Origin of the sequence: Shewanella sp. SR44-4, from assembly GCF_014163715.1 — a bacterium.
In the GTDB taxonomy this organism is placed as follows: Bacteria; Pseudomonadota; Gammaproteobacteria; order Enterobacterales; family Shewanellaceae; genus Shewanella.
The window spans coordinates 1-57,671 of sequence record NZ_JACJDU010000014.1 but is presented as its reverse complement, the minus strand read 5'-3'; the positions used below and the strand labels follow the sequence as shown (position 1 = coordinate 57,671).

The following is a 57,671-nucleotide window of genomic DNA, read 5'->3' as shown; positions in this document are numbered from 1 at the left end:
CCCGTTTTTATAAACTGCATCCAGAAGCTAATTTCTTATTCGTGGCTCATCGACAAGAAATTCTTAAGCAAGCATTGTCTGCGTACCGTGGTGTATTGAAGAATAATCAGTTTGGTGAATTGTGGGTTGCTGAGCACAAGCCTAATAGCTACCGGCACTTGTTTGCTTCGATACAAAGCTTAAACCTGCAATTATCAAGCTTACCGCTCACCACTGATTTTTATGATTATATTGTGATAGATGAAGTTCATCACATTGCAGCCAGTAGTTATCGAGGATTATTAGCGCATTTCTCATCCAAGATTTTATTGGGGTTAACAGCCACGCCAGAGCGTCATGATGGGCAAAACATTCTGGATGACTTTTGTGGGGTAATAGCTGCAGAAATTCGTTTGCCCGAAGCAATCAATCAGCGCTATTTATGTCCTTTTCAGTATTTTGCTATTAATGATGATACTGACCTTCGCCAAATAAAATGGCATCAAGGGCGATATGACATAGCAGAGTTAAGTCATTTATATACTCATAATGAACAACGAGTCACGCGCATTATTAGAAGCCTTAATGACACTGTCACTGATGTTCGTCAGATAAGAGCCTTAGCATTTTGTGTCAGTAAGCAGCATGCCGAATACATGGCGAGTAAGTTTACCCTAGCCGGTATTAGTGCAGATGTACTCACCAGTGATAATAGTCATGGACGACAGCAAAAACGCCAGAGTTTAATCAGCAGTAATATACAAATTTTGTGTGTAGTCGATATTTTTAATGAAGGTGTCGATATTCCAGAAGTTGATACATTATTGTTTTTACGTCCAACCGAAAGCTTAACCATCTTTTTACAACAGCTAGGCCGTGGGTTGCGGTTAACTGATGATAAACAGTGCTGTACGGTATTGGACTTTGTGGGCAACTCTCGTGATGAATATGATTTTTCACAAAAGTTTAGAGCGCTGGTTGGCAAAACGAATCAATCGATTAAAGATGAGATAACCAATGATTTTCCTCATTTGCCATTAGGCTGTCGAATTGAGCTTGAAGAACAGACTCAAGCTATGATTTTGCGAAATATTAGTCGCGCAACTATGAATGCAAATCGGTTACGACAGCTGATTAATAATTTTGAGCACCAGAGTACATTGACGTTAACACTTACGAATTTTTTACGTTTTAATCCACACGTTAATTTAGAAGATATCTATAAATTAAAAATGAGTTGGTTAGAGTTAGTCGAGAGTTCAAATATACATCAAATTAATGAACCTAATTCAGCTCTTCATCTTGCCAAAGCTTACTATCGCGCAATAAATTATCATTTGCTAACGTGCAGTTCTATCTCGTATTTACAGTTTCTAAGAAAGTTAATTATTGGTAATTTTAACTTTGAAGATAACGACACTACACAAGGTCAGTTTGCGTTAATGTGTCATTATAACTTTTGGGATAAATCAGGATTCGAACTAGGTTTTACAGGCCTTAAGCAAAGCTTGGCCGCGTTGAGACATACTCAATTACAAGCAGAACTTCTAGATGTCATAGCGTTACTTATCGATCGTATCCATCATCATGAACTTGAAATGCATATCCCCACATTAGATGTCTTAAAAGTGCATTCAAGATATACCAGAGAACAAATACTCGCAGCCAGTGGAGCCAGCTCCTTTGATAGAAAATCCACCGCCCGTGAAGGCGTTTTAGTTCTTAAGGAGCGTAATGTTGAATTGCTGTTTGTGACCTTGAAAAAGTCAGTAAAGCAGTTTTCTCCCACGACTATGTATCATGATTATGCGATTAACGAGTCGCTATTTCATTGGCAATCTCAAAATAGTGCAAGACCAGAATATGGAAGAGGTTTGGGCTATATTGAGCATGAAAAAATGGGCCGTAAATTGATTCTGTTTGTGCGAGAGCAAGCGAAAGATGAAAACGGCCGAACCATGGGCTTTGTCAATTTTGGTGAAGTGATTTATAGGAAACACGCTGGGGCGCAGCCAATGAATATAACCTGGAAATTAATGACTCCTATGCCAGATGCTATGTGGCACGAAGCCGCGAAATTGGCGGTAGGATAAGCTAGCCATATCGTCCTCTGCAGCTGTTGAAAACAGGATGTTTTCGTCAAGCCCCCATGGATGGGTTTACGGTGTATCGTTTTAGGAAACATGTTGATAATTGGGATGTTTCGTATTAATAACTTCAATAGTATTTAAGTCGTATTAACTTTAGAGTGAAGATATTTGGAGGTTATTATTTGGGGTGTATTCAGGAATGCTTCGTCATTATTGAAGATTATATACTCAAATGTAATCCTGTCGTATCCTATTTAAATTAAAGTGGGTTTACAAATTATATGTAAATAGTTAGTACAAAAGGAATTGATGATGTCTATATATAAGTCTTCAAATAGAGTTGAAAATCAAACTCTGAGTTTATCGCACCTTAGAGCTATTTGGAAAAGTGAACACAATGTGAGCGATAAACTATTAAGTGAAGTGGCTGAAGAGTTGAATTATAACGTTAATAAGTGTCAACTTAATACAGAATTAAGAATGTGTCACTTTATCGCTCAAGTAATGCATGAAGTTGGAGGTAAATTCAACTTAGAGGAGAATCTTAATTACAACGAAATGGCTTTGATATCTATATTCTCACATTATGGACGAACTCCTTCTGATGCAAAAGATCACGCATATAACAAGGCTACTAATAAAAAAGCGGATATCGAAGCTATTGCAAATCATGCATATGCGAATCGAATGGGTAATGGCAGTGTAGAGTCTGGTGACGGCTGGAAATATAGAGGTAGAGGTATGCTTCAATTAACCGGGAAATCAAATTATATTTCAATGAAAACAAAGCATAATAACTTGTGGAGTGCAAGTGTCGATTTTGTCGCAACCCCCGATTTATTACTACAACCCAAATTTGCAGTAAGATCTGCTCTAATATTCTGGCTGGAACATCAGCTTTATAGAAAAGCAGATATAGGGGAAAGTCGAATGGTTACGGATAGTATTACTAAAGTCATTAATAGTAAGACAACAAGTTACAATAAACGTCATGATAATTTAACTGATTTATTAAGAAGAAAGGTATTTAAAGATGTTTTTTAATAAAGGCTTTTATTTTTTTATAGTATTTTTAACTTCATTTTCACTAAATGCAAATGAGTTCAGATTATCTGAGTGGACTGATCAAGAGTATTTGTTATATTCTCCCTCTGAAGGTGCTGCTGAAGTAATTATAAACCGTCAGGCGTCAAATGACTTACAGTTAATTGCTGTTATACATGCTAGGTGCGAAGGAATAGATTACAGAGTTCCAGTAATTAGGGGGTACTTTGAAACAGGAGTGAGTAGTGCGGAATATTTGGAGTATGTCATCTTCAAATATGAAGATAAGATATATTCACCAATAAAATCAATTAGTTCATATTATGTTATTCCAAGTGATAAAAGTGAGTCTGTAAAACCTCATTTTTTAGAGTTTGAAACACAAAATACGACAGGCGGTTTTTGTAAGTATATAAATAACAAGACCGAATATGACAATCCTATTTATATTCAAAGTGATAAATGACATTTTCAGCGTTTTTGATTCAAACTAATACTCAACGGCTCAACTTTTGTGGGGATGTTTGACATTAAATTCAGTATTGCTTTGAAGCAGACTTGTTCTAGCCTAGATATTTTCGCTTTTGCGATTGATCAGACAAGATCTTTTCTCCAAGTCTCATGGATGGATTTTTGCGTGTTGCAGATGGCGATATGGTGGGCGGATTAACCCATGAACCTGTCGATAACTCATCAGATAATTGTAGTTTTCTAGGTCTTCGTTTTTAGTTCATCGGTCTTTAGGTTCTCAATGATTAAAAACAAAAATGGCAGCCACTTTGGCTGCCATTCTTATTGATGCTAGTAACTTATTTGGGTCAATTCACTAGCGGTTTATCACTTTAGTTCTTAGCTTAAAGCTCAAAGCCAAAGCGCTAGCTAGGGCTAGTTAATAGCCATCGATATAAAGTAACCAACAAATGTAGCGGTTACCACGCCAATAAAGCCTGGAATAATAAAGCTGTGGTTGAGTACGTATTTACCAATGTGGGTGGTGCCGGTTCTATCAAAACTAATTGCGGCTAAATCGCTTGGGTAGAATGGGAAGAAGAAATAGGCATAACATGCTGGCAGTACACCAATTAATACTGGAGCTGGGATGCCGAGTGAATACCCCAATGGCAGCATTATAGTTAATACCGCTGCTTGGCTTTTTAAGAAGATAGACGACACAAACATCGCGATAGCAAATGTCCATGGATACACGCTGACAATGTCGCTTACCGCGCTCACCAAATAGGTTTTATGGTGCTCAATAATGGTGTCACTCATCCATGCAATACCAAAAATGATAATGACCGCAGTCATACCGGCGGTAAACACGTTACTGGTGACAATTTTTTTCGGGGAGATATTGGTGGCGAGTAATATTACTCCACCGACTGACAACATCATAAATTGAATCGCTACCGACATGCTGACGCCAGCAGGCAGTATTTGCTTACTAAACATCGCCACCATGATAACGGCAAATATGCCCAGTAAAAATACTGTTAAGCCTTTCTTTGCTGTCGATTCGGCCTGGGGTGTTTGCACCTCATCTGCTTTTGGGTCGGTTAATGCTTCACGAAACTCATCATCTGTTAAACGTGCCTGAAACTCTTCATCTTTATCTAAATCTTTACCGCGCTTTAAGCTCCAAGTACACGCTACTAGTAAGCCTGTTAGTGTGGCGGGAATGGTCACCATGAGTACATCAAGTAAGTTAATATCTAGATTATTATCAACGGCAGTGGCAAGCACTACTGCTGCTGCAGCGGCAATTGGACTGGCTGTAATACCCATTTGTGATGCTACAGTTGCCATGGCTAATGGACGTTCTGGGCGGATGCCTTTTTTGTACGCCACATCGTAAATTACAGGAAGAAGGGGATAAACAGAATGACCCGTACCAACCAGAACGGTTAATGAATAGGTACACAGCGGGCCTAAAAAGACGATATGTTCAGGATGTTTACGTAATAGTTTTTCAGCAAACTTTACTAACAGCTTTAAGCCGCCTGTGGCCTCTAATGTCGCCGAAGCCGCCACTACGGCTAGAATAATTAACATTACACTGATAGGTGGCGCACCTGGTGCAACGCCAAATACAAATGCGAGTACCGAAACACCTAACCCGCCCAATAAACCAAAGGCGATACCGCCATGGCGAATACCAACAAATATCACCGCTAATAACAGCAGCATGTGTATATAAAACATCGTGTTTTCTCCCCGCGTAGGTTTTTATGTAGGTTGTTATTATTTTTAGCCTTTTGAAGGTATCCCACTACATCTTTGGGGTTAGTGACGTAACTCAAGCTATTGAATTGGGTGTGATAATAAATGTTTAAAACGTGAACAACATTACATACCGCTGCATATATTGTGTTGCGTCACTTTTGTAGGGGAGGGGGAACTGTATTCGAAGTACAGAGTATGCAGTTAACTACCCTGTTGACTTGCTTTGAGTAACATTTTAGCAATCGTTTTATCGTTACATTGTATTAGTTGCCAACGCTGGCAGTTGTTGAATGTGCAGTAGTGATCAATGGCCTCGATTAACGCAGCAACAAAATGTGTTTTGTCATTTAATTCATCATGTTGGTTCGTCAATGTGCTCGTTTCAATGTGCAGGTTTTGCAGTAACAAACATTGGTTTTTACGGTCGGCTTTTACATCCACGCGGCCAACAAAACCGTCACGCCATAGAATGGGCAGTGAATAATAGCCGAATTGGCGTTTAGCCTCAGGCACATACACTTCTATTTGATAATCAAACCCAAACCATTGCCTAAGCTTTTGGCGTTGAATGACTAAATTATCAAACGGATTAAGTAGCCAGACTTTATTGGGAATAGCAGTGGGTAAGGTGAGCGTAGGTTGGTAGAAGTAAACGTGTTGTGTATTGGCGCTGGGGTCGGTAAAGCTGGCGATATCACCTTGTTCGCACAGTTGTGCTAATGTTTGGCTGAGTAGAGGTTTGAGGCCTTTGCGTAAATATTGTATTTGCTGCAAATTACCAAAACCATGCGCCGATAAATAACGCTGAATCAAGTGTTGGGCAAATTCTGTATCGCTAGGCACTGTGGTGTCGATGTGCTTGGGTAGTACTCGCTCGGTTAAGTCGTACACCTTTTGAAACTTGTCGCGCCTAGCAACCATTAACTCGCCTTGCATAAACAACTGCTCAAGCGCTTTTTTAGCTGGTTTCCAATCCCACCAAGTGCCATTTTTAGTGTCTGATTCATGGGTAAACTGACTGGCTTTTAATGGACCTTCGGCACTAATACGGGCTTTAACTTCACGCATGACTTTATGTTCGGGTTCAAACCAATGCTTACCACCTTGTTGTAATTGCTGTTTGCGATACAGGCTAAAACGGTAATCTTCAATAGGCAGATAAGCAGCCGCATGGAACCAGTACTCAAACACGGTTTTATCGCTCATTGCTGCATCTAACATAGTGGCAGAATATTCGGGCAGACGATTGTGTAATACATGATGATGCGCGCGTTCAACCACATTAATAGAGTCAATTTGCACATAACTTAATTGCTGGATAAGTTTTGGCAATGACTCCAAAGGCTGTAATAAACCTTGTTGTTGCATATTGAGTTGGAGCCACTGTTTAGCTGAGTAGGGATTGGTCATTAAGCGCCCTATATTGAATGGGTAAACAAATCAAAATACGAGGATAAGTGCCATTGTAGGTCGAATTTTATAGTAGTGTACATCTCGCTGTTTATGATAGGTCTCTATAAATGACGGCGAGAGAATGTTGATATTTTTCACACGCTTTAGCGAGTAAATCTCACCTTAACGGTTACAGCGTGTAAGTTGTATTTTAATGCTTACAGCATGTAAGCCTGAGCTGTTTACTCATTAACATATTCAGCATTGGCTGAAAAATCCAAACCTAAAATCCAAAAAATTAAGCCCAGCAAATGCTGGGCTTAATGTTACTACGTCCAAGCTTTAAGCTTACTCGACGTTTTGGATCTGCTCGCGCATTTGTTCAATCAATACTTTTAGTTCTACTGCGGCAGAAGTGATTTCTGCGCTGATTGATTTTGAGGCTAGGGTATTTGATTCGCGGTTAAACTCTTGCATCATGAAGTCTAGACGGCGGCCTTCGCTGCCCCCTTTTTTAAGGATGCGGCGAGCTTCAGTTACGTGAGCTTCAAGGCGGTCCATTTCTTCGGCAACATCTTGCTTTTGCGCCAATAACACCATTTCTTGTTCGATACGGGCAGGGTCTAATTCACCAGCAATATCGGCTAAGCGGTTAGTTAATTTGTCGCGTTGATACTGCATTACCGTTGGCATGTGTTCACGCACAACCTTCACTTGCTCCATTACGCCGTCTAAACGGGTCAGTAGCATGTCTTTAATCGCTTCACCTTCACGGCCGCGAGCTTCGATAAACTGATCGATGGCACTGTCGAACGCGATCATTAAATCGGCACCTACACTATCCATATCTTGCTCTGCTGCGGATAGAACGCCAGGCCAGCGCAGTATATCTGTTAGGCTGAGTTCGCCTTGTCCGGCTTCTTGTTTTAACCAGTTTGCTGCACTTAATAGCTGTTTGGCTAAATCTTGATTCAGTTGTAATTCATTACTGCTGTTGTCGGCGAGTTCATAACGTAAATTAACTTCGATTTTGCCGCGGTTAAGGCGTTTACGTAAGCGATCGCGTAAGACAGGTTCAAAGCTGCGAAACTGCTCAGGTAGGCGCAGGTAGGTTTCTAAGTAGCGCTGGTTGACTGAACGGATTTCCCATGAGGCGGTGCCCCATTGTGCTTTGTGCTCGATACGAGCGTAGGCTGTCATGCTTTGGATCATGAAGTGTCCTGTTATGTTATTACGCGAATGTGAGTTGATTATAGCCGTTTTAGCGGATGGGATTAAAGGATTAGTCGATAGATTTGTGGCTTATCGCTGCTTACCATGGCATCTAACGGCGTGAAGCTCTATAATATGGGCTCAAATATGATATGAATTCGACTACAGGACTTTTCATGCGCCCAAGTAACCGTACACCAGCTCAAACTCGCCCTATCACTATTACGCGTTCTTTTACTGCACATGCTGAAGGCTCTGTTTTAGTTGAGTTTGGCGACACAAAAGTATTATGTACAGCAAGTTTCACTGAAGGCGTTCCACGTTTTCTTAAAGGCCAAGGCCAAGGTTGGGTAACTGCTGAATACGGTATGTTACCGCGTTCAACTCACAGCCGCATGGACCGTGAAGCGGCTCGTGGTAAGCAGTCTGGCCGTACTCAAGAAATTCAACGTTTAATTGGTCGTGCATTACGTGCAGCTGTAGACATGAAGTTGTTAGGTGAAAACACTATCGTTATCGATTGTGATGTTATTCAAGCTGATGGCGGTACGCGTACTGCGGCTATTACTGGTGCTTGTGTGGCGTTAGTTGATGCGCTTAACTGGGCTCGTGGTAAAGGCATTATTAAAGCTAACCCACTTAAGTTTTTAATTGCTGCTGTTAGTGTTGGTATTTACAAAGGCGAAGCGATCAGTGATTTAGAATACATTGAAGACAGCGCTGCTGAAACTGACATGAACGTTGTGATGACAGAAACCGGTAAGATTATTGAAATTCAAGGTACTGCAGAAGGCGAACCATTTAGCCATGAAGAGTTACTTGAGTTGTTAGTGTTAGCTAAAAACAGTATTCGCGAAATTGTCGATGTGCAAAAAGCCGCATTAAGTTAATATGCTGTTGAAAAATGAGGACCGATTACGGTCCTTTTTTTTAATCTAAAATTTGATGAAAGAGGAATAACCGTGAAAGCCTATCAACGCGAATTTATTGAGTTTGCTTTAGCCCGCCAAGTATTACGTTTTGGTGAGTTTACCCTTAAATCTGGCCGTACGAGTCCGTACTTTTTTAATGCAGGATTGTTTAATACGGGTAAAGACTTAGCGCGTTTAGGTCGCTTTTATGCTGCGGCGTTAATGGACTCGGGTATTGAGTTCGATTTGTTATTTGGCCCAGCGTATAAAGGTATTCCGATAGCGACAACCACAGCTGTAGCGTTATGCGATCATCACGATGTGGATATTCCTTACTGCTTTAATCGTAAAGAAGCCAAAACCCACGGCGAAGGTGGCAGTTTGGTGGGCAGCGAGTTAAAAGGCAAAGTCATGTTGGTGGACGATGTGATCACCGCTGGTACGGCTATTCGTGAATCGATGGAAATTATTAATGCCCACAATGCCCAACTTGCTGGTGTGTTGATTGCACTTGATCGTCAAGAAAAAGGTAAGGGCGAGCTGTCGGCGATTCAAGAAGTTGAACGCGATTTTGGTTGTCAGATTGTGTCGATTATTAAGCTTGCTGATTTAATCAGTTACTTGTCTGAAAAGCCGGGTATGGAAGCAGAACTTGCTTCAGTTAGCGCGTATCGTGAGCAATACGGCATTTAATCTTATTCAAATTTAAAACAAAAACGCAGCTCCTAGATGACAACATCGGTGGCTGCGTTTTTATTTGCGTGTTATTTACCACATTATTTTACTTGGTGTAAAAACTCGGCGCGGGTAGCTGGGTTTGATTTAAAAATACCGCCAAGCGCTGTAGTGGTAGTAGAGCTAGTTGAGTCCATGACGCCGCGGGATTTAACGCAGTAATGTACCGCATCCATTTTTACCGCAACGTCTTTGGTTTCAAGTAGAGTTTGCAGTGCCACTAACACTTGTTGGGTTAGGCGCTCTTGTACTTGTGGGCGTTGGGAAAAGAAGCGCACGATACGATTGATTTTAGACAAGCCAATAATTTTTGTGCGTGGCAAATAAGCCACCGTTGCGAAGCCATCAATGGTCACTAGGTGGTGTTCGCAGGTGCTGGTAAGACTGATGTCTTGTACACGCACCATTTCATCTACACCCATTTTGTTTTCGATAACCGTGATCTTAGGGAAGTTTTCGTAATCAAGCCCAGAGAATATTTCGTCGACATACATTTTTGCGATACGACGAGGAGTATCAACTAAGCTGTCGTCGGTTAGGTCGAGTGACATTAAGGTCAAGATTTCACGCATATGGTGTTCAATTTTGACTTTACGTTGTTCAGGCGTGGAAGTTTTTGGCAGCATTGGGGTTTCTAACCCACGGTCTTTTAGCGCTGCTTGTACTTTTATTGCGGCTTCACTGAGTGCCATATATCCTCCAACTACTCGATATCACTGTTTATATGAGTGTACGTTAATACCCACTTGGGCGCCCGCTAAGGGACGAGGAGAATAACGCGATTTGCGCTAAATTAATACTGTAGGTAACAAAAAAGCCGACCCCGTTAGTCGGGTATCGGCTTTTTGTGGTTAAACGCTTAAGCGATATCTACTTTACGTTTAGGTTCTCTTTGATGAACTTAAGCATGATGTCATAATATTTTGCACGGTTTTCGGCATTAAAGAAGCCATGGCCTTCTTTTCTCCAAATCTCTTTCTGAAATGGATAGTTAGCTTGTTCTAAGGCTTTTTCCATTGCTTCAAACTGTTCAATTGGCGCACGCTCATCTTCTTCACCATGAATTAATAGCACTTTAGCTTTCAGTTTATTAACATTGTGAGTTGGCGACATTGCACGTAGTTGTTGGATATCTGTACCCAATACGTCTTTTAAGTATGCCTCACCACCATAAGAGTCGGGTACATCGCCCGTTTTGTACATTTGCTCTAAATCATAAACACCGGCAACACCAACGGCACATTTGAACATGTCTGGCGCTAACATCGGGCTCATCAATGCTGAGTATCCGCCAAAGCTGCCACCCGAAATACATATTCTATCTTTGTCAGCATAGCCTTGATCGATGACATATTGAGTCGCGTCGATAATATCGTATTGAATTTTACTGCCCCAAGCGAGGTAACCAGACTCTTCAAACGCTTTACCATATCCACCAGAACCACGGAAGTTAACTTGTAACACGGCGATGCCATTTTGCGCTAACAGTTGGTTTTCTGGGTTAAATACCCATAAGTCGCGCGGGCCATGTGGGCCGCCATGTGGATTAACCACGAGAGGCATATTTTTATGTTCTTTCATGCCGACGGGTAATGTTAAATAGCCATGAATAGTGACGCCATCGCGATTGGTAAAACTGATGGGACGTACTTCTGACATTTCGCTAGGGTCTAGTTTTGCATTCTCAGCAAATAAGAATTTGAGTTTAAGCTTTTTACGGTCAAATAAGTAATAGTCGCCAGAGTTTTTGTCATTCATTGCCATAACAATAAGGGTATTACCGTCAACAGTTTCACTGACAATACGAATACGGTGATCAGGAATCGCAGCCATTAGCTGTTGTAATGCTTTTGCTTTATCGCTTTCTGTATCGACAAAGCGATACTCAGGATAACCATTTTCAAACTCTACCGCGTAGAGAGCGTTTGTTTGGTCGCTCACCCAAGTCATGAATGGATCGACAACATCATGTTGGATGATTTTTTTATGTTTAGCTGTAGCGAGTTCGACTTCGTAAATAGCGCTAGTCGCGCCTTCACCGTGAGCAATAGCATAAATTGATTTGTTGTCTTCGGTGAACGAAATAGGGTAGAAATCGGTTAGCCCGCCCTTAATTCTTTCAGCATCAACCCATTCACCATTTTCATAATAGAAGAGTTGATCATCGTTTTTCTTATCTCTGGCGAAGCTAAAGCGAACGTCTTCTTTATTATCAACAAGGAAGCCTGCATTTGCGATAGGTGAAGTTGTGAGGCGTTTACGTTTACCTGAATAGACGTTGACGCGATATACAAGGGTATATGCATAATTTTGTTTATTCCAAGGAAAGGCCATGACATAAATGTATTTGTCATCATCTTTTAAAGTATCTAAAACAAATGCACTTGCGCGAATAGCTTCATTATTTGAAATACTCGTTCCTGTCGAGCTGCCGCCATTATAACCAAACAGGTATTTAGATTTGCTGCCATCATAATTTACAGCGAGTAACTCACCATAATAATCTGACACTTCACGCTGGGCATGCTTATAGAGTTTTTGTAATACAATCCGCTCATCATTGACCCAATAATAGCGGCCAACTTCTTCATCACCACTGAATTTGACCGCATAAGTCGGCTTCATGGATTCAAGGTTTAGGATGAGCAAGGTGCGCTTTTCATCTTCAATGAGAATAACCGCGAGGTGCTCCCCATCTGGAGATATTTTGACTTCAGAAAACTCTGAATCGGCACTGAAGTCTTTAATTTGCGGAGCCGCAAAAGTGTGGGTGGTAAATAGAACGAGCAAACAACATGTGAGGTATAAAATGCGCAGCATAAATACAGTCCGTGTAATTAATGTTAAAAATGTAACGGTATTGTATTTAATTCAAGTGGTCGGAGCAATACGTACTCATTATTTATTCATTGAGATGAGGTGGAAATATGGACGTATATTACGACTTCCAATTTATGTTGATACCCGTTTGGTTGGCCTCTTTGCGCGGTTGAATTTGCTTGAAAGTCATAACGCAGGTACAAAAAAAGCCGACCCCGTTTGCCGGGTATCGGCTTGTTGATATAATATTTTTTAGCTCATTACGATTTAATGTTTAGGTTCTTTTTAAGAAATAGAAGCATTTTTTCATAATATTGGGCACGATTGTCATCATTGTAGAAACCATGACCTTCATCATCCATCACCAGTTTTTCATAGGGATAATCATGTGCTTTAAGGGCTTTTTCTAGTGATTCTAGTTGTTCAATGGGCGCTCGTTCATCGTCACCGCCATGCACTAGAAGCAAGTTTGCTTTCAGCTTATCTACATTTTCTGAGGGAGACATCGCCCTTAGTACTTCACTATTTTGACCTAAAACATTTTTAAGGTAACTAGTACCCGAAGCACTATTTGCAATATCTCCTTCATCGAACATCAGTTCTAAATTATAAATCCCTGCAAAACCGATAGCGCATTTGAACAGATCGGGTTCAAGTATTGCGCTTTGCAATGCACTATAACCACCAAAACTACCACCAGAAATACAGATACGGTTTTTATCTACATAACCTTGCTCAATGACATAATGAGTGGCATCGAGAATGTCATATTGTACTTCTGAACCCCATTTTTGGAATCCAGCTTGTTCAAAGTTTTGTCCAAAGCCACCTGAACCACGAAAATTGACTTGTAATACAGCCATCCCTTGATTTGCTAGCATTTGGTTTTGAGTATTAAACCCCCATTCATCTCTTACTCCATGCGGACCACCATGGGGATTGACTACAAGAGGGAGGTTTTTCGCTTCTTTATCATAAGGTAATGTTAAATAGCCGCTAATGACTTTACCGTCTCGGCTGGTAAAACTAATTGGCTTCACTTCTGACATTCGCGCTGGGTCGAGCCATTTCTTGGCAGAGGCTAAGTGTTGGAGTGTGATGGCCTTGGTATCAAATATATAATAATCACCGGGATTTCGATCGTTAAATGCCACCACGATGAGTTTTTCTGAATGACGAGTTTCGCTAACAATACGAACTTGATGGCCAGGTAATGATGCGAGCAACTGCTTTAGCAATTTTGAATGACTGTCTTCTGGATTGACGAAAGCGTAAGACGGATAACCATTTTCAAATTCAACTGCATAGAGTTTTTTGGTAGCTTGGTTTATCCAGTAATTACTGGGATCACTTTTGTCATCTTTAATAATTTGCGTTTTTTCACCTGTTTCTAGATTGATTTCATAAATCCCTAAGGTTTCGCCTTTTACCCGAGCCGCTGCATAAATACTGTTTTTATTTTCGGCAAAAGATATTGGGTAGAAATCATCCAAATTGAGTTTGAGGTTATCGGTGTTAAGCCATTCGCGGTCTTGACGATAAAATACTTTTGTTATGTTGTTTTCATCTTCGCCTGCAACAAAGCGTACTTCACCATCGTGATCGGTTAAAAATCGAGAGTAACCTATAGGCGAAGTGGTGACTTTTCTGCGGAACCCTTTGTATAAATCTACACGGTATACAGTCTGTGATAATTCATAGTTTAAAGAATTAGACTCATTCCATGGGATTGCATTGACGAGCATATAGCGGTCGTCATCGGGAAGGGGATCTAAAATAAATGCCGTTGCTCTTATGGGGGTATTTTTCTTTAGATGTGAACCAGTTTGTTGCTCGCCGCTATTAAAACCAAAAAGGTAAGTTGCTCTTGAGCCATCGGCATTAACAGCCATTAGCTCACCATAATACAGCGGTACGTCACTCCAACCTTTTAAATATTCTTTTTGCAGTACGATTCTTTCATTATTGACCCAAGCGTAATTACCTACTTGGGCATTGCCAGGGAAAAATATCGCGTGATGTATTTGTTTTGTTTTTGCATTTAATATTAGTAGCTTGTCTTTACCATTATGTTTGGTTATTGCACTAATATAGTCGCCTGTTGGAGATATTTTTACATTGCTAAATTCAGCCCCTCGGCTAAATAGTCGTGCAGTAGAAAGGCTTTCTGCTGCAAATGCATGGGTGAATAGGCCACCACAGACAAGTAACATAATGGTTAGGTATTTGGTGAAAATCATGAGACATCCTTGTTTAATCGTTCGTTCTTACTTCGTTTTTATGTGGTATAAATATTCGATCTGATACGGTTTAAGGGTAAAGGAAGAGTAAGTAGCATTGGCAGCAAAAGGACCGAACTAGCATCCTTTATTGATGCGATATTAACTTCTTAACAATTGCTGTTGAATAAACGTCCACTGTTCATCAAAGTGTTGTGTTGGCTTTTGTTTAAACTCACTGCGGACAAATTGTGAAATACGTCCTTCTGCAAAGGCTAGCAACAAGTTAGCTAAAATAGCTTCATCGATATTAAAGCCTACGCCTTCACGCAAGGTTTTTTCACGTAGAATTTGTTTGATGTGTGTTTCTATTTTGGCAAATAATACGTCAATTCTACTGCGTAAACGCTCGTTTTCACCTAGCAAGGCATCGCCATTAAGCACCCTTGAGATGCCTGGGTTACGTTCAGAAAATACTAATAGCAGGTGTAATACCAACTGGCAGCGGGTCATGGTGTCTTTTTCTTCGTCCATGATGATGTTTAAGCGTGATAAAATCGCATCTTCAATAAATTCGATTAAGCCTTCGAACATCCGCGCTTTACTGGGGAAGTGTCTGTACAGTGCAGCTTCTGACACGCCCACTTCGGCGGCGAGCTTTGCTGTTGTTATACGTTGACCTGGGCTGGTTTCGAGCATTTGTGCTAAGCATTGTAAAATATGCTCACGACGATTTATTTTAGGGCTTTCAGCCATTATCTGTTCCTTGGCTCAGTGACTACTTGAAAAGGTTATTTGGTGCCTGAATGACCAAAACCGCCTTCTCCACGATCTGAGCTATTAAACTCATCCACTACGGTAAACGTTGCCTGTACAACGGGTACAAACATCAATTGGGCTAATCGATCGCCAATTTCGAGAGTAAATGGTTTATCACTTCTGTTCCAACATGACACCATTAACTGTCCTTGGTAATCGGAGTCAATTAAGCCGACTAGATTACCCAAAACAATGCCATGTTTATGGCCCATGCCTGAGCGCGGTAAAATCACAGCGGCAAGGCCTGGGTCTGCCACATGAATGGCGATACCTGTTGGAATCAATACAGTTTGATTTGGCTCAATGACCATTGCGCTGTCGATCATGGCACGTAAATCCATGCCTGCGCTACCGGGTGTCGCATAAGCTGGCAATGGGAATTCACTGCCTATACGTGAGTCGATAATTTTTAGTTCAATGGGTGTTTTCATGATTTTTTTAATTGTTTTTCTATCAATGTAAGTAATTGGCGCGCCAGTGTCAGTTTGTCTGTTGTGGGCAGTTGTTGGCTGCCGTCTTGCCAAAATACCTGTAGTGCATTGCTATCGGCATTAAAGCCTAAGCCTTGAATAGAAACATCATTGGCGGCAATCATATCAAGCTTTTTGCGTTGAAGTTTGCCACGGGCGTATTGCTCTACATCGTTGGTTTCTGCTGCAAAGCCTACAGTAAATGGACGAGGAGTGTGCTGAGCTACCGTGGCTAAGATATCAGGATTCCGCACTAGCGCAAGTTGCATTTGTTCAGCCGATTTTTTTATTTTTTGATCCGCAACGTCAGCAATCCGATAATCAGCTACTGCGGCGCAACCAATAAAAATATCATGTTGTTCAACCTGTTCCATCACAGCATCAAGCATTTGTTGTGCTGAACTCACATCAATGCGTGTAACACCTGCTGGGGTGGCCAGATTAACCGGACCTGAGACTAATGTGACGGTTGCGCCCATTTCCGCAGCTGCTTGGGCTATAGAGAAACCCATTTTTCCTGAGCTGTGGTTGGAGATATAGCGCACTGGGTCAATCGCTTCACGCGTTGGCCCTGCGGTAATGAGTAACTGATGACCTTGTAATATCTTGGTGCCAAAAAATTGTATCAGTTGTTCTGCCATAACCACGGGTTCTTGCATTCTGCCAGGGCCGACTTCACCGCATGCTTGATTACCTGAGGCGGGTTGCCAAATGGTAAAGCCTTTACGGGCTAAATTAGCCATGTTTTCTTGGGTCGCAATATTTTGGTACATTTGCTGGTTCATTGCAGGGCAAACAATGACGGGGGCGCTGGTCGCTAAACAGGTGGTTGTTAACAAGTCATCTGCCATGCCGGCATTAATACGTGCCATTAAATTTGCCGTAGCAGGTGCAAGCAATACAACATCAGCCCAACGAGCGAGTTCGATATGACCCATAGCCGCCTCTGCTGCGGGATCGAGCAAATCTGAGGCTACTGGATGGCCTGAGAGCGCTTGTATGGTTAATGGGGTGATAAACTCCATCGCGCTCTGAGTCATGATGACACGCACGTCTGCGCCACGCTCTTTTAATCGGCGGATCAAGTCTGCACTTTTATATGCGGCAATACCGCCACCAATTCCGAGTAATACTTTTTTATTTGTCAGCATGATGCACATTATCCGACTCAAACCTAATTGCGGCTAACAATATCACAAACCTATGACAATTTGCGCAGATCCAATCTCAAAAATATCGACCATACTGTATAAGCAATTCGAACTCTATTTTTGAAAAAGACAACAATTCGTTATTGGTACTGTGCTTGCTGATTCTGTGTTGTTTTTGTTATTCAGAGTCGACTTAATGCGTTTAATGGCATCGCCACATTGAATATAAGGGACATTCATGGGAATTAAAGATTGGCCACAAGGAGAAGGACCGCGAGAAAAATTATTGCTCAAAGGTGCAGGGCATCTTTCGGATGCAGAATTGCTTGCGGTGATATTACGTAATGGTCTGGCAGGGCAAAATGCGGTCGATTTAGCCCGAAACATGATTAATCAGTTTGGTGGTTTGCGCAGTTTACTGAGCGCACCTAAAAGCCAAGTATGTAAATTAGCCGGTGTTGGGCCGGTAAAATATGCTCAATTACAGGCTGCAGCGGAAATTTCTAAGCGAATTGCCCATGAAAATCTACAAAGAGGGCAAATTTTGACAAATCCTGATTTAACTCGGGACTATTTAATGAGACAATTGGCAGACCGATCCTATGAAGTGTTCGCCTTACTATTGTTGGATACCCAACATAGAGTCATTCAATTTGTAGAATTATTTCGTGGCACCATCGATTCTGCTTCTGTTTATCCTCGCGAGGTTGTAAGCCTTGTTTTGGAGAAAAAAGCGGCAGCGGTAATTGTGTGTCACAATCACCCGTCTGGCATTGCAGAGCCAAGTCAGGCTGATCGGCGAATAACTGAGCGAATAAAAAATGCATTGGCAACCATAGATGTTTCTTTGTTAGATCATATGGTTGTAGGTGATCAGGAGATAGTCTCCTTTGCCGAGCGTGGGTGGATTGTATAAACACTGCTTGATCTTCTATGGTCAATCGTGTATAAAATGCGCCCTCTTTGTGCCTCGGGCGACGGCCATACGAGGCACATTAATGCTCGAGCGTTAAAAATTTGTTTTGGAGAAGATTGACATGTCAAGAGTATGCCAAGTAACTGGCAAGAAGCCAATGGTTGGTAACAACCGTTCGCACGCAAAAAATTCGACTCGTCGTCGTTTTTTACCTAACCTACAAAACCACCGTTTTTGGTTAGAAGAAGAAAAGCGTTTCGTGCAATTACGTGTATCTACTAAAGGTATCCGTATTATCGACAAGAAAGGTATTGAAGTGATTGTTAAAGAACTTCGTGCCCGTGGCGAGAAGGTATAATAGAAAATGGCTAAATCTAAAGGTAATCGTGAGAAGATCAAATTAGTATCTAGTGCTAAAACTGGTCACTTCTACACTACTGAAAAGAACAAGCGTAACATGCCTGAAAAAATGGAAATCAAGAAATTTGATCCAGTCATTCGTCAGCACGTTATGTACAAAGAAGCTAAAATCAAGTAATTGATTTTTGATTCTTAAAAAAGCCCCTTAATTGGGGCTTTTTTTATGCCTGTTTGAAAATAGTCTATACTGAATCGAACAATAATCAGCTGAGTAAACACCGTTAGTCAGGTTCTGAATTTAGTCTATACAGCAGTTGTTTATGTCACGAGGTGCATGGCTAATGTCATTGGATTTTATTGAGCCATTTCCGCATGGTCATATCGCCATTATGTTGAAATATTGCTATACAGATGTGATGCAAATATCATAATTAAATGCGTAAAGTATTATTAACGGCTAAAACAAGCTAACTTTTTGGCTGTAATGATTTTTTCATAATAAATTGAGACACTGTGTTTTACTTGAAGTGAAATAAAATGCTTTAAAAGTGAATTAAAATGCAATACCATTCTTTTTTGATACAGCAAACCGTCATGTGGCATTTATTGTCATCGTCATTAATGAACATCAAACCTATACCGAGGTGAATTTGCCCGTGAGAACCACTGAATTAGTTGATGGATTTCGTCATTCTGCACCCTATGTTAATGCTCATAGAGGTAAAACTTTTGTCGTTATGTTGGGTGGTGAAGCATTAGCGCACCCACAATTCCGCGGTATTTTAAATGATGTGGCTTTGTTGCATTCACTTGGGATTGAGGTGGTATTAGTTTATGGAGCAAGACCACAGATTGACGCAGGTTTAAAGGCGGCTGGAATTGAACCGGCATATCACAATGGTATTCGTATTACCGATGATGAAACCCTGAAGATTATCAAGCAGGTTGCTGGGGCGACTCAATTTGATATTACTGCTAGGTTGTCGATGAGCTTGGGCAATACGCCAATGCAAAATGCGCAAATAAACCTTGTGAGTGGTAATTTTGTTATTGCACAACCATTAGGTGTAGATGACGGTGTCGATTTTTGTTTAAGTGGCAAGGTGCGCCGTATTGATGCGCAAGGCTTACGTCGTCAATTAGACAATAACGGTATTGTATTAATGGGGCCAATTGCCGCTTCTGTTACAGGTGAAAGCTTTAACCTGACCGCTGAAGAAGTTGCGACCCAAGTAGCGATTAAGTTAAAGGCCGATAAGATTATTGGTTTTAGTGATACCAACGGCCTTATCGGTAAAAATGGTGAAGTGATTGCCGAGCTGATGCCGGACGATATTGAAGAAATGCTTAAGACGATGGCTGTAGATGACCATACTTCAGTTGGCACCGTTGCATTCTTAAAAGCCAGTATTGAAGCATGCCGCCGAGGTGTACCTCGTTGCCACTTAGTCAGTTATTTAGAAGATGGTGCGTTACTGCAAGAGTTGTTTTCACGCGAAGGGATTGGTACCCAAATTGTTACCCAAAGCGCCGAACGTTTACGTAGAGCGACTATTAGCGACATAGGCGGTATCTTAAACCTTATTCGCCCATTGGAAGAGCAAGGCATTTTGGTGCGTCGCTCACGCGAGCAACTCGAGATGGAAATTGAACAGTTTATGCTGGTTGAGCGCGACAACTTAGTGATTGGTTGTGCAGCTTTGTATCCGTTTGAAGAAGACAATGCGGGTGAGTTTGCGTGTTTAGTGGTTCATCCTGATTATCGCGATGCTGATCGTGGTAGCATTTTGCTTAATAACATTATTGGCCAAGCTCGCGTGCGTGGTTATTCACGTCTATTTGCGTTAACGACCCGTAGTATCCATTGGTTTTTAGAGCATGGCTTTAATATTGTTGATGTTGAAGAACTGCCGAATAAGAAAAAACAGCTGTATAACTATCAGCGTCGTTCAAAAATTCTTGCGTTAGATTTGTAGAAGTAACAAGGCCGTTAACACATAAAAAAGCCGGATGAGTATAAAATCATTCGGCTTTTTTGTGGGTGAAGCATCAGTGCTTTGAGTGACTTCATTTTCCCATTGTAGAGCTTATTATGCTGACGCTTTGGCTAAGGCGTTACGTCGTTGACGTTGCAATATCATGTCGCCAACAAAGATAACTAACGCGCCCCAAATAAATCCAAAGGTAATGCCTTTTTCGATATCAAACGGTTCATTAAACAGTTTTACCGCCAAGATGAACATGATACTTGGGCCAATATATTGGAAAAAACCTAAAATCGAAAATGGAATTCTGACAGCGGAACCCGCAAAACACAGTAACGGAATCGTTGTGACAATACCCGCAGCGACTAGGAGTAAATTCAGGTCGAGAGTGTTGGTTAGCATGCTCGTTGTCGAACTGTCTAAGGTGATGAATAGATAACCCAGAGCGATAGGTAACAAGATTGCTGTTTCGACTAATAAACCTGATTTTGCGTCAATATTAACTTTTTTGCGCAGTAAACCATAAAACCCAAAGCTGGCTGCCAAGGCTAATGATAAAAGCGGAATAGAGCCAAAAGAGATCAACTGCACTAGTACTCCTATACTGGCCAACGCCACTGCAACCCATTGCAATTTTCGCAAACGCTCACCCAGAAATACCATTCCCAATAAGACGTTAAACAGCGGGTTGATAAAATAGCCTAGGCTAGCATCGAGCATGTGGTCGTTGTTGACTGCCCAAATAAAAATCAGCCAATTAGCGGCAATTAATATTGAGGTGATCAGCAATATTAATAATTGCTTGGGCTGTTTTAAAATCAAACGTAAACGGCTAAATCCACCAATAAATTGCATCAAAATAACCATGAATATAAATGACCAAATGACACGGTGCATTAATATTTCGGTGGCAGGGACATGATGTAATAACTTGAAATAAAGCGGGGCAATACCCCAGATGGTGTAGGCGCAAATGGCGAGAAGCACCCCTTTACGATATTCTAAATCAGGCATAGTAAGTCAACAGTGGGGAGAACTAAAAGAGAGGGCGATTGTAGGTCGCCCCCTAGAATGACACAAGTGCTTAAGCGATTTCTTTTATCGCTAGAGTGTCAGTTATATATTGCGATAATGACCGTTTAGCCCACCATATATGTGCCAGTCCCAAATGCGATGTGAACACCTTGTTCATTGTGTAATTCCATCCGGCAAACGGATACACGATTACCAGAGCGAATAACCGTGCCAGTGCCAGTGAAGATTTCACCCCGACCGGGACGTAAAAAGTCGACCCGCATATCAATAGTGCCTAAGGTGGTTAAGCGTTGTTGTAATTCTTCAAGAGTCCAATCTTCTCTACTGGCAACTAGCCCGGCAAATACTGTCAGTCCGCCGACAACATCAAGTAATGTCGCAGTGACACCACCATGAAGAATATTTTGATGAATATTGCCGATAAGCTCGGGTTTCATTTTTATCACCACTTCAACCCCATTGATGTCGTAGTGTTTGATATCTAAACCGAGTAAATTATGAAATGGAACATGTTGATCAAAAATATCAGCAACTTGCTGTAAAGCTTGAGTTTGAATCGATGTGGTCATGAGCAATCCTTGTCGTTTTATTCTTATTATCGTTGTTATTTATAGGGGAGACTTACTGCCATAGAGTATTTAATCTAACCCTAAAGTGGCGTCGACTCAATCATCTATCTTGGATGAAAACATCGCAAAGGTGTTTTGGTTCAAGACATCTGTGGCTCAGTGCTTTAAAATGAGTGCCCTTTGAATGATGATGTTGTTAATGGATACTCCGATTTCGACCAATATTGCGTCCTCAAATGTGTTGACGACAGAGCAAGATGTACTTGCAGCGAGCTTGCAGCAAGTTTTTGGTTATCGTGCCTTTCGTGAAGGGCAGCGAGAAGTCATTGAGCAAAGTTTACAGGGCCAAGATACCTTAGTGATTATGCCTACCGGTGGCGGCAAAAGTATGTGCTATCAATTGCCTGCTATTGTGCTGCCTGGTGTGACAGTAGTGGTGTCGCCATTAATTTCGTTAATGAAAGACCAAGTCGACAGTTTACTGCAAAGTGGTGTGTCAGCTGCTTATCTCAATTCATCTTTACCGCGTGAGCAAAGTGCTGAGGTGTTGCGTAAATTACATGCTGGTGAGATTAAATTGTTGTATGTTTCTCCAGAGCGACTTTTACGTCCTGATTTTATTGAGCGTCTGCAATCGGTTGATATTTCAATGTTTGCCGTTGATGAAGCCCATTGTATTAGCCAATGGGGCCATGATTTTAGACCTGAATATGCGGCATTAGGGCAGTTAAAAGAATATTTTCCTTACTTACCTTTAATGGCCTTAACTGCAACCGCAGATCATGCCACGCGTTTGAGTATTTGCGAGCGTTTAGGGGTAACCCCTTATACCTTGTTGTCCAGTTTCGATCGTCCAAATATTCGCTATACCGTGGCAGAAAAACTTAATGCGGCTAATCAATTACGTCAGTTTCTAACTATTCAAAATGGCACCAGTGGGATTGTGTATTGCAGCAGTCGTCGTCGAGTTGATGAGGTGGCCGAGCGTTTACGCTTACAAGGATTTAATGCTCAAGCATACCATGCCGGTTTGAGCCAGGAAGAGCGTGGTAACGTTCAAGATAAATTTCTAAAAGATCAAATCGATATTGTGGTGGCTACGGTGGCCTTTGGCATGGGGATTAATAAATCTAACGTACGCTTTGTGGTGCATTACGATATTCCTAAAAGCATTGAAGCTTATTACCAAGAAACAGGCCGTGCAGGCCGCGATGGTTTAGATGCAGAAGCTTATATGTTATTTGATCCTGCCGATATAGGCCGGGTTAGGCATTTGATTGAGCAATCTGAACCAGGGCCTCAACAACAAGTCGAATTTCATAAATTGCATACCATGGCAGCATTTGCTGAAGCGCAAACGTGTCGTCGCCAAGTGTTGTTAAACTACTTTGATGAAGTGGCCTCAAAACCTTGTGGTAACTGTGATATCTGTCTTGATCCACCCAAGCGATATGATGGTACTGAAGATGCGCAAAAAGTACTGTCTTGTATTTATCGTTTACAGCAACGTTTTGGTATCCACCATGTAATTGAAGTATTGCGCGGTTCAAAAGCGGCTAATATCGTTGATAGAGGCCATGATAAGTTATCGACATGGGGCATTGGTAAAGATAAATCAACTGAGTTTTGGCTCAGTGTTATCCGCCAATTAATTCATTTAGGTTTGATGAGTCAGGATATTACCCGCGGCTCTGCAATTAAGCTTAACCCTGCCGCAAGACCAATCCTTAAAGCTGAGTTATCGTTAATGTTAGCGGAACCTCGGATTCAATTGATTGATGTAAAACGCAAACCCAATGGACGTGCACCGCAACAGTATGATCGTAAGTTGTTTGCTCGGTTAAAATTACTGCGTCGCGAACTAGCTGAGAAAAATGACATTCCACCCTATTTAGTCTTTAACGACGCAACACTCGCAGAGATGTGTGCGATGCTGCCCACAAGCCCTGGCGAGATGCTCGCGGTAAATGGTGTTGGGCAGATTAAGCTTGACCGATTTGGTGGCGAATTTTTAGATGAAATTTCTGATTATTTGACCAAAGGTTAGTGGTTTAGTTTTCATCAGGAGAACTGTTTTTCTCTTGAGATTTTATTTTATTCAATTGATTTAAAACTGCTTTTTTAACGAGTACTTCAAAAGTATCAAGTTGTTGTAAACTCGCCATACCAATATTTACTTTGAGCTCGGATTTCCATTCACCAAGTACTTGCTCTATTTGGGTTATGACTCTTGCCGCCCCCACTGACGATGCGTGTGGCAAGATAATAATGAGTTCATTAGTATTATGCCGAAACAATTGGTCTTGCTCTCTAAGTGTATTTTTGAGCCGCGGAATAATAAAGGGTATATCCTCAATATTGTTATTACTGATATTAATCAGTAGCATACTTAATTGATAGTGCCCTTGTTTGGCATTATCTAACATATTGTCTATACGGTGCTGCTGGCTTTCTTCTTGAGCATTCACATTATTGAGTCGCTGTGGTTTACGGGCCAAAAATAGGACTAATCCAACAGACAGTAACAAAATCATCAAGGCGGTAATGGTTAAATTTTGATTGATGTTGCTGACAGGTTTCTCTGGTGGTGTACTGGCTTCACTTTGTGCTGTTATTCTGGCTTTATACTGCATAAAGTGGGCATTGTTTAACTTGGCCGCAGCTTGTTTAGCGGCACCAAAACGCTGCACCTGAAATTGATAAGCCGATTCAAATTGATTTTGTTCAGCGTAATATTGACTGATTATCTGGTTAAACTCCTCTAAATCCGAAAATTGCTCAAGTTCAGTGGCTTGCTCAATAATTTCATTTAGCAGTGACAAGGCTTGGTTGTCTTTATGTTGTGCAAAATACACTTTGGCTAATGTACGCTTGATGCGCATGACGTTGATTGGTTCTTGGTATTTTTTGAATAGTTCGATGCTCGATAAAGCGAGTTGTTCAGCAATATCATAATCGCCAACATACAAGTGAACACTTGCCAGTAAGGAATTACTGGTGGTTAAATCTCTTTCTGAGGTGTTTTTACTATTTGCAGCCTCAGCTTTTTTGAGGTAGTAAAGTACTTTTTCTCTATTGTTCAATGTAATACTGATACGAGCTAAATTAATTGCAAATGCAAATTCTAGCTTGCCAAAAGTAGATGAATCTTCATATGTTAATTCAGCAAAGTGTAATGCCTCTTTGAGATCCCCCATTGAAAAAAATACATTTGCAATTTCAGATAACAAGTATGATTTAGGGACCAAATACCAATCCTGAAATTGTGCCTGAGCATCACTAAAAATATCTAATGCTAAACGTAAATCCTCAATCGATTGGTTATAGTTTTCTAGGCTGGTGTTTTGACTACTGCTTAGAAAAAGACTATTTACAATAGCTTGTTTTTCAGAATAACGCTTGGCTAAACGTAGTGCTTCCTCTGTGAGAAGCTGCTCTTGCAGTATATTACCAAGGCTCTGATGTGCAGCGGCTTGGCATTGTATAAAGTAGGGGCGAGCTGTGTCGTACTTAAACTGTCTAGCATTTATTTCACCTTGTTTTGCTAAGGTGATTGCTTGGTTAAACTCATTAAACTCTAATAAGTTAAAACAATGTAATAGTGTTAAGCGCAGAGCATTTATATTGGTTAGTGGTTGTTTAGCGTGTTGTTGCTCGAGTGAATCAATGAGTATTTTGGCGTCTGCAGATCTTTGAGTATTAATATTGCTGATCACATCGAGTTGTTCTCGAGCGCTCAGTTGTTGAGTTTCGGCAATGATATCGGTGGAAAGTAATAAACGTTGCGATGGTTGAGCCAAAACTGCCGTAGTCGCTAAATATAGTGTGAGGCCAAAGATTAAAGCAAAAATGCGACTAAAGTTATATTCAATACTCTTTTTCGACAACATCATCGTCATATATCTACTTAACATGGGGTGATAGCAGTATACGATTATTTATATCCAGATACATAAAAATATAATCGATGCAGCAACTTAGATTGATGTTTATTTGCACTTTGAGAGGTAAGTTCATTAATTGAAAGCGAATCAATATTGGCTGATAATGTCGCTGGTTAACTGTAATGAAGCACTAGTACGCTATCATCTTTTTCACGTTGACCAAATTAGGGTTGACACAGACGGCTGGTCGCGTTACATATTAGGCATAGACATATTTTGTACGTCAATCATTTAGCATAATTAGTTATTAAAAGTGAATACTAACGTCATGAATACACAATCAGCTTTACTCGGACTCCTCCTCCTCTCACGCATATCCTGCGCGGAGTCCTTTGTGTTACATGTAAAATAATTCATTAAACATACACAAACCCCGCGCTAATTGTCGCGGGGTTTTTTTTTAGCCCTTTTGAAATGAAGCCGTTGTGTACCTCGCAGCTAATTCAAATAAACATGATGGTCGATGGAGAAATTCGATGTCCAATAGAGTCATAATCTTTGATACTACCTTACGTGATGGTGAGCAAGCATTAGCAGCCAGTTTAACCGTTAAAGAAAAGCTACAAATTGCGTTGGCTCTAGAGCGTTTAGGTGTAGATGTAATGGAAGTGGGTTTTCCTGTTTCTTCTCCGGGCGATTTTAAATCGGTGCAGACCATTGCTAAAACCATTAAAAACAGCCGTGTGTGTGCGCTATCTCGTGCACTTGAAAAAGACATCGATGCTGCAGCCCAGGCTTTGTCGGTTGCCGATCAATTTCGAATTCATACCTTTATCTCTACTTCGACCATTCATGTTGAAAGTAAATTAAAGCGCTCTTTTGATGATGTATTAGAGATGGCCGTTAATGCGGTTAAATACGCCAGACGATTTACAGATGACGTTGAGTTTTCATGTGAAGATGCTGGTCGCACACCAATCGATAATTTATGTCGTATGGTTGAGGCGGCGATTAAAGCCGGTGCTCGTACCATTAATATTCCTGACACCGTAGGTTACACAGTGCCAAGCGAGTTTGGTGGCATTATTCAAACCTTATTTAATCGGGTTCCTAATATCGATCAAGCCGTTATCTCGGTTCATTGTCATGATGATTTAGGCTTGTCGGTGGCCAATTCAATTGCTGCAGTTGAAATGGGCGCCCGCCAAGTTGAATGTACTATTAATGGTATTGGTGAACGTGCCGGTAACTGTTCGTTAGAAGAAATCGCCATGATTATTGCAACTCGCAAAGATTTGTTAGATTTAGACTGTGGTATTAATGCCAAAGAAATTCACCGCACCTCATCGCTAGTGAGTCAATTATGTAATATGCCGATCCAAGCCAATAAAGCGATTGTGGGAACTAATGCATTTTCTCATTCATCGGGCATTCATCAAGACGGTATGCTTAAAGCCAAAAATACTTACGAGATCATGACACCAGAAAGTATTGGCTTAAACCGTAATAATTTGAACATGACTTCACGCTCTGGTCGCCATGTGATTAAACATCGCATGGAAGAAATGGGTTACCAACAAACTGACTATGACATGGACAGTCTTTACGAGCAGTTTTTGACCTTAGCAGATAAAAAAGGCCAAGTGTTCGATTATGATTTAGAAGCATTGGTATTCATGGAGTCGCAAGCGCAAGATGACGATAAGTACCAGCTTCAGCACATGATGGTGCATTCTGATTCGACTGAAGGTGTCGCCACTGCCACGGTACGTATTGCGGTTGATGGCAACGATATTACTGAGGCTGCTACGGGCAATGGTCCTGTTGATGCAGCATACAATGCTATTGCACGCGCAACAGAGCGTAAAATTAATATCACTAATTACAAGTTAAGCGCGAAAGGCGAAGGTCAAAATGCGCTTGGGCAAGTTGATATTACCGCAAAATATAATGAACAAATGTTCCACGGCGTTGGCTTAGCCACAGACGTCGTCGAAGCATCAGCTCAAGCGTTAGTACATGTGATGAACTTAGTGTACCGCGCAGATAAAGTGGCTGACTTTAAACAACAGATCCATAAAGAAAGGGAGTTAGGCGGCGTATGAGTTATCAAATAGCAGTTTTGTCGGGTGATGGTATTGGTCCTGAAGTGATGGCTGAAGCGCGTAAAGTGCTCAGTGCTGTTGAGACACGTTTTGGGCTGGATATTCAATACACCGAATTTGATGTCGGCGGTATTGCCATTGATAACCATGGTTGTCCTTTACCTGACGCGACTTTAAAAGGCTGCGAAGCAGCTGATGCGATTTTATTTGGTAGTGTGGGTGGCCCCAAGTGGGAAAATTTGCCACCAAACGATCAACCTGAGCGCGGCGCATTATTGCCCTTGCGTGGTCACTTTGAGTTATTTTGTAATTTACGCCCAGCCAAATTACATGACGGCTTAGAGCATATGTCACCGCTTCGTAGTGATATATCAGCCCGTGGTTTTGACGTGTTGTGTGTCCGTGAATTAACTGGTGGTATTTACTTTGGTAAGCCGAAAGGGCGCCAAGGTGAAGGAGATGATGAAGAAGCCTTTGATACCATGCGTTATAGCCGTCGCGAAATTAGTCGTATTGCTCGTATTGCTTTTGAAGCCGCGCGTGGACGTAAAAATAAGGTGACTTCGGTAGACAAGGCCAACGTATTAGCCTGTTCAGTATTATGGCGCCAAGTGGTAGAGGAAGTTGCTAAAGACTTTCCGGATGTCACTTTAGAACACATCTATATTGATAACGCGACTATGCAGCTATTACGTCGTCCTGATGAGTTTGATGTGATGTTATGTTCTAACTTGTTTGGTGATATTTTATCAGACGAAATTGCCATGTTAACTGGCTCTATGGGGTTATTGTCTTCGGCAAGCATGAATAGCTCTGGTTTTGGCTTATTTGAACCTGCCGGTGGCAGTGCGCCAGATATTGCTGGCCAAGGTATTGCTAATCCGGTAGCACAAATTTTATCTGCTGCATTAATGTTACGTCACAGCCTAAAGCAAGAAGAGGCGGCAAGCGCTATTGAACGTGCAGTGACAAAAGCATTGGCAAGTGGTTATCTAACCGGTGAATTATTGGCTGCAGACAAACGCAGCGAAGCTAAGTCGACAGCGCAAATGGGTGACTTTATCACCCAGGCAATAAAGGAAGGTGTGTAATGGCCCAAGTGACAAGTAAAACCTTATATGAAAAAGTGTGGGACTCACACATTGTTGCCAGCCCAGAAGGTGAAGCGCCAGTTGTGTATGTTGATCGTCATTTAGTCCATGAAGTCACATCACCACAAGCATTTAGCGGTTTAAAAGTGGCAGGGCGTAAACTCCGCGCGCCACAAAAAACCTTTGCCACGATGGATCACAACACCTCAACGCGCAGCGCCAGTTTAGATGCGTTAAGCCCAATGGCGCGTACTCAAGTTGAAACACTGGCACAGAATTGTAAAGAGTTTGGCGTGCGCTTGTATGACATTCATCATCCTAATCAAGGCATTGTTCATGTAATGGGGCCAGAGCTGGGGATTACCTTACCCGGTACTGTGATTGTGTGTGGTGATTCTCACACCGCGACCCATGGTGCGTTTGGTGCGTTAGCATTTGGTATTGGCACATCAGAAGTTGAGCATGTGTTGGCAACCCAGACACTACGTCAGTTAAAAGCCAAGAATATGAAAGTTGAAGTGCGTGGCAAAGTAACCGATGGCGTGACGGCTAAAGATATCGTGTTAGCGATTATCGGTAAGCTTGGCATGGATGGTGGTACAGGTTTCGTGGTTGAGTTTTGTGGTGAAGCCATTGAAGCATTAACCATGGAAGGCCGCATGACCTTATGTAATATGGCCATTGAAATGGGCGCTAAAGCTGGCATGGTTGCGCCTGATGAAACCACATTTAACTATCTTAAAGGTCGTGAATTTGCGCCTAAAGATGCAATGTGGGAACAAGCTGTTGCAGCATGGTCTGAGCTTAAATCTGACGCAGATGCTGTGTTTGATGTCGAAGTGGTATTAGATGCCAACGATATTGCGCCGCAGTTAACCTGGGGCACTAACCCTGGTCAAGTCGTTGCGATTGATGGTGTAGTACCTAATCCAGAAACTGAAACCAACAGCACCAATCGCACCAGTATGATTAAAGCCTTAGAGTATATCGGCCTGACGCCTGGCACTAAGATGACTGACATTAGCATCAATAAAGTGTTTATTGGCTCTTGTACTAACTCGCGTATTGAAGATTTACGATCCGCTGCTGTGCACGCTAAAAACCGTAAAGTTGCAGAGGGTGTTGTGGCGATTGTGGTACCTGGTTCTGGCCAAGTGAAGTTACAGGCAGAGGCAGAAGGTTTAGATAAAATCTTTATTGAAGCTGGTTTTGAATGGCGTTTACCAGGTTGCTCGATGTGTTTAGCGATGAATGATGACCGTTTAGAAGCTGGCGATCGTTGTGCATCAACCAGTAACCGTAACTTCGAAGGCCGTCAAGGTCGTGGTAGTCGTACTCATTTGGTGAGCCCTGCTATGGCAGCCGCTGCAGCAGTAGCTGGTCACTTTGTTGATATTCGCAAACCTTACTAAACCGAGAGAGGAGATAAACATGCAAGCATTTACTGCCCATACCGGTTTAGCGGTAGCCATTGATAGCGCTAATGTCGATACCGATCAGATTATTCCTAAGCAATTTTTGTCTAAAGTCACCCGTGACGGTTTTGGTGTGCACTTATTTCATGATTGGCGTTACTTGGATGACGTTGGCGATCAGCCTAATCCTGATTTTGTACTTAATCAGCCACGTTTTAAAGGCGCTTCTATTTTATTAGCACAAGAAAACTTTGGTTGTGGATCGTCGCGCGAGCATGCGCCATGGGCACTAGCTGATTTTGGCTTTAGAGTGATCATCGCGCCGACGTTTGCCGATATTTTTTACGGTAATTCGATTAATAACGGTCTGTTACCCGTTAAATTAACATCGGCACAAGTACAACAATTAATGGATGAAGTGGCAGCCAATGAGGGAGCAAAAATTACCGTTGATTTACAAGCTCTCACAGTTACGTCACCTTCAGGAAGCGTGTTTGATTTCACTATAGTGGAGTCTGCTCGACATAAGTTATTGAATGGTCTTGATGCGATTGGTTTGACGTTGTCATTTGAACAACAAATCAGTGATTATGAAACTCACATACCTGCCTGGTTCGCATAATCGGCTATTTCGGAATGTTTGAGAGTACCGTTTAAATAGCATGAACTATAAATTAACAGCCTCTTGATGATGTCATCAAGAGGTTTTTTTGTTTTTAATTGTAAACGTTTTTATGTCACTATTTTGTAATATAAGTACTGGGTGGACTTATTTTAGATGAATATCGTTAATTATTTAAGCTCACTAGTGTGCCATATAAAGTTATTTAACCTAATGTTTTTAAATGATAAAAAATAACTTTTCCTTATGTGATGTTAAATCAGTTTACAGCTATACCGCTTTTAGTTTCTTTTTTATAGCTGAAAATTAAAAGTTTGATCATGATCACAATTTTAAATTCAATCACTCACTTCTTGTTCCGTCTCTTTACGCAGTTGCAAAGCTTTTTTGGATCAGTACACTGGCGGCTTCATTTAAATCGAGTTTTTGCTCTATAAAAGTCGATTTATGCAGTTTGAAACTAAGACACAGAGAATCATAATGAAAAAAACAGTGTTAACACTGGCGATTAGCGCCATTGTATTTGGGGCAACAACTCAAGTGAACGCGGCAGGTTTTCAACTTGCAGAATATTCAGCAACAGGTTTAGGCCGTGCATTTGCTGGTGAAGCGGCTATTGCAGACAATGCGTCAACTCAAGCGCGTAATCCAGCCATGCTAGCTTATCTAGAAGGCCGCCAAGTATCAGCGGGTGGCATTTATGTTATGCCAAATGTTGATGTGGTTGGTGATGTCGGCATTTCTTCACCGTTATTAGGCTCAGAGCCATTAGTGATTGGTGCTGACGCATATGATGTTGCTGATAATGCATTTGTGCCAAACTTTTATTATTCAAACCAGTTGAATGATCAATGGACTTGGGGTCTAGCGGTTAATTCAAATTATGGTTTAGCGACAGATATTCCGGTAGCGGATGCAGCGGCTATTTTTGGCAGTAAAACCTCAATTACCACTGTCGAGTTTAATCCCAATGTTGCTTTCCGCATTGATGACTCATTCACTGTAGGTGCTGGCTTACGTGTTGTGTACGGTGAAGGTGAAGTTAGTGCAACCGCTCCAGGTTGGATTGATGCGATTAAAGCTAATCCTAATTTACCTGCAAGCATCAATGCACGCTTACCTTCAGGTGGTACAAATTTAAAGTCAATGGAAGGTGATGATGTTGGTTATGGATGGAAAGCGGGCGCGAGCTGGCAAATTAACTCAGCTAACCGTATCGGTTTGGCTTATCACAGTAGTGTCGATCTTAAATTAGACGGTCATGTGTCTGGTGTGGCTTATAACGGTGGTCAAAATATTGAAATCGAAGGCTACTTACCTATTGAGTTACCTGCATTTGCAGAACTTGCTTCTTATCACCAGTTAACCGAAAACTGGGCAATGCATGCCAGTGTTAATTGGACCGAATGGAGTGTGTTTGAGCAACTAGTGGCGTATTTCCCTGGTGATGTTAAGCCAGTAGGTGGCTTAGAGTCAGACGTAGTAAAAGAAGAAAACTTTAAAGATAACTGGCGTTATGCGCTTGGTACCACCTATACCCTTAATGACCAGTGGACATTACGTGCAGGTATGGCATTAGATACAACTGCGGTTGATGATCAGCATCGCACCACGACCATTCCAGATTCTGACCGTTTATGGTTCAGTGTGGGTACCGGTTATCAAGTCTCTAAAAATTTGAATGTTGATGTGGGTGTGACTTACATTCGCACTTATGGTGACGCACCCATTACAGAGACTCAGGGCCTACAAGATCTTGCAGCGGTTAGCTTCACTGGTGAAGCCACCGGTGATGTATGGTTAACAGGTGTGCAGTTAAGCTATAAGATGTAATAAGCTCTGCTAGTGTTGATATTTAAGGCCTCGCAGTTGCGAGGCCTTTTTATTTCTGATCTACAGTAAAATGATGATGTTTTCTGTGAACGGGTGACAATTACTTGCATTAATTTTATATGTCGATGTACGATGTCACATTGGCTTATTAAGCAGATAAATCATATAAAAATAATAATGACAAAATGATATAGGAAATCAGATGGTTGCAAAAAAATACATTGTCGCGTTAGATCAAGGCACTACAAGTTCTCGTGCCATTGTGTTTGATCATCAAGCGAATATTGTCGCCGTAGCACATCGTGAATTTACTCAACATTATCCGCAAGCGGGGTGGGTAGAGCATGATCCGATGGAGATATGGTCTTCACAAAGTTCAGTTTTGGTTGAAGTGCTAACTCGCGCGGGCATTAGCCGTCATGATGTTGCCGCGATAGGGATTACTAATCAACGCGAAACCACGATTGTCTGGAACAAGCACACAGGTAAGCCTGTATGTAATGCAATTGTATGGCAATGTCGCCGCAGCCAGGCAATATGCCAACATCATAAAGCACAAGGTGCTGAAGATATGGTGCGCCAGAAAACTGGGCTGGTACTAGATCCATATTTTTCGGCGTCAAAAGTTGAGTGGATTTTAAACAATGTTGAAGGCGCTCGTGAACAAGCCGAAGCCGGTGATTTATTGTTTGGCACCGTTGACACCTGGTTGGTGTGGAAACTCACACAAGGTGAAGTCCATGTGACCGAACCGACTAATGCATCTCGGACCATGTTATTTAACATTCATGACCAGCAGTGGGACCAAGAGTTGCTTGATCTGTTTAACATCCCTCGGGCAATGTTACCTGACGTGAAACCGTCTTGCGCAATATACGGCTATACCGAATTGGCTGGCAATCATGTTCCTGTAGCGGGCATGGCTGGCGATCAACAATCGGCGTTATTTGGCCAATTGTGCATTGAGCCTGGGATGGCTAAAAATACTTATGGCACAGGGTGTTTTTTGTTAATGAACACGGGTGACAAAGCGGTAGAGTCTACCCATGGGTTATTAACGACCATTGCTATTGGCGCTGATACAAAGGTGAATTATGCCCTAGAAGGCTCGGTATTTATGGGCGGCGCGGTCATTCAGTGGTTGCGTGATGAGTTAGGTCTTATTGCCGATGCTTGTGACACCCAATATTTTGCCGACAAAGTAGACGACACTAATGGCGTTTACTTGGTGCCTGCATTTGTGGGTTTAGGTGCGCCTTATTGGGATGCCGATGCCCGAGGTGCCATTATTGGTTTAACCCGGGGAGCCAATCGGAATCATATTATTCGCGCAGCATTAGAAGCAATTGCATACCAGTCTCGTGATGTGCTTGATGCTATGAGCAAAGACTCTAATGTACCGCTAACACAAATTCGAGTGGATGGTGGTGCGGTAGCGAATGACTTTTTAATGCAATTTCAAGCCGACATTACTGGGGTAACGGTTATTCGTCCGCAAGTAACAGAAACCACTGCGATGGGAGCTGCATTCCTCGCTGGCTTGGCTGTTGGTGTATGGAAGTCGACCGATGAATTAAAAACCATGCTGTCTACCGAGCGGGAGTTTACCTCAACAATGGATATAGAGACTCGTGCCACCTTATATAAGGGCTGGCAGAAAGCTGTATCTCAAGTGAGCCCTAATGGTGACGTTGGGTAAACGAAGTAAATATTACACTTCAATATCAATAAGCTGACTAGCGGTTTCTCCCCGAGTGGAGAATCGCTTATCCGTTTTCATTCGCCTCATTCGGCTACCTAGATTTTTTTTCTCATTAACCGTTCTAGGTTTGGCGCGTCTTTCTTGACGTGGCGCTTCCTGCCGTTGAATCGGCATTTTATGAGTAATGCTGGGGGGTAATTGTGACTGAGGCGCCTCGTGGCTGTCTGCACTTATCGCACTGGTATGTTTGACTTGTTCAACAATCCTCTTACGCTCACTCACTGCCTGTACAGGTCTAGCTAGCATGGCATAAATGCTGTCGATACTCATGTTGCTCTCCTGTGATGGTGAAATGAAGCTGGATGTTTATCATCATAACTGTTTATCGGCTTAATTTGATTAAAATTTAATCTTATTTAGATTTTGGATCGTTTAATTACCTCTTTCATACTCTTGGTTGACTGGCTCCCTGTTGGTATGGGTGTTATCAATTATGCTCATTTCATTATTTTTATCAGTTATTCAATGATGTACCAAGGGCAATAGAATAACGTTAACGTCGCGATGTTTTCCCATTTACGACCTCTAAAGGCGTATTTCCGCGTCAATAGCTTATCTATTGCCTATTAATGCAACGAAGTTAACAGGACACAGCGTTGAGCAGATCGATATCGCTGTAGCGTAATTTCTTAAGTGATAACACTGCTTTTAACTGTTTATTGTTGAGTCATCATCACCGTACATCCCATTAAGGCATTAAGAATAATTAACTGTGATTGCGAGATGAATTGATAAAATGCTTGCCCTCAACATGCAGGGTTAATGTTATACACCGTGATGTTCTGCAATCGATTTTTGGTCGTTAATACTTAGCCATTGATGCTTAGTAATCGATGTTTAGCAGATGATGTTTAGCAGTAACCTAATGATCAAAAGTTGTTTTAGCAGCGTTATTTAGCAGTGTTATTTAGCAGTGTTATTTAGCTAGGCAATTTACCTGAGCAATACGATACAGAAGGTGAATAGAGAGGTTTTTTCGTCTCAATAATGCTGATATTGAAGATACTCGACAGGCATAAGCATAAAATAAAGAGCTTTTTTAAACGTAGAAAATCGACTCAGTCGACTATTTGTTGATTTTTAATGTGCTTAAAATTGAGCTGTTGAGCAATATTACGAGGTAAAGATGGAGCATTCGAACGATTAAATAACATTAATTAAAAAGATCGCGAGTCTATTTTAGCCGATAAAGTGACCGTTATGTCTCTGGTTTAACTCATTTACCCTGATTTTTAGCTGTTTTCCTATGACAGCTCTGTCATTCATCCCGCTTGATATTAATTTGCTGCTAACCCGCTTGGGGTCTGGATTTAATATATCTGTCCATTGCTTGACAACACTTGCATAGAGTCCCTAAACTTAGCATTTGTGGGAAGAAGTGGATCATTGTGGATCAAATGACAACATTAAGGGCTAAATAACGTGTTTCGTGGTGCCAGTGCAATCAACATGGATGCTAAAGGGCGGATCGCTATTCCAGCGAGATACCGTGATGCGTTACGTGTGGAGCATGCCGGTACTGTGATTATGACCGTTGATATTGACGCTGCTTGTTTGTTGATTTATCCGTTACATGAATGGGAGCAGATTGAAGCAAAGCTAAGATTGCTTTCTGATACCGATCCACTTGAGCGTTCCTTTAAACGAAAATTACTAGGTCACGCACAAGATTGTGAACTAGACAGCCACGGACGTATTGTGATTCCGCCGGCATTGCGAAGTTTCGCCAGTTTAGAAAAGAAAACCATGCTGGTGGGCTTACTGAATAAATTTGAATTATGGGAAGAGAGTGCTTGGCAGCAACAAATGGATGATGGCAATGCGCTCATTCAAAGCCAAGATTTAGCCAGCAATGAACGCTTGGCACACTTTTCACTGTAATGACCAAAAAGGTTAGAAGAACCCAATGAGCCAAGAGTTTGCCCATTTATCAGTATTATTGAATGAGACCGTTGATGGTCTCAATATCCAAAGTGATGGCATCTACATTGATGGCACGTTTGGCCGAGGTGGGCATTCGCGTCATGTATTAAGCCATTTAGGCGAAAATGGTCGTTTAATTGCAATTGATCGTGATCCGCAAGCCATTGAAGCTGCAAAACAGTTTGCAGATGATCCACGTTTTCAAATCGTACACGGTGGCTTTGGCCAATTAGCCGAGTATGTAGAGGAGCTTGGATTAACCGGTAAGATCAACGGCGTATTGCTTGATCTTGGCGTGTCATCACCACAGCTAGACGATGCAGAGCGTGGCTTTAGTTTTTTACGTGATGGTCCACTCGATATGCGCATGGACAATAGCCAAGGGCAAACTGCAGCTCAGTGGATAGCGCGTGCTGAAATTGAAGACATGGCATGGGTATTTAAAACCTACGGTGAAGAAAAAAATTCGCGTCACATTGCACGTTGTATCGCTGCCGATCGCGAAAAAACACCTTTTTTGCGTACCAAAGATTTAGCCGATTTAATCGCGCGCATCACTAAAAACAAAGAGCGTAATAAGCATCCTGCAACACGGGTGTTCCAGGCTATTCGTATTTATATTAACAGTGAATTAGAACAAATCGATCAAGCACTTGAAGGCGCATTAGCGGTATTAGCACCTCAAGGACGTCTATCGGTGATCAGTTTTCATTCGTTAGAAGACCGTATGGTTAAGCGTTTCATTCGCCGCCATAGCCAAGCTGAAAGCGTGCCATATGGATTGCCTATCATGGAAGCAGAGCTTAATAAATCGCGCAAATTAAAGGCGGTTAGTAAGGCACTAAAGCCTTCTGATGCAGAATTAGAGCAAAATCCACGTGCGCGTAGCTCAGTATTACGAGTTGCCGAACGTCTGGATTATTAACCACTGAGGGTAATGTGAGCCAATCACCATTAAATTTGCCTCGGATTGTGTTACATGACATTTGGCACCACAAGTGGGTATTGCTGTTGAGTATTTTGGTTGTGATGAATGGCGTAGCCGTCGTTTATACCAGCCATGTAACACGTAAGTTGATTACTCAATGGGATCAACTTCTACAAGAGCAAGATCGCTTAGATATTGAATGGCGAAACCTATTATTAGAAGAACAATCGCAATCAGAGCACAGTCGTGTGACTCGGATGGCAACCAAAGAATTAAATATGTCTCGGCCGCTTCCTAAGGAGGAAGTTATCATTCGAGTCCAGTGAGCATAGGGAATATGGCTAGACAAGCAAAGCAAAAATTAGGTCACGAACTTATTCCATGGCGTTTATACGTTGTGGTGGGGTTCGTTTTGTTATTATTTTGCAGTCTAGTTGCACGTGCGGCCTATATTCAAATTATTGAGCCAGATAAACTGCGTCACGAAAGTGATATGCGCACATTACGCACAACCAGCAATCAAGTTCAGCGAGGCTTAATCACCGATCGTAATGGCGATATGCTCGCGGTTAGTGTTCCTGTGCGGGCTGTGTGGGCTGATCCTAAACATGCTCATGATCAAGATGCATTTAAAGACATGCGACGTTGGCAAGCCCTTGCTGATGTTCTGCAGGAACCTGTCGATGTATTGGTCAGAAAAGTCAAAAACAATCCTAAAAAGCGCTTTGTATATCTTAAACGTCAAGTGACCTCTGCTGTTGCTGACTATATTGAGCAGCTTAAAATTGGTGGTATTTACCTTAAATCAGAATCCCGTCGTTACTATCCTGCTGGTGAAACGGCTGCACAGTTAATTGGTATCACTAATATCGATGATGTGGGCATTGAAGGCATCGAAAATACTTATAATACTTGGTTAACAGGAACACCTTCTAAGCAAAAAGTACGTAAAGCCCGTGATGGCAGTGTGGTTGAGCGTTTAGATATCGTGCAAGAAGGCGAAAGCTCTAACGATTTAGTGCTCAGTATCGATCAACGTATTCAGCAGTTGGCATATCGTGAATTGAAACGTGCGACAGAAGTATACCAAGCGACTTCAGGGTCTGTGGTGGTCATCGATGTGACCACTGGCGAAGTGCTAGCGATGGTAAATACGCCTTCATATAATCCCAATGCCCGAGATAATTTACAGCCTCACCGTATGCGTAATCGTGCCTTAACTGACACATTTGAACCCGGGTCTACTATTAAACCTTTTGTTGTTGCAGCGGCTCTAGATTCCGGCACAGTGAAAGTAAATGAATTGATCTCGACATCACCAGGGTGGATGCGGATTGGTGGACGTCAAGTTCGCGATTCGAATAACTATGGTGACATGACGTTAGCCAAAATTTTGGTTAAATCGAGTAACGTGGGCATTAGTAAGCTGTCCTTGTCTATGCCTGTTGAACAATTACTCGGTACATACCAATCCATGGGATTAGGTAATTATTCGGGGATTAATTTAACCGGTGAAAGTGCCGGATTAATTCATAATCGCCATCGTTGGTCTGACTTTGAACGTGCCACCTTGTCTTTTGGTTATGGCTTTACCGCGACACCATTACAAATTGCACGTATGTACGCCACGCTAGGCAGTGGTGGAATACTTTATCCAGTATCGATTTTAAAGCTGAGACAGCCACCTAAAGGCGAGCAAGTTATTTCAAATAAAGTCGCCTATGACGTAATGGAAATGCTCGTTGGGGTGACTGAAACGGGAGGCACAGGAACCAAAGCACATATTGATGGTTACCCCGTTGCAGGTAAATCAGGTACAAGCCGTAAAGCCGTTGCTGGGGGGTATGGCGATGATTATGTCGCTTTATTTGCTGGTGTAGCTCCGGTTCATAAACCACGCTTGGCTATTTCAGTTGTGATTAATGAACCCAAAGGCGACAAATATTACGGTGGCGATGTTGCCGGCCCTGCTTTTGCTAAAATTATGTCAGGTGCTTTGCAAATGCTTAATGTAGAACCAATTTCAGAGCAGGAGGCTGTTCATTTGGCCACTGCGCGAGGAGCGCAGAATAATGTTATTAAATGATTTATTAGCGCCGTGGTTCCATTACTCTGGCCGCGAATCCATTAATGGGTTAACACTAGACAGCCGTGACGTAGAACGTGGCGGTTTATTTGTGGCGTTACCTGGTCATAAAGTCGATGGTCGAGTATTCATTCCTCAAGCGATTAACGCTGGAGCAACAGCGATACTGATCCATACCGATAATCCAGATGAACATGGCATCGTCGATCGTCTTCAATATACTGTGCCATTAGTGTTTTTTTGCCAACTAGGCCGCCAATTGTCGGCCGTTGCTGCTCAGTTTTACTTATCCAATAACCAATCGTTATCTTTGATTGGAATAACCGGTACCAATGGCAAAACTTCTGTAAGTCAAATTATCGCTCAAATTGTCCATTTACTTGGCCATCAAGCCGCTGTGATGGGCACATTAGGTAATGGTTTGTGGGGTCAACTTGTGGATAGCGGCAATACGACTGCTGATGCAATAACGGTTATGCGCCAGCTTAGTGAGTTTGCTGCTAAAGGCGCTGAACTGTGTGCTATGGAAGTGTCTAGCCATGGTTTAGTACAAGGACGAGTAGAAGCGGCACCATTTGAGATAGCAGTGTTTACTAATTTAAGCCGCGATCATCTAGATTATCACGGTGATATGGATTCTTACGCTGCGGCTAAAAAACGCTTATTTCAATTTCCTAGTGTAAAACATGGTGTGATTAATATTGATGATGCCGTGGGCGAGAAATGGTTGACCCAACTTGCGAATGAAAAGAATAAGTCATTCAGCATTCATGGTAATTCTGCTGCCGACTTTTACTGTGATGCCATTGAATATCATGATGCAGGTGTCACTGCGACATTGCATTTTGTCGAGATTAATAGTGGGCTTCCTGTAAGTGTGCAGCTTAACTCGCCGCTATTAGGTGCATTTAACTTGTCTAACCTAGTGGCAGCAATAGCTGTGCTGTATTTACAGGGCAAGCCAATGGCATCTATTTTGGCGGTGCTGCCGTTGTTGGTTCCTGTTGCGGGTCGTATGGAGCGTTTTTCATCTACTAACAGCGCGACTTTGGTTGTTGACTATGCCCATACTCCAGATGCAATTGAGCAAGCGTTAAAAGCATTAAGATTGCACTGCAAAGGAACTCTGTGGTGTGTATTCGGCTGCGGTGGCGATCGTGACAAAGGTAAGCGTCCTTTGATGGCACAAGCCGCTGAGCAATATGCAGATAAAGTGATGATCACAAGTGACAATGCCCGTAGTGAAGATCCACAAACCATTATTAACGATATTTTACAGGGTATTAGTCAGCCTCAAAACGTGCTTACTCAAGTAGACCGTATTGAAGCCATTACCCATGTTGTTGCATTGGCACACGTTGACGATATTGTACTGCTTGCTGGCAAGGGGCATGAAACCTATCAAGAAGTGGCAGGACAATGTATTGATTATGATGAACGCGCCTTAGCATTCAAGTTGTCTCAGGAGGCATCATGATTAGTGTCACTATGTCGGTATTAGCCCAGCATCTTAATGGCACCCTACACGGCCAAGACGGAGTGATTACGAGTGTCAGTACTGACAGTCGCAACATTCCAGCTCAATGTTTATTTATCGCGTTAAAAGGCGAGCGTTTTGATGGGCATGACTTTGTTGATACTGCGATTAAAAATGGTGCAGTAGCACTGTTGGTCGATCATCTATTAGTCGACCATCCTTTTGCCGCCGATATTGCGCAAATTGTAGTTGCCGATACCCAAAAGGCTATGGGCAAGATGGGAGCGTTTGTGCGCCAAACCGTGGCGCCTATTTGCGTCGCGTTAACGGGGTCAAACGGCAAAACCAGCGTTAAAGAAATGCTGGCCACTATTTTATCTCAACATCACCAAGTGTTATTTACCGCCGGCAATTTTAACAACGAAATTGGTGTGCCGTTAACTTTGCTACGGTTAAGTAAAGGTGATGAATATGGGGTATTTGAACTTGGCGCAAACCATCGTGGTGAGATCGATTACACCTCGTCGTTAGTGCTGCCTCAAGTCGCGTTAGTGAATAATGTCGGCAATGCTCATCTTGAAGGATTTGGTTCGCTGGAAGGTGTTGCTCAGGCTAAATCTGAAATTTTTAATCATCTTGCTCCAGATGGCACGGCGATTATTAATGCTGACGACAAGTTTGCAGACTTTATGCTGCAACAGTCGCAAGGGCACAAACACCTGCGTTTTGGCCGTGAAATGAATGTCGATGCCGATGTGATTGCAACAGACATAGTGGCAGATGCCAATGGTTGTTATCGGTTTACATTAACCTTTGATGGACAGCAAGAAGTGGTGCGATTGCCATTGGCGGGTCTGCATCAAGTGAGTAATGCTCTGGCTGCAGCATCTATGTGTATTGCTTTAGATATATCGCTTTACGACATCGCACAAGGCTTTGCTTTGCTTAAACCGGTAAAGGGTCGTATGCAGCCCCATGAGCTTGGTCGAGTGTTATTAATTGATGATAGCTATAACGCTAATCCAACGTCAGTAAGTGCGGCGATTAATTGGTTACAGCAACGTGATGGATATCGTTGTTTAGTGCTGGGAGATTTAGGCGAATTAGGCGACAATGCTGCCCCTTTGCACGCCAGCATTGGATTACAGGTTAAAAATGCAGCCATAGAGTCGCTATTTTGTTGCGGCCAGTTGTCGGCAAATACCAGTGAAGCATTTGGCAGTGAACACTTTTGTGCTCAAAAGCCATTAATCGTGGCATTGCAAAAACAGTTAATAAGTACCAAAGGTAATATCACCGTTTTAGTTAAAGGTTCCCGCAGCGCCGCTATGGAGCGAGTTGTGGACAGTTTATTAGATGCCTTTGGGCGTGGGGAGTTAGTGTAGATGCTGGTTTATCTAGCCGAGTATTTAACCCAATTTTATAGCGGGTTTAACGTTTTTTCATATGTAACGTTCCGGGCTATTTTAGGCTTGTTAACTGCATTGGTGTTTAGTTTGTGGTGGGGGCCGATTTTAATTAAGCACCTGCAAACGCTGCAAATTGGTCAAGTCGTTCGTGATGACGGTCCAGAATCACATTTCAGTAAGCGTGGAACACCGACAATGGGCGGAATTCTTATCCTTGCGGGCATTTTTATCAGTGTGCTGCTGTGGGGCGACTTATCTAATCGTTATGTATTAGTCACTTTATTTGTACTAGCCAGTTTTGGTGTCATTGGTTTTATTGATGATTACCGTAAAGTGGTTAAGAAAGATTCTAAAGGCCTAATTGCACGTTGGAAATACGCACTGCAGTCAATTGCCGCTTTAGTGGTTGCAGTGTATTTGTATAGCTCATCAACCATGGTTGGCGAAACACAATTAGTTGTGCCGTTTTTTAAAGATATTATGCCGCAACTGGGCTTTATGTTTATTTTATTAGCTTACTTCACCATTGTGGGTGCCAGTAACGCAGTGAACTTAACCGACGGCTTAGATGGTTTGGCGATTATGCCAACCGTAATGGTTGCGGCTGCGTTTGCATTAATCGCTTACTTATCTGGTCATGCACAATTTGCCAGTTATTTGCACCTACCTCATTTACCGTTAGCCGGTGAATTGGTGATTGTGTGTACGGCTATGGTCGGTGCAGGTTTAGGTTTTTTATGGTTCAACACCTACCCAGCACAAGTGTTTATGGGCGATGTAGGCTCATTAGCGTTGGGTGCTGCATTAGGTGTGATTGCTATTTTGGTTCGCCAAGAGATTTTATTAGTGATCATGGGTGGCGTGTTTGTGATGGAAACGGTATCGGTGATATTGCAGGTGGGTTCGTATAAGTTACGTGGTCAACGAATTTTCCGTATGGCACCTATTCATCATCACTATGAGTTAAAAGGGTGGCCAGAGCCGCGTGTAATCGTGCGTTTTTGGATTATCTCGTTGTTTTTAGTGTTACTGGGTCTCGCGACTCTAAAATTACGCTAAGTAATTAATCAAGGTCAGTATTATGCAAACTCAATATACGCACATTGTTTTAGGCTTAGGGGCAACAGGGCTCTCGGTCGTGCGTTTTTTAGTGTCTAAAGGCATTAAACCTTTAGTGATGGACAGTCGTCGTCATCCGCCGGGTGCAGATACGTTGGCACAAGAGTTTGCCGATATTGAATTATTGGCTGGCGGGTTTGATTGTCGTTATTTAGTTCAGTCTAGCCAAATTATCATCAGCCCTGGTGTGCCAATCGATACGCCTGAAGTGCGTGCAGCATTGGACATGGGAATTGAAGTGATTGGTGATGTCGAGTTATTTGCTCGAGAAATAGCAGACAAAAAACCTTGCGTTGTCGGTATCACTGGATCAAATGGTAAATCTACGGTGACGACATTAGTGTACGAAATGCTGTTAGCTGCCGGAAAATCGGTGGCGATTGGCGGTAATATTGGTACACCAGCGCTGGATTTATTACCTCAGAATGCAGACTTTTACGTACTTGAACTATCGAGTTTTCAACTTGAAACAACTCATTCATTAAATTGTATTGCGGCAACGTGTCTCAATGTTAGCGAAGATCATATGGATCGCTATAGTGACTTAAATACTTACCGCGAAGCAAAATTACGCTTATACCCACAAAGTCGCTTTGTGATGTACAACCGTGATGACGAGTTAACTTATCCGTTAGAGCCAATGAATCAAAATAATTTTGGTTTGGATGTGCCAGAAGGCGATGCATGGGGATTAAGTGATGGCAAGATTTTCCATGGTGACAGTGAAATTATTAATTTAATTGATGTGACCTTAATTGGTAGCCATAACCATGCAAACTTATTAGCTGCAATGGCATTAGCCGATGCTTGTGGTGTCGGTAAAGAGGCCATGATAGAAGTGGCTAAAACCTTTGTTGGTTTAAGCCATCGTTGCGAACTGATTGCCGTTAAGCAAGGTGTGTCGTATATCAATGACTCTAAAGCGACCAATGTTGGCGCGACAGTTGCCGCGCTAGAGGGACTTAATTCACACTTAGGTGATTTGTATTTGATCGCCGGTGGAGACGGTAAAGGCAGTGATTTTAGTCCGCTTATAGAACCGTTGAGCAATATTACCCAGCTTATTACCTTGGGGCGAGATGGACGCAAAATTGCCAAATTAAAACCAGGCACTATTGAAGTGACAACGATGGCAGAGGCCGTCGCCAAAGCCGCTGAATTAACATCGTCTGGTGACATAGTATTATTGTCGCCAGCATGTGCAAGTTTAGATATGTATAAGAACTTTATGGCTCGCGGTGATGATTTTAGACAGTGTGTGGAGTCGTTAGCCGATGGCGAATAACGAGCAGCAACTTAGCTTGTTTAAACGAGGCCTTAATTGGACTTTGCCCTCGTTATTATCAGATGACCATACACCGGGTATGCCGTTATACGACCGTAGCTTTCTAGTCGCGATTGTCGGCTTAATGTGTTTTGGCTTTGTTATGGTGATGTCTGCTTCAATGCCTGAAGCGACCAAACTGACTGGCGACCCGTTTTATTTTATGTATCGCCATGTGCTTTACCTTGTTGGCTGCGTAGTGATTGCTTTCGTGGTACTGAAGTTTGAAGTCAGCTATTGGGAAAAAAACAGCGGCATGCTGATGCTAGCGGTGTTGGTATTATTGATAGCAGTACTGTTTATCGGTACTTCGGTTAACGGTGCTCGTCGTTGGTTGTCTATCGGTCCTATTAGGATCCAAGTCGCCGAAATGGCCAAGTTTGTATTTATTGTATACATGGCAGGTTACCTAGTACGTCGTCATGGTGAATTACGCGAAAACCGTAAAGGCTTCTATAAACCGATTGGGGTTTACGGTTTGTTCGCAGTATTGATTTTGTTACAGCCTGACCTAGGCACCGTGGTGGTGTTGTTTGTGTGTACGGTAAGCTTGTTGTTTCTGGCTGGCGCGCGCATTACAGACTTTATGGTGTTGATATTACTTGGCGTAGCGACCTTCGTATTACTGGTGCTATTCGAACCCTACCGTATGCGACGTGTGACCTCGTTTATGGATCCGTGGGAAGACCCATTTGGCAGTGGTTATCAGTTGACGCAGTCCTTAATGGCTTATGGCCGAGGCGATTGGTTTGGTCAGGGTTTAGGTAACAGTATTCAGAAGCTGGCTTATTTACCTGAGGCACACACTGATTTTATCTTTGCTGTTATCGGTGAGGAGCTGGGGTTTACCGGTATTATGGTGGTGTTATGCACATTATTTTTTATTGCTATACGTGCGATTAGATTGGGTAATTTATGTTTAAAAATGCAGCGCCCTTTTGAAAGTTATGTCGCCTATGGTGTTGGGATTTGGATTTGTTTTCAGACCGTAGTTAACGTAGGGGCCAGTATTGGTATGTTACCAACCAAAGGGTTAACCCTACCGTTTATTAGCTATGGTGGCAGTAGTTTGTGGATTATGACCGCTGCGGTGATGTTGCTTGTTAGGATAGATCATGAACGTCGAGTTAGTTTGGTGCAAGCCGTACAAGGGAGAACCAGTTAATGAACAGTAATATTAGTCGTTCTCCTAAGATATTAATTATGGCTGGTGGTACGGGTGGCCATGTTTTTCCTGCACTTGCAGTGGCGAAGTATTTAGCGGAGAAAGGTTGGCAAATACGTTGGTTAGGTACTGCCGACCGAATGGAAGCGCGTTTAGTGCCTCAACACGGATTTGATATTGAATTTATCGATATTAAAGGTGTGCGTGGTAATGGGCTTATACGTAAGTTAGCGGCACCATTTAAAATTATCCGTTCAATTATTCAAGCTAAAGCGGTAATTGATGATTTTCAACCCGATGTGATTTTAGGCATGGGCGGTTTTGCCAGCGGCCCGGGCGGAGTGGCCGGAAAATTGTCAGGTATTCCTGTCGTGTTGCATGAGCAAAATGCGATTCCAGGATTAACCAATAAGTTGTTATCTAAGATTGCCAAAAAAGTGTTGTGTGCATTCCCCAATACCTTTACCAGTAGCGTCGCTAATGTTGAGGTTGTGGGTAATCCCATCCGCCAAGAGCTGATTGAGTTAGGCGCACAAATTAAAACACCGCAAGCCGATGCGTTAAGAGTATTGGTGGTAGGTGGCAGTTTAGGTGCCAAAGTATTGAATGATGTCATGCCTGCTGTGGTGGCTCATCTGAGTAAATATCATTCTCTGACAGTTTGGCACCAAGTGGGCAAAAATAACCAAACAACAGTAAAGTCGAGTTATCAACAACTTGGCCAATCAGACAGTGTCAATGTTGCAGAATTTATTGATGATATGGAAGCCGCTTATCGTTGGGCCGATGTAGTGGTTTGCCGCTCGGGTGCCCTTACAGTGTCCGAACTGGCAGCCGTGGGTTTACCGAGTATTTTAGTGCCGTATCCTCATGCAGTGGATGATCATCAAACTGTAAATGCATCAGTACTTGTTGATGCTGGCGCAGGATTTTTATTACCACAAACCATTTTAAATGCAGATAACCTTGCTGAAAAATTGCAGTTATTTGCTGAAAATAGACAAGAACTAGCCCAAATGGGTCATAAGGCAAGAGGCGTAGCGGTATTAGATGCGACTCAACGAGTAGCAGATATTTGTGCCTCATTTGCGAGTAAGGGTTGAAATGACTAAGACAGAAAGATACGCACAGCTTCGTAGCATGATCCCTGAAATGAGACGGATTAAGCGCATTCATTTTGTTGGCATCGGTGGTGCCGGCATGGGTGGTATTGCGGAAGTGCTTGTGAACGAAGGTTATCAAATAAGCGGCTCAGATATCGCTATCAATAGCGTAACTGAGCGTTTGGCGAGTCTTGGCGCAAAAATCATTATTGGCCATCAGGCCCAAAGCGTTGAACAGGTTGATGTTGTTGTCGTTTCGACTGCCATTAACCCGCAAAATCCTGAGATTATTGCCGCTAAAGAATTACGTATTCCGATTGTACGCCGTGCAGAGATGCTGGCTGAGTTAATGCGCTATCGTCATGGTGTTGCGATTGCCGGCACTCATGGTAAAACCACGACGACGAGCTTAATTGCCAGTGTCTATGGTCAAGCTGGCCGTGATCCAACATTTGTGATTGGTGGTTTACTTAATAGCGCAGGTACCAATGCACGCCTAGGCACCAGTCGTTACCTTATTGCTGAAGCAGATGAAAGCGATGCAAGCTTTTTGCATTTGCAGCCAATGGTCAGTGTGATCACCAATATCGAAGCCGATCACATGGATACCTATGGTGGCGACTTTGAGAAACTGAAAACCACTTTTATCGATTTTTTACATAATCTGCCGTTTTATGGCGTCGCAGTAATGTGTATTGATGATGAAGTGATCCGCGAAATTATGCCACGTATTGGCCGCCAAGTTGTGACCTATGGTTTCAGTGAAGAGGCTGATGTCCAGGCGATTAATTTTGCACAAAATGGTCACCAGTCAAGCTTTACGGTTAAGCGTCATGGCAAAGATAATGTTGATATTGTACTTAATTTGCCAGGTGAACATAACGTTCTTAACGCTTTAGCCGCGATTGCTGTCGCCAGTGAAGATGACATCGATGATAGTGCGATTGTACAAGCACTTGCAGAGTTTGAAGGTATAGGTCGTCGTTTTCAGCATTTAGGTGAATTTGAAACACCTAATGGCAGTGTCATGCTCGTGGACGACTACGGACATCATCCAAGTGAAGTATTAGCAACGATTAAAGCAGCGCGAGCAGGTTGGCCAGACAAGCGTTTAGTGATGGCATATCAACCGCATCGTTACAGCCGTACGCGCGACTTATATGAAGACTTTGTCGATGTATTGTCGCAGGTAGATTGTTTATTATTATTAGATGTTTATGCAGCGGGTGAAGCTCCTATCCCGGGTGCCGATGGGCGCGCTTTATGCCGTTCAATTAGATTACGAGGTCAAATAGACCCTATTTTTGTCGCCAGCCCAGATCAACTAGCGGCAGTTTTACCTGATGTGTTGCAACATGGGGATTTATTTATGACCCAGGGTGCGGGTAATATTGGTGCTTTATCGAAAGAATTAGCTCAGAATAATTTGGGTTGTAAAGTGCTTGTAGAAGAGCAATAAAGTGATTGATTTTTCACCAATTATTGTGTGTGAAAATCGAGCTTTAAACCTTATGAATTGGTCTATATAATGACCGATCTTTTGGAGTTAACTCCGGAACAACGTCAGAGGCGGATTTAAGGTGTCGTGGAGCGATAAAGGGCGGCAACTAAAAAATAAATTAGCTCGTGTTAATTGGTATTTTTGCACTGGTGTAGTGTTTTTATGCAGTGTGCTTGGCACCGTTGTTTGGGGTTGTGTGCAACTACACGAGTTGTTAAACGATGCTGATGCATTGCCTATTGAAGCGGTTGCTATTAAAGGTGAGCGAATTTATACCACCGATGACGAAATTAAAAATGCATTACAGTCATTAATGCAAAGTAGTTTTTTTAGCGCAGATGTGGTGGATGTACAAAAAGCATTAGAAGCATTGCCGTGGGTTTATCATGCATCAGTAAGACGAGAATGGCCGGCAAAGTTTAAGGTTACCTTACAAGAACAACAAGCTGTAGCGCATTGGAACGAAGTGTCTTGGCTTAATATTAACGGTGAGGTTTTTGATGCGTTTGCGCATTCAGAACATGATGCCTTACCCAAGTTATCTGGCCCTGAAGGGACTGAAATAGAAGTATTGACCAGCTACCAGCAGTTAGATGATTTATTGACAATAAACGAGTTTAAGTTGGTCAGTTTACGCTTAAGTCCTCGCCATGCGTGGCATGCTGTACTGGCTAACGGAATTGAAATAGAGCTTGGGCGAGAAGATAAAATGTCACGGATACAACGCTTTATTAATGTGTATCCAACTTTGAAGCAAAGTGAAAAACCAATTGCGACCGTTGATTTACGTTACGATACCGGGTTCGCCGTAGGTTGGGATGATTCAAAAAAGAGAGTCGACAATAAATGACCAAAAATCAGGAAAGAAACCTCATCGTGGGGTTAGATATAGGGACATCCAAGGTCGCAGTGATCATTGGTGAAGTATTACCTGATGGTGAGATTAGTGTCATTGGTTTAGGTAATCATCCTTCTCGCGGCATGGATAAAGGCGGCGTGAATGATCTCGACTCTATAGTGCGCAGTGTGCAACGGGCGTTAGATCAAGCCGAGTTAATGGCTGATTGCCAGGTTTCATCGGTGTACTTAAGTATTTCGGGTAAACATATTGCCTGCCAAAATGAAAATGGCATGGTGTCGATTAACGACGAAGAAGTCACCCAAGAAGACGTCGATAATGTAATCCATACCGCACGCTCGGTTAAGATCCCGACAGAACGTCGTATTTTGCATGTATTGCCGCAAGAGTATTCAATTGACGTTCAAGACGGCATTAAGAGCCCAATTGGTATGTCGGGCATGCGTATGGAAGCCAAAGCTCATATTGTTACTTGTGCTAATGATATGGCCAAAAACATTACTAAGAGTGTCGAGCGTTGCGGTTTAAAAGTAGATGATTTGGTATTTTCGGGCATCGCTTCTGCAGACTCTGTGCTCACAAATGATGAGAAAGATTTAGGCGTGTGTATTGTTGATATTGGTGGTGGCACAACCGATATTGCTGTATATACCAACGGCGCATTACGTCATTGTGCAGTTATTCCGGTAGCGGGTAACCAAGTCACCAGTGACATCGCCAAGATATTCAGAACACCGTTAACGCATGCTGAACAAATAAAAGTGCAGTTTGCCAGTGCCAGAAGTTCTACGGTAAGCCGTGAAGACAGTATTGAAGTACCGTCAGTGGGTGGTCGTCCTTCACGTAGCATGTCACGCCATACTCTGGCAGAAGTGGTAGAGCCAAGATATCAAGAATTGTTTGAGCTTGTTCTCAAGCAGTTACAAGATAGCGGTCTAGAAGATCAAATTGCAGCAGGGATTGTGCTTACTGGAGGAACGTCCTCGATATCGGGTGCCGTTGATATTGCTGAAGCAACCTTTGGTATGCCAGTTCGTGTCGCATCACCGCTACCAGTAAAAGGGTTATACGAATATGTTGATCAACCTATTTATTCAACAGGAATAGGGTTGCTTCATTATGGCGCAAGACGAGTCATCGAACGACAGTTCGAACGACCTGAGCGCCAAGGGGTTACCAGCTTTTTGAATCGGGTCAAAAGTTGGTTTAAGGGTGAATTTTAATAACGCAGACAAATGGAGATCAGACAATGTTTGAGATCATGGATACACATTCAGACGAAGCGGTGATTAAAGTCATCGGCGTCGGTGGCGGCGGCGGAAACGCGGTCGAACATATGGTAAAACACAGCATCGAAGGTGTTGAATTTATCGTTACCAATACAGATGCACAAGCACTACGTAAATCAAGTGCTGGTTCAACTATTCAGCTTGGCCGCGACGTGACTAAAGGTCTCGGTGCGGGCGCAAACCCAGATGTGGGTCGTCAAGCCGCTGAAGAAGACCGCGAGAATATTCGTGCTGCAATTAAAGGGTCTGACATGATCTTTATCGCTGCCGGCATGGGTGGTGGTACCGGTACTGGTGCTGCTCCTGTTGTGGCAGAAATTGCCCGTGAAGAAGGTATTTTAACCGTTGCAGTTGTGACCAAGCCTTTTCCTTTTGAAGGTAAAAAGCGCATGGCCTATGCAGAACTTGGTATTGCCGAGTTAGCTAAACATGTGGATTCGTTAATTACGATCCCCAATGAAAAGCTATTAAAAGTATTGGGTCGTGGTACTTCATTGCTTGATGCTTTTGCTGCAGCTAACAATGTATTACTTGGTGCTGTTCAAGGTATTGCTGAGCTAATTACTCGTCCTGGTCTAATCAACGTCGATTTCGCCGATGTGAAAACCGTTATGTCCGAAATGGGTAATGCCATGATGGGTACCGGTGTTGCTCGTGGTGATGATCGCGCTGAAGAAGCTGCAGAAGCTGCTGTGGCTAGCCCATTACTTGAAGATATCGACTTAGCCGGTGCGCGCGGTGTGTTAGTTAACATCACAGCAGGTATGGATATCACTATCGAAGAGCTTGAAACTGTGGGTAACCACGTTAAAGCTTATGCATCTGACAATGCCACTGTTGTAGTTGGTGCTGTCATTGATCCAGAAATGAGTGATGAGTTACGTGTAACTGTTGTTGCTACAGGTATCGGCGCAGAGAAAAAGCCAGACATTCAATTAGTGTCTAAGCCTGTTGCTCGTCCAGAACCTGTTGTAATAGAGCCGCGTCCAGAACCTGTTGAAGATGTGATGACACAACAAAGTTACGCTGCGCCAAAAGGTAATGCTGTTCCGCAGCCTCAACCTGTACAGCGTACTGATGCTGACTATCTTGATATTCCGGCATTTTTGCGTAAGCAAGCTGATTAATACACGGATAAAACGTTATGTTTTTGCGTGATTAATGAGCGAAGTGTGCGAAAAAGGTTATTTTGCAAGCAGGTTTATACATTTACTCTGTGTTTGGCGTTTTTTTTGTGAAAAGCTAAATTTATGGTAGCATGTTGTACCAGTTATGCATGATAGCCTAAGGCTATTTTTGCAACTATTTGTTTAATATTGATATTTATGGGCGACTGAATGATTTTTCAAAGAACTGTTCAAAAAATGGTGAAGAGCACTGGGGTCGGATTACATTCCGGCAACAAAGTGACTCTATGCATTATGCCCGCACCAGTGAATACAGGGATTGTACTAAAACGTACCGATCTTAGCCCTGCTGTGTCTATCCCAGCCAAAGCTGATATGGTTCGTGAAACAACAATGTGTACCGCCCTTGTAAACGATGCTGGGATTAGAATATCAACCATTGAGCATTTGTTTGCGGCACTTGCCGGCTTAGGCATCGATAATGCAATTATCGAAGTCGATGCACCAGAAATCCCGATTATGGATGGCAGTGCAAGCCCATTTGTGTTCTTACTGCAAAGTGCAGGAATTAAAGAACAAGCTGCAGCTAAAAAATACCTAAAAATCATCAAACCTGTGCGTGTTGAAGATGGCGATAAATGGGCTGAGTTAAAACCTTTTAAAGGCTTTAGAGTTGATTTTAGAATTGACTTTGATCATCCAGAAATTGCTCGTAGTCAACAACACATGGTGATGGACTTTTCGACATCAGCGTTTGTGAAAGACATTAGTCGTGCCAGAACATTTGGTTTTATGCGAGATATTGAATACCTACGTGCGAATAATCTAGCACTAGGTGGCAGCATGGAAAATGCCGTTGTACTTGACGAATATCGTGTATTAAACCCTGATGGTCTGCGTTATGAAGACGAATTCGTTAAGCATAAAATCCTCGATGCATTTGGTGACTTATATGTTGCTGGTCATGCCATCGTCGGCGAATTTTCAGCTTATAAAACTGGTCATGCGTTAAACAACCAACTTGTGCGTGCATTACTTGCTCAGCAAGATGCGTGGGAGTTGGTAAGCTTTGATAAAGAGGCTGATGTGCCTGTCAGCTTCATGGTTCCAGGTGCGTTAGCGCACGTTTAATCAGTTAAGATTGCCTATTACGGCTGGCTAATGCAGCCAGCCGTTTTAGTTTTTCACCTAAAGAACCATCAACATGTGCAGCTAATGCTTCAATATGTTGTGCTGCAGTGGTGCTGATCACATTTTGATTAGGTTGAGTTTGTGGTTTTGCTAAGGCAAGCCCAGGATTGACTTTCACCTCTATAGCGGTAAGCATCGGAAGTGTGTCAGTTTGAAGTTGTTTTAATAGCTTCTGCTTTTGAAAATTTATTCTTGCAGCCCATGCTGCAGATGTCGTTTCAATAACAAGAACACCCTGGCGGATATTAGCAACTTTTAGCTGCTCTGCCACAGGACCATTTAACGTCTGTTTGACATAACGATTCAGATTATTAAGTAGTTCTGCTTTCTCGGCCAGTTCAGGCAGTCTCCCAGACAAATGAACTAAATTGCTGAGATCTTGAGGGGGCTTTTTCATATGATAATAAGATGGCTGAATTAGGCTATGAGTGTAACAGTTTTTATCCAAGGTCGAAATGGTGTAACGCGCTGGCAACCTAGTAAGCGTTGGTTACTCCTACCTATTATTCTGATGGCCACTGGCACAGGAATATATCAATATAGCACTGAGCGTTTTGCTAACCAACAAGCGAAAGTTGATGAAAATAAACAGCTTCGCCAACAGCAAAAGCAACAAGTGGTAGAACTCAAAACTGCAACAGAAACCCAGCTGGCAACTTTGGTTACTCATGTGGCAAAAATGCAGGCCAAAATCACCCGACTTGAAGCCCTAGGGCAGCAAGTAGCGCAAAATAACCTCCTTGATGACCAATTTGATTTCTCTACAGAAGTTGGTATCGGCGGGTTAAGCGAAATCGGCAATGGTGTCGAATTAAGCCAGCTTATCGATGAAATGAATAAGTTGGCGTCTAGAATTGATAATAATAACGTTCAGCTATCACTACTTGAAACAGTAGCATCTAATCTCCATATAGATGAAGAGCGTTATATATCAGGGCGGCCAATCGATAAAGGTTGGTTATCTTCGCCCTATGGTTTACGAAATGACCCTTTTAGTGGCCGACGAACAATGCATAAAGGTATTGATTTTGCCGGCAAAGAAGGGGCAGATGTTACAACTACTGCTGCAGGCGTTGTAACATGGTCAGGAAGCATGCTTGGATATGGTGAGTTAGTCGAAATAGATCATGGTAATGGTCTTCGCACTCGCTATGGACATAATAAATCTCTGTCAGTAAACGTAGGTGACGTCGTTGCCAAAGGCGATAAAATTGCCAGTATGGGAAGCACAGGCCGTTCAACTGGCCCCCATGTGCATTACGAAGTGCTGCGTGGTAAACAACAAATAGATCCACAGAAATACGTTTACCGCAAAGCAAGTTAATAATATTAACGGTTAATGCGCTCAAATGAGCCAAACCTACAACAGATAAGTGATTAAGATGTTAGGCAAACTACTGACAAAAGTATTCGGAAGTCGCAACGACCGCACCCTGAAAAATCTTGGAAAAATTGTTATTCAAATTAATGCATTAGAAGCTGATTACGAAAAGCTATCTGATGAAGAACTCAAAGCAAAAACGACAGAGTTCCGCACACGTTTAGAAAATGGCGAAACCTTAGATAACATCATGGCAGAAGCATTTGCTGTTGTACGTGAAGCATCAAAGCGTGTGTTCGACATGCGTCCGTTTGATGTTCAATTACTCGGCGGCATGGTTTTAGACAGCAATCGTATTGCTGAAATGCGAACCGGTGAAGGTAAAACTCTAACGGCAACTTTGCCAGCTTACCTTAACGGCATAACGGGCAAAGGTGTTCACATCATTACTGTGAACGATTACTTAGCTACACGTGATGCTGAGAATAACCGTCCATTATTTGAGTTTTTAGGTTTAAGTGTCGGAATTAACATTGCTGGCTTAGGTTCATTCGAAAAGAAAGAAGCCTACAACGCAGATATTACCTACGGTACTAATAATGAATTTGGTTTTGACTACCTTCGCGACAACATGGCGTTTTCTCCACAAGAGCGCGTTCAGCGACCATTGCACTATGCCCTTATTGATGAAGTCGATTCAATTCTAATTGATGAAGCCCGTACACCATTGATTATTTCTGGTGCGGCAGAAGACAGCTCTGAATTATACGCCAAAATTAATTTATTGATCCCAAGTCTCATCGCTCAAGACAAAGAAGACACCGAAGACTATGTTGGTGAAGGTGACTATAGTATTGACGAAAAGGGTAAACAGGTTCATTTAACTGAACGTGGTCAAGAAAAAGTTGAACAGTTATTAATTGAAAAAGGCATGTTAGCCGAAGGTGACTCGCTCTATTCTGCGACGAACATTTCGTTATTGCATCATGTTCATGCGGCACTTCGCGCCCATACCTTGTTTGAAAAAGATATCGACTATATTGTACAAGACGATGAAGTTATTATTGTCGACGAACATACAGGCCGTACTATGCCTGGTCGTAGATGGTCAGAAGGCTTGCATCAAGCTGTCGAAGCCAAAGAAGGCGCTAAAATCCAGAATGAAAACCAAACTCTGGCTTCTATCACTTTCCAAAATTATTTCAGACAGTATGAAAAGCTTGCCGGTATGACAGGTACAGCAGATACCGAAGCATTCGAATTTCAACATATCTATGGTTTAGATACCGTTGTTGTTCCTACAAATCGCCCAATGGTTCGTAAAGATATGGCCGACTTGGTCTATCTTACCGCGCCAGAAAAATATGCAGCGATTATTAAAGATATCGAAGGTTGTCGTGAACGTGGCCAACCGGTATTAGTGGGTACTGTCTCTATTGAACAATCAGAACTACTTAACTCATTATTGAAAAAAGCTAACATTCCGCATAGCGTGCTCAATGCTAAGTTCCATGAAAAAGAAGCCGAGATTGTTGCTCAAGCCGGTAGTTTAGGTGCTGTGACTATTGCAACTAACATGGCTGGTCGTGGTACAGATATCGTATTAGGCGGTAACTGGAACATGGAAATTGAAGCGCTAGATAATCCAACGGCAGAACAGAAAGCTAAGATTAAAGCTGACTGGAAAATACGTCATGATGAAGTGCTTGCTGCAGGTGGTTTGCACATCCTAGGTACAGAACGTCACGAATCTCGTCGTATCGATAATCAGTTACGCGGTCGTGCTGGTCGTCAAGGTGATGCGGGTTCTTCACGTTTTTACTTGTCGATGGAAGATAGCTTAATGCGTATCTTCGCTTCAGATCGAGTATCTGGCATGATGAAAAAGCTCGGTATGGAAGAGGGTGAGGCTATTGAGCATCCTTGGGTATCACGTGCTATTGAAAACGCTCAACGTAAAGTTGAAGCTCGTAACTTTGATATCCGTAAGCAATTGCTCGAATATGATGATGTCGCTAACGATCAACGTCAAGTTGTCTATGCACAGCGTAACGAGCTAATGGATGCTGAAAGTATTCAAGACACTATCCAGAATATCGAACAAGATGTGATAAGTGGAATTGTCGATCAATTTATTCCACCGCAATCACTTGAAGAACTTTGGGATGTACCGGGGCTTGAACAACGCCTTGGTAATGAATTTGGCCTAAAGCTAACAATTCAAGAATGGTTAGATCAAGATGATAATCTGCATGAAGAAACGTTACGCGAACGGATTCTAACGTCATGGAGTGAATTATATAAAGCTAAAGAAGAGATGGTCGGTGCACAAGTATTACGTCAATTTGAAAAAGCGGTAATGCTGCAAACACTAGATGGACTCTGGAAAGAGCACTTAGCTGCCATGGATCACTTACGCCAAGGTATTCATTTACGCGGTTATGCACAGAAAAATCCAAAGCAAGAATATAAGCGTGAATCGTTTGAATTATTCCAACAATTGCTTGAAACACTGAAAAATGACGTGATAAGCGTACTGTCTAAAGTACAAGTTCAAGCGCAGTCAGATGTTGATGAAATGGAGCAGCGTCGCCGTGATGAAGATGCAAAGATTAAACTGGCTTATCAACACGCAGCAGCAGAAGCATTAAGTGATACAGCAGAGCAACAAATAGAAGCGCCTAAAACAGTCATCCGTGAAGGTGAGAAAATAGGCCGTAACGATCCGTGCCCATGTGGTTCAGGACAAAAGTACAAACAATGTCACGGTAAACTCAGTTAACTCTCTGTTCACTATTGATGTTAGATAAAAAAGGTAGCGATTATTCGCTACCTTTTTTGTTTCTGGGATAATAAAACTGACTGATAAATTCACCCTTTGTGGATAACTTTGGGGGTAAATAGTGGGTATCATGTAGTTAAGTGCTCAAATGAATAAAAGATCATAAAAAGATCATTTTTTTGCACAAAAGCGCTTGCACTAAATCTTAAGCTGCCTATAATGCGCATCCACTGACACGGCATACAGCGAAAGCGAAAACCGGTTAGCGTTATTAACAACTAATTAGTGGTGTTAGTAACAGGCGAAAAGAAGTTTGAAAAAACACTTGACGCAATAAAGGGAATGCGTAGAATACGCAGCCCAAGCCAACGACCTAGCGTCTGACGGCGATGTCTGAAAAATCGACATCAAGCTCTTTAACAATT

Annotated in this window: 47 protein-coding genes (1 of these 47 running past the window's edge); 33 read left to right on the top strand and 14 right to left on the bottom strand. The window is 42.3% G+C overall.

Features of this window, described 5'->3' with window-relative positions; translation table 11 throughout:
- From H5125_RS08995 to H5125_RS08985, 3 genes are all read left to right on the top strand, one after another.
- A protein-coding gene (locus H5125_RS08995) for a DUF3427 domain-containing protein (RefSeq protein ID WP_182744083.1) crosses the window boundary here: on the top strand, positions 1–2,072 show its 3' portion. The gene continues 1,084 nt to the left of window position 1, outside the view; 2,072 of the gene's 3,156 nt are visible here — the last part of the coding sequence; its start codon lies off the left edge, out of view; its stop codon occupies positions 2,070–2,072.
- 306 nt (positions 2,073–2,378) lie between these two features.
- Positions 2,379–3,113: a hypothetical protein gene (locus H5125_RS08990; RefSeq protein ID WP_162024104.1), complete on the top strand. Its 735-nt coding sequence runs from the start codon at positions 2,379–2,381 to the stop codon at positions 3,111–3,113.
- Complete coding sequence (locus tag H5125_RS08985) at positions 3,103–3,579, top strand: hypothetical protein (RefSeq protein WP_162024103.1); 477 nt, start codon at positions 3,103–3,105, stop codon at positions 3,577–3,579. The genes H5125_RS08990 and H5125_RS08985 overlap by 11 nt, the downstream gene beginning before the upstream one ends.
- A gap of 419 nt (positions 3,580–3,998) precedes the next feature.
- Here H5125_RS08985 and H5125_RS08980 read toward each other — a convergent pair whose 3' ends face one another.
- The 3 genes from H5125_RS08980 to H5125_RS08970 all read right to left on the bottom strand — a co-directional run bounded on the left by H5125_RS08980 (position 3,999) and on the right by H5125_RS08970 (position 7,940).
- Complete coding sequence (locus H5125_RS08980) at positions 3,999–5,315, bottom strand: anaerobic C4-dicarboxylate transporter (RefSeq protein ID WP_011639250.1); 1,317 nt, start codon at positions 5,313–5,315, stop codon at positions 3,999–4,001.
- A 222-nt stretch (positions 5,316–5,537) separates the two neighbouring features.
- A complete protein-coding gene (locus tag H5125_RS08975) occupies positions 5,538–6,746 on the bottom strand; it encodes a winged helix-turn-helix domain-containing protein (RefSeq protein ID WP_182744055.1) in 1,209 nt (402 codons plus the stop codon).
- A gap of 330 nt (positions 6,747–7,076) precedes the next feature.
- Positions 7,077–7,940, bottom strand: coding sequence for a YicC/YloC family endoribonuclease (locus H5125_RS08970; RefSeq protein ID WP_182744054.1), 864 nt, complete (start codon positions 7,938–7,940; stop codon positions 7,077–7,079).
- A 176-nt stretch (positions 7,941–8,116) separates the two neighbouring features.
- On the opposite strand from H5125_RS08970, the gene rph reads away from it, so the two are divergent.
- Together rph and pyrE are read left to right on the top strand one after the other, a co-directional pair.
- Complete coding sequence (gene rph, locus H5125_RS08965) at positions 8,117–8,830, top strand: ribonuclease PH (RefSeq protein ID WP_011639245.1); 714 nt, start codon at positions 8,117–8,119, stop codon at positions 8,828–8,830.
- 72 nt (positions 8,831–8,902) lie between these two features.
- On the top strand, positions 8,903–9,544 hold the full coding sequence (gene pyrE / locus H5125_RS08960; RefSeq protein ID WP_101088525.1) for an orotate phosphoribosyltransferase: 642 nt from the start codon (positions 8,903–8,905) through the stop codon (positions 9,542–9,544).
- An 83-nt stretch (positions 9,545–9,627) separates the two neighbouring features.
- On the opposite strand, the gene folE is transcribed toward pyrE, so the two are convergent.
- The 6 genes from folE to coaBC all read right to left on the bottom strand — a co-directional run bounded on the left by folE (position 9,628) and on the right by coaBC (position 17,068).
- Positions 9,628–10,278 carry a GTP cyclohydrolase I FolE gene (folE, locus tag H5125_RS08955; RefSeq protein WP_182744053.1) on the bottom strand — a complete coding sequence of 217 codons (651 nt, stop codon included), beginning with the start codon at positions 10,276–10,278 and terminating at the stop codon, positions 9,628–9,630.
- 178 nt (positions 10,279–10,456) lie between these two features.
- Positions 10,457–12,406 (bottom strand): S9 family peptidase, encoded by a 1,950-nt coding sequence (locus H5125_RS08950; protein WP_182744052.1) that lies wholly within the window; start codon positions 12,404–12,406, stop codon positions 10,457–10,459.
- A 260-nt stretch (positions 12,407–12,666) separates the two neighbouring features.
- On the bottom strand, positions 12,667–14,619 hold the full coding sequence (locus tag H5125_RS08945) for a S9 family peptidase (RefSeq protein ID WP_259395427.1): 1,953 nt from the start codon (positions 14,617–14,619) through the stop codon (positions 12,667–12,669).
- A gap of 168 nt (positions 14,620–14,787) precedes the next feature.
- The gene (gene slmA / locus H5125_RS08940) at positions 14,788–15,381 is read right to left on the bottom strand and encodes a nucleoid occlusion factor SlmA (protein WP_011639240.1); all 594 of its coding nucleotides are present in this window, start codon (positions 15,379–15,381) and stop codon (positions 14,788–14,790) included.
- A gap of 35 nt (positions 15,382–15,416) precedes the next feature.
- A complete protein-coding gene (dut, locus tag H5125_RS08935; RefSeq protein WP_101088521.1) occupies positions 15,417–15,875 on the bottom strand; it encodes a dUTP diphosphatase in 459 nt (152 codons plus the stop codon).
- Positions 15,872–17,068 (bottom strand): bifunctional phosphopantothenoylcysteine decarboxylase/phosphopantothenate--cysteine ligase CoaBC, encoded by a 1,197-nt coding sequence (gene coaBC, locus H5125_RS08930; protein ID WP_182744082.1) that lies wholly within the window; start codon positions 17,066–17,068, stop codon positions 15,872–15,874. The genes dut and coaBC overlap by 4 nt, the downstream gene beginning before the upstream one ends.
- Positions 17,069–17,303: 235 nt before the next feature.
- Here coaBC and radC point away from each other — a divergent pair, with 235 nt between their 5' ends.
- From radC to argA, 4 genes are all read left to right on the top strand, one after another.
- Entirely contained in the window at positions 17,304–17,981 is a 678-nt protein-coding gene (radC, locus tag H5125_RS08925; RefSeq protein ID WP_101088520.1) for a RadC family protein, read from the top strand.
- A 121-nt stretch (positions 17,982–18,102) separates the two neighbouring features.
- Positions 18,103–18,339 carry a 50S ribosomal protein L28 gene (gene rpmB / locus H5125_RS08920; protein ID WP_011639236.1) on the top strand — a complete coding sequence of 79 codons (237 nt, stop codon included), beginning with the start codon at positions 18,103–18,105 and terminating at the stop codon, positions 18,337–18,339.
- Between the two features lie 6 nt (positions 18,340–18,345).
- Positions 18,346–18,519: a 50S ribosomal protein L33 gene (gene rpmG / locus H5125_RS08915; protein ID WP_011494790.1), complete on the top strand. Its 174-nt coding sequence runs from the start codon at positions 18,346–18,348 to the stop codon at positions 18,517–18,519.
- Positions 18,520–18,997: 478 nt separating this feature from the next.
- On the top strand, positions 18,998–20,317 hold the full coding sequence (gene argA / locus H5125_RS08910; protein WP_011639235.1) for an amino-acid N-acetyltransferase: 1,320 nt from the start codon (positions 18,998–19,000) through the stop codon (positions 20,315–20,317).
- A gap of 114 nt (positions 20,318–20,431) precedes the next feature.
- Here argA and rarD read toward each other — a convergent pair whose 3' ends face one another.
- Both rarD and H5125_RS08900 read right to left on the bottom strand, forming a co-directional pair.
- The gene (rarD, locus tag H5125_RS08905; protein ID WP_101088519.1) at positions 20,432–21,340 is read right to left on the bottom strand and encodes an EamA family transporter RarD; all 909 of its coding nucleotides are present in this window, start codon (positions 21,338–21,340) and stop codon (positions 20,432–20,434) included.
- Between the two features lie 125 nt (positions 21,341–21,465).
- Entirely contained in the window at positions 21,466–21,930 is a 465-nt protein-coding gene (locus tag H5125_RS08900) for a thioesterase family protein (RefSeq protein ID WP_162024097.1), read from the bottom strand.
- Between the two features lie 199 nt (positions 21,931–22,129).
- Here H5125_RS08900 and recQ point away from each other — a divergent pair, with 199 nt between their 5' ends.
- Complete coding sequence (gene recQ / locus H5125_RS08895; RefSeq protein WP_182744081.1) at positions 22,130–23,977, top strand: DNA helicase RecQ; 1,848 nt, start codon at positions 22,130–22,132, stop codon at positions 23,975–23,977.
- Positions 23,978–23,981: 4 nt separating this feature from the next.
- On the opposite strand, the gene H5125_RS08890 is transcribed toward recQ, so the two are convergent.
- Entirely contained in the window at positions 23,982–25,829 is a 1,848-nt protein-coding gene (locus tag H5125_RS08890) for a hypothetical protein (protein ID WP_182744050.1), read from the bottom strand.
- 521 nt (positions 25,830–26,350) lie between these two features.
- Between H5125_RS08890 and leuA the strand changes: the two genes are divergently transcribed.
- The 6 genes from leuA (at position 26,351) to glpK (ending at position 34,579) form a co-directional block, all read left to right on the top strand.
- Positions 26,351–27,919 (top strand): 2-isopropylmalate synthase, encoded by a 1,569-nt coding sequence (gene leuA / locus H5125_RS08885; RefSeq protein ID WP_101088516.1) that lies wholly within the window; start codon positions 26,351–26,353, stop codon positions 27,917–27,919.
- Positions 27,916–29,010: a 3-isopropylmalate dehydrogenase gene (gene leuB, locus H5125_RS08880; protein ID WP_162024094.1), complete on the top strand. Its 1,095-nt coding sequence runs from the start codon at positions 27,916–27,918 to the stop codon at positions 29,008–29,010. Before leuA ends, leuB begins: the two co-directional genes overlap by 4 nt.
- On the top strand, positions 29,010–30,422 hold the full coding sequence (gene leuC, locus H5125_RS08875; RefSeq protein WP_182744049.1) for a 3-isopropylmalate dehydratase large subunit: 1,413 nt from the start codon (positions 29,010–29,012) through the stop codon (positions 30,420–30,422). The genes leuB and leuC overlap by 1 nt, the downstream gene beginning before the upstream one ends.
- 19 nt (positions 30,423–30,441) lie before the next feature.
- Positions 30,442–31,047: a 3-isopropylmalate dehydratase small subunit gene (gene leuD, locus H5125_RS08870; RefSeq protein ID WP_182744048.1), complete on the top strand. Its 606-nt coding sequence runs from the start codon at positions 30,442–30,444 to the stop codon at positions 31,045–31,047.
- A gap of 480 nt (positions 31,048–31,527) precedes the next feature.
- Positions 31,528–32,880, top strand: coding sequence for an outer membrane protein transport protein (locus H5125_RS08865; protein WP_101088512.1), 1,353 nt, complete (start codon positions 31,528–31,530; stop codon positions 32,878–32,880).
- Between the two features lie 202 nt (positions 32,881–33,082).
- Positions 33,083–34,579, top strand: coding sequence for a glycerol kinase GlpK (gene glpK / locus H5125_RS08860; RefSeq protein WP_101088511.1), 1,497 nt, complete (start codon positions 33,083–33,085; stop codon positions 34,577–34,579).
- A gap of 12 nt (positions 34,580–34,591) precedes the next feature.
- Here the strand turns inward: glpK and H5125_RS08855 are convergent, their stop codons facing one another.
- Positions 34,592–34,912 carry a hypothetical protein gene (locus H5125_RS08855; protein ID WP_101088510.1) on the bottom strand — a complete coding sequence of 107 codons (321 nt, stop codon included), beginning with the start codon at positions 34,910–34,912 and terminating at the stop codon, positions 34,592–34,594.
- A gap of 1,152 nt (positions 34,913–36,064) precedes the next feature.
- Between H5125_RS08855 and mraZ the strand changes: the two genes are divergently transcribed.
- The 15 genes from mraZ (at position 36,065) to lpxC (ending at position 53,083) form a co-directional block, all read left to right on the top strand.
- Entirely contained in the window at positions 36,065–36,523 is a 459-nt protein-coding gene (gene mraZ / locus H5125_RS08850; protein WP_059746825.1) for a division/cell wall cluster transcriptional repressor MraZ, read from the top strand.
- Between the two features lie 25 nt (positions 36,524–36,548).
- Entirely contained in the window at positions 36,549–37,490 is a 942-nt protein-coding gene (gene rsmH, locus H5125_RS08845; RefSeq protein WP_101088509.1) for a 16S rRNA (cytosine(1402)-N(4))-methyltransferase RsmH, read from the top strand.
- 14 nt (positions 37,491–37,504) lie between these two features.
- A complete protein-coding gene (gene ftsL, locus H5125_RS08840) occupies positions 37,505–37,819 on the top strand; it encodes a cell division protein FtsL (RefSeq protein WP_101088508.1) in 315 nt (104 codons plus the stop codon).
- An 11-nt stretch (positions 37,820–37,830) separates the two neighbouring features.
- A complete protein-coding gene (locus H5125_RS08835; RefSeq protein ID WP_101088507.1) occupies positions 37,831–39,579 on the top strand; it encodes a penicillin-binding transpeptidase domain-containing protein in 1,749 nt (582 codons plus the stop codon).
- Entirely contained in the window at positions 39,563–41,056 is a 1,494-nt protein-coding gene (gene murE, locus H5125_RS08830) for a UDP-N-acetylmuramoyl-L-alanyl-D-glutamate--2,6-diaminopimelate ligase (RefSeq protein ID WP_182744080.1), read from the top strand. Before H5125_RS08835 ends, murE begins: the two co-directional genes overlap by 17 nt.
- A complete protein-coding gene (murF, locus tag H5125_RS08825) occupies positions 41,053–42,441 on the top strand; it encodes a UDP-N-acetylmuramoyl-tripeptide--D-alanyl-D-alanine ligase (RefSeq protein ID WP_182744047.1) in 1,389 nt (462 codons plus the stop codon). Before murE ends, murF begins: the two co-directional genes overlap by 4 nt.
- On the top strand, positions 42,442–43,524 hold the full coding sequence (gene mraY, locus H5125_RS08820; protein ID WP_011639217.1) for a phospho-N-acetylmuramoyl-pentapeptide-transferase: 1,083 nt from the start codon (positions 42,442–42,444) through the stop codon (positions 43,522–43,524). It begins immediately after the preceding gene.
- A 22-nt stretch (positions 43,525–43,546) separates the two neighbouring features.
- The gene (gene murD / locus H5125_RS08815; protein ID WP_101088504.1) at positions 43,547–44,869 is read left to right on the top strand and encodes a UDP-N-acetylmuramoyl-L-alanine--D-glutamate ligase; all 1,323 of its coding nucleotides are present in this window, start codon (positions 43,547–43,549) and stop codon (positions 44,867–44,869) included.
- Complete coding sequence (gene ftsW, locus H5125_RS08810; RefSeq protein WP_162024089.1) at positions 44,859–46,073, top strand: cell division protein FtsW; 1,215 nt, start codon at positions 44,859–44,861, stop codon at positions 46,071–46,073. The genes murD and ftsW overlap by 11 nt, the downstream gene beginning before the upstream one ends.
- The gene (gene murG, locus H5125_RS08805; protein WP_182744046.1) at positions 46,073–47,176 is read left to right on the top strand and encodes an undecaprenyldiphospho-muramoylpentapeptide beta-N-acetylglucosaminyltransferase; all 1,104 of its coding nucleotides are present in this window, start codon (positions 46,073–46,075) and stop codon (positions 47,174–47,176) included. Before ftsW ends, murG begins: the two co-directional genes overlap by 1 nt.
- Before the next feature lies 1 nt (position 47,177).
- Positions 47,178–48,635: a UDP-N-acetylmuramate--L-alanine ligase gene (gene murC, locus H5125_RS08800; RefSeq protein ID WP_101088501.1), complete on the top strand. Its 1,458-nt coding sequence runs from the start codon at positions 47,178–47,180 to the stop codon at positions 48,633–48,635.
- Between the two features lie 121 nt (positions 48,636–48,756).
- Positions 48,757–49,527, top strand: coding sequence for a cell division protein FtsQ/DivIB (locus H5125_RS08795; RefSeq protein ID WP_182744045.1), 771 nt, complete (start codon positions 48,757–48,759; stop codon positions 49,525–49,527).
- On the top strand, positions 49,524–50,759 hold the full coding sequence (gene ftsA, locus H5125_RS08790) for a cell division protein FtsA (RefSeq protein ID WP_101088499.1): 1,236 nt from the start codon (positions 49,524–49,526) through the stop codon (positions 50,757–50,759). Before H5125_RS08795 ends, ftsA begins: the two co-directional genes overlap by 4 nt.
- A 26-nt stretch (positions 50,760–50,785) precedes the next feature.
- Positions 50,786–51,952, top strand: coding sequence for a cell division protein FtsZ (gene ftsZ / locus H5125_RS08785; protein ID WP_011639210.1), 1,167 nt, complete (start codon positions 50,786–50,788; stop codon positions 51,950–51,952).
- A gap of 210 nt (positions 51,953–52,162) precedes the next feature.
- The gene (gene lpxC / locus H5125_RS08780; protein ID WP_011639209.1) at positions 52,163–53,083 is read left to right on the top strand and encodes a UDP-3-O-acyl-N-acetylglucosamine deacetylase; all 921 of its coding nucleotides are present in this window, start codon (positions 52,163–52,165) and stop codon (positions 53,081–53,083) included.
- Positions 53,084–53,087: 4 nt separating this feature from the next.
- Here the strand turns inward: lpxC and H5125_RS08775 are convergent, their stop codons facing one another.
- Complete coding sequence (locus H5125_RS08775) at positions 53,088–53,540, bottom strand: DUF721 domain-containing protein (protein WP_182744044.1); 453 nt, start codon at positions 53,538–53,540, stop codon at positions 53,088–53,090.
- A 27-nt stretch (positions 53,541–53,567) separates the two neighbouring features.
- Here H5125_RS08775 and H5125_RS08770 point away from each other — a divergent pair, with 27 nt between their 5' ends.
- Together H5125_RS08770 and secA are read left to right on the top strand one after the other, a co-directional pair.
- Positions 53,568–54,467: a M23 family metallopeptidase gene (locus H5125_RS08770; protein ID WP_182744043.1), complete on the top strand. Its 900-nt coding sequence runs from the start codon at positions 53,568–53,570 to the stop codon at positions 54,465–54,467.
- Positions 54,468–54,525: 58 nt separating this feature from the next.
- Entirely contained in the window at positions 54,526–57,246 is a 2,721-nt protein-coding gene (gene secA, locus H5125_RS08765; protein WP_182744042.1) for a preprotein translocase subunit SecA, read from the top strand.
- The last annotated feature ends 425 nt before the right edge of the window (positions 57,247–57,671 follow it).

Coding starts and splice junctions, on each gene's coding strand:
- H5125_RS08990 (WP_162024104.1), top strand. CDS start 2,379: ATGATGTCTATATATAAGTCTTCAAATAGAGTTGAAAATCAAACTCTG.
- H5125_RS08985 (WP_162024103.1), top strand. CDS start 3,103: ATGTTTTTTAATAAAGGCTTTTATTTTTTTATAGTATTTTTAACTTCA.
- H5125_RS08980 (WP_011639250.1), bottom strand. CDS start 5,315: ATGTTTTATATACACATGCTGCTGTTATTAGCGGTGATATTTGTTGGT.
- H5125_RS08975 (WP_182744055.1), bottom strand. CDS start 6,746: ATGACCAATCCCTACTCAGCTAAACAGTGGCTCCAACTCAATATGCAA.
- H5125_RS08970 (WP_182744054.1), bottom strand. CDS start 7,940: ATGATCCAAAGCATGACAGCCTACGCTCGTATCGAGCACAAAGCACAA.
- rph (WP_011639245.1), top strand. CDS start 8,117: ATGCGCCCAAGTAACCGTACACCAGCTCAAACTCGCCCTATCACTATT.
- folE (WP_182744053.1), bottom strand. CDS start 10,278: ATGGCACTCAGTGAAGCCGCAATAAAAGTACAAGCAGCGCTAAAAGAC.
- H5125_RS08950 (WP_182744052.1), bottom strand. CDS start 12,406: ATGCTGCGCATTTTATACCTCACATGTTGTTTGCTCGTTCTATTTACC.
- H5125_RS08945 (WP_259395427.1), bottom strand. CDS start 14,619: ATGTTACTTGTCTGTGGTGGCCTATTCACCCATGCATTTGCAGCAGAA.
- slmA (WP_011639240.1), bottom strand. CDS start 15,381: ATGGCTGAAAGCCCTAAAATAAATCGTCGTGAGCATATTTTACAATGC.
- dut (WP_101088521.1), bottom strand. CDS start 15,875: ATGAAAACACCCATTGAACTAAAAATTATCGACTCACGTATAGGCAGT.
- radC (WP_101088520.1), top strand. CDS start 17,304: ATGGGAATTAAAGATTGGCCACAAGGAGAAGGACCGCGAGAAAAATTA.
- rpmB (WP_011639236.1), top strand. CDS start 18,103: ATGTCAAGAGTATGCCAAGTAACTGGCAAGAAGCCAATGGTTGGTAAC.
- rpmG (WP_011494790.1), top strand. CDS start 18,346: ATGGCTAAATCTAAAGGTAATCGTGAGAAGATCAAATTAGTATCTAGT.
- rarD (WP_101088519.1), bottom strand. CDS start 21,340: ATGCCTGATTTAGAATATCGTAAAGGGGTGCTTCTCGCCATTTGCGCC.
- H5125_RS08900 (WP_162024097.1), bottom strand. CDS start 21,930: ATGACCACATCGATTCAAACTCAAGCTTTACAGCAAGTTGCTGATATT.
- recQ (WP_182744081.1), top strand. CDS start 22,130: ATGGATACTCCGATTTCGACCAATATTGCGTCCTCAAATGTGTTGACG.
- H5125_RS08890 (WP_182744050.1), bottom strand. CDS start 25,829: ATGACGATGATGTTGTCGAAAAAGAGTATTGAATATAACTTTAGTCGC.
- leuA (WP_101088516.1), top strand. CDS start 26,351: ATGTCCAATAGAGTCATAATCTTTGATACTACCTTACGTGATGGTGAG.
- leuB (WP_162024094.1), top strand. CDS start 27,916: ATGAGTTATCAAATAGCAGTTTTGTCGGGTGATGGTATTGGTCCTGAA.
- leuC (WP_182744049.1), top strand. CDS start 29,010: ATGGCCCAAGTGACAAGTAAAACCTTATATGAAAAAGTGTGGGACTCA.
- leuD (WP_182744048.1), top strand. CDS start 30,442: ATGCAAGCATTTACTGCCCATACCGGTTTAGCGGTAGCCATTGATAGC.
- H5125_RS08865 (WP_101088512.1), top strand. CDS start 31,528: ATGAAAAAAACAGTGTTAACACTGGCGATTAGCGCCATTGTATTTGGG.
- glpK (WP_101088511.1), top strand. CDS start 33,083: ATGGTTGCAAAAAAATACATTGTCGCGTTAGATCAAGGCACTACAAGT.
- H5125_RS08855 (WP_101088510.1), bottom strand. CDS start 34,912: ATGAGTATCGACAGCATTTATGCCATGCTAGCTAGACCTGTACAGGCA.
- rsmH (WP_101088509.1), top strand. CDS start 36,549: ATGAGCCAAGAGTTTGCCCATTTATCAGTATTATTGAATGAGACCGTT.
- H5125_RS08835 (WP_101088507.1), top strand. CDS start 37,831: ATGGCTAGACAAGCAAAGCAAAAATTAGGTCACGAACTTATTCCATGG.
- murF (WP_182744047.1), top strand. CDS start 41,053: ATGATTAGTGTCACTATGTCGGTATTAGCCCAGCATCTTAATGGCACC.
- mraY (WP_011639217.1), top strand. CDS start 42,442: ATGCTGGTTTATCTAGCCGAGTATTTAACCCAATTTTATAGCGGGTTT.
- murD (WP_101088504.1), top strand. CDS start 43,547: ATGCAAACTCAATATACGCACATTGTTTTAGGCTTAGGGGCAACAGGG.
- ftsW (WP_162024089.1), top strand. CDS start 44,859: ATGGCGAATAACGAGCAGCAACTTAGCTTGTTTAAACGAGGCCTTAAT.
- murG (WP_182744046.1), top strand. CDS start 46,073: ATGAACAGTAATATTAGTCGTTCTCCTAAGATATTAATTATGGCTGGT.
- murC (WP_101088501.1), top strand. CDS start 47,178: ATGACTAAGACAGAAAGATACGCACAGCTTCGTAGCATGATCCCTGAA.
- ftsA (WP_101088499.1), top strand. CDS start 49,524: ATGACCAAAAATCAGGAAAGAAACCTCATCGTGGGGTTAGATATAGGG.
- ftsZ (WP_011639210.1), top strand. CDS start 50,786: ATGTTTGAGATCATGGATACACATTCAGACGAAGCGGTGATTAAAGTC.
- lpxC (WP_011639209.1), top strand. CDS start 52,163: ATGATTTTTCAAAGAACTGTTCAAAAAATGGTGAAGAGCACTGGGGTC.
- H5125_RS08775 (WP_182744044.1), bottom strand. CDS start 53,540: ATGAAAAAGCCCCCTCAAGATCTCAGCAATTTAGTTCATTTGTCTGGG.
- H5125_RS08770 (WP_182744043.1), top strand. CDS start 53,568: ATGAGTGTAACAGTTTTTATCCAAGGTCGAAATGGTGTAACGCGCTGG.
- secA (WP_182744042.1), top strand. CDS start 54,526: ATGTTAGGCAAACTACTGACAAAAGTATTCGGAAGTCGCAACGACCGC.